General features: G+C 69.8%; 50 protein-coding genes and 2 pseudogenes. 21 read left to right on the plus strand and 31 right to left on the minus strand.

The features are described from left to right. The first annotated feature begins 209 nt into the window (after positions 1-209). The 5 genes and pseudogenes from tkt to AB0F91_RS28035 all read left to right on the plus strand — a co-directional run. The gene (gene tkt / locus AB0F91_RS28015) at positions 210-2,339 is read left to right on the plus strand and encodes a transketolase (protein WP_360602094.1); all 2,130 of its coding nucleotides are present in this window, start codon (positions 210-212) and stop codon (positions 2,337-2,339) included. Between the two features lie 37 nt (positions 2,340-2,376). Beyond that, positions 2,377-2,964, plus strand: a complete 588-nt coding sequence (gene hxlB, locus AB0F91_RS28020; protein ID WP_360602095.1) for a 6-phospho-3-hexuloisomerase — start codon at positions 2,377-2,379, stop codon at positions 2,962-2,964. A gap of 61 nt (positions 2,965-3,025) precedes the next feature. Further along, positions 3,026-3,994, plus strand: coding sequence for a class II fructose-bisphosphatase (gene glpX / locus AB0F91_RS28025; RefSeq protein WP_360602097.1), 969 nt, complete (start codon positions 3,026-3,028; stop codon positions 3,992-3,994). 33 nt (positions 3,995-4,027) lie between these two features. Next, positions 4,028-5,410: an ATP-dependent 6-phosphofructokinase gene (locus AB0F91_RS28030; RefSeq protein ID WP_360602099.1), complete on the plus strand. Its 1,383-nt coding sequence runs from the start codon at positions 4,028-4,030 to the stop codon at positions 5,408-5,410. Positions 5,411-5,597: 187 nt separating this feature from the next. After that, a pseudogene (locus AB0F91_RS28035) lies at positions 5,598-5,733 on the plus strand (acyl-CoA dehydrogenase); the annotation flags it as partial. Between the two features lie 231 nt (positions 5,734-5,964). On the opposite strand, the gene AB0F91_RS28040 reads toward AB0F91_RS28035, so the two are convergent. The 4 genes from AB0F91_RS28040 to AB0F91_RS28055 form a co-directional block, all read right to left on the minus strand. Then, a complete protein-coding gene (locus AB0F91_RS28040; RefSeq protein WP_360602101.1) occupies positions 5,965-6,630 on the minus strand; it encodes a hypothetical protein in 666 nt (221 codons plus the stop codon). Next, a complete protein-coding gene (locus AB0F91_RS28045) occupies positions 6,627-7,163 on the minus strand; it encodes a sigma-70 family RNA polymerase sigma factor (RefSeq protein WP_360602103.1) in 537 nt (178 codons plus the stop codon). Before AB0F91_RS28045 ends, AB0F91_RS28040 begins: the two co-directional genes overlap by 4 nt. Before the next feature lie 74 nt (positions 7,164-7,237). Continuing rightward, positions 7,238-7,645: a tRNA (N6-threonylcarbamoyladenosine(37)-N6)-methyltransferase TrmO gene (gene tsaA / locus AB0F91_RS28050; protein ID WP_360602105.1), complete on the minus strand. Its 408-nt coding sequence runs from the start codon at positions 7,643-7,645 to the stop codon at positions 7,238-7,240. Positions 7,646-7,796: 151 nt separating this feature from the next. Then, on the minus strand, positions 7,797-8,807 hold the full coding sequence (locus tag AB0F91_RS28055; RefSeq protein ID WP_360602106.1) for a carbon-nitrogen hydrolase family protein: 1,011 nt from the start codon (positions 8,805-8,807) through the stop codon (positions 7,797-7,799). Positions 8,808-9,028: 221 nt separating this feature from the next. Between AB0F91_RS28055 and AB0F91_RS28060 the strand changes: the two genes are divergently transcribed. Beyond that, entirely contained in the window at positions 9,029-9,889 is an 861-nt protein-coding gene (locus tag AB0F91_RS28060) for a helix-turn-helix domain-containing protein (protein WP_360602108.1), read from the plus strand. 4 nt (positions 9,890-9,893) lie between these two features. Further along, on the plus strand, positions 9,894-12,146 hold the full coding sequence (gene hypF, locus AB0F91_RS28065) for a carbamoyltransferase HypF (protein ID WP_360602110.1): 2,253 nt from the start codon (positions 9,894-9,896) through the stop codon (positions 12,144-12,146). Here hypF and hypB read toward each other — a convergent pair. The 15 genes from hypB to AB0F91_RS28140 form a co-directional block, all read right to left on the minus strand. Then, a complete protein-coding gene (gene hypB, locus AB0F91_RS28070) occupies positions 12,076-12,720 on the minus strand; it encodes a hydrogenase nickel incorporation protein HypB (protein WP_360602112.1) in 645 nt (214 codons plus the stop codon). The genes hypF and hypB overlap by 71 nt on opposite strands. Positions 12,721-12,805: 85 nt before the next feature. Next, the gene (locus AB0F91_RS28075) at positions 12,806-13,135 is read right to left on the minus strand and encodes a hydrogenase maturation nickel metallochaperone HypA (RefSeq protein ID WP_360602114.1); all 330 of its coding nucleotides are present in this window, start codon (positions 13,133-13,135) and stop codon (positions 12,806-12,808) included. After that, the gene (gene hypE, locus AB0F91_RS28080) at positions 13,135-14,211 is read right to left on the minus strand and encodes a hydrogenase expression/formation protein HypE (RefSeq protein WP_360602116.1); all 1,077 of its coding nucleotides are present in this window, start codon (positions 14,209-14,211) and stop codon (positions 13,135-13,137) included. The genes AB0F91_RS28075 and hypE overlap by 1 nt, the downstream gene beginning before the upstream one ends. Then, on the minus strand, positions 14,208-15,335 hold the full coding sequence (hypD, locus tag AB0F91_RS28085; protein WP_360602118.1) for a hydrogenase formation protein HypD: 1,128 nt from the start codon (positions 15,333-15,335) through the stop codon (positions 14,208-14,210). The genes hypE and hypD overlap by 4 nt, the downstream gene beginning before the upstream one ends. An 8-nt stretch (positions 15,336-15,343) precedes the next feature. Continuing rightward, positions 15,344-15,616 (minus strand): HypC/HybG/HupF family hydrogenase formation chaperone, encoded by a 273-nt coding sequence (hypC, locus tag AB0F91_RS28090; RefSeq protein ID WP_360602120.1) that lies wholly within the window; start codon positions 15,614-15,616, stop codon positions 15,344-15,346. Positions 15,617-15,728: 112 nt separating this feature from the next. After that, complete coding sequence (locus tag AB0F91_RS28095) at positions 15,729-16,229, minus strand: hydrogenase maturation protease (RefSeq protein ID WP_360602122.1); 501 nt, start codon at positions 16,227-16,229, stop codon at positions 15,729-15,731. Further along, positions 16,226-17,548 (minus strand): hypothetical protein, encoded by a 1,323-nt coding sequence (locus AB0F91_RS28100; protein WP_360602124.1) that lies wholly within the window; start codon positions 17,546-17,548, stop codon positions 16,226-16,228. Before AB0F91_RS28100 ends, AB0F91_RS28095 begins: the two co-directional genes overlap by 4 nt. After that, positions 17,545-18,183 carry a DUF6084 family protein gene (locus AB0F91_RS28105; RefSeq protein ID WP_360602126.1) on the minus strand — a complete coding sequence of 213 codons (639 nt, stop codon included), beginning with the start codon at positions 18,181-18,183 and terminating at the stop codon, positions 17,545-17,547. Before AB0F91_RS28105 ends, AB0F91_RS28100 begins: the two co-directional genes overlap by 4 nt. Further along, entirely contained in the window at positions 18,176-18,793 is a 618-nt protein-coding gene (locus AB0F91_RS28110; protein ID WP_360602128.1) for a DUF5947 family protein, read from the minus strand. Before AB0F91_RS28110 ends, AB0F91_RS28105 begins: the two co-directional genes overlap by 8 nt. Further along, positions 18,790-19,356, minus strand: coding sequence for a NifU family protein (locus AB0F91_RS28115; protein ID WP_360602130.1), 567 nt, complete (start codon positions 19,354-19,356; stop codon positions 18,790-18,792). The genes AB0F91_RS28110 and AB0F91_RS28115 overlap by 4 nt, the downstream gene beginning before the upstream one ends. Before the next feature lie 3 nt (positions 19,357-19,359). Beyond that, entirely contained in the window at positions 19,360-21,156 is a 1,797-nt protein-coding gene (locus tag AB0F91_RS28120; RefSeq protein ID WP_360602132.1) for a nickel-dependent hydrogenase large subunit, read from the minus strand. 13 nt (positions 21,157-21,169) lie between these two features. Then, on the minus strand, positions 21,170-22,219 hold the full coding sequence (locus AB0F91_RS28125; RefSeq protein ID WP_360602134.1) for a hydrogenase expression protein HypE: 1,050 nt from the start codon (positions 22,217-22,219) through the stop codon (positions 21,170-21,172). Continuing rightward, on the minus strand, positions 22,216-22,899 hold the full coding sequence (locus AB0F91_RS28130) for an SIS domain-containing protein (RefSeq protein ID WP_360602136.1): 684 nt from the start codon (positions 22,897-22,899) through the stop codon (positions 22,216-22,218). Before AB0F91_RS28130 ends, AB0F91_RS28125 begins: the two co-directional genes overlap by 4 nt. Positions 22,900-22,918: 19 nt before the next feature. Then, a complete protein-coding gene (locus AB0F91_RS28135; protein ID WP_360602416.1) occupies positions 22,919-23,107 on the minus strand; it encodes a HypC/HybG/HupF family hydrogenase formation chaperone in 189 nt (62 codons plus the stop codon). 47 nt (positions 23,108-23,154) lie between these two features. Then, the gene (locus AB0F91_RS28140; RefSeq protein ID WP_360602138.1) at positions 23,155-23,769 is read right to left on the minus strand and encodes an SIS domain-containing protein; all 615 of its coding nucleotides are present in this window, start codon (positions 23,767-23,769) and stop codon (positions 23,155-23,157) included. A 979-nt stretch (positions 23,770-24,748) separates the two neighbouring features. Here AB0F91_RS28140 and AB0F91_RS28145 point away from each other — a divergent pair. Further along, on the plus strand, positions 24,749-26,332 hold the full coding sequence (locus AB0F91_RS28145) for an alkaline phosphatase family protein (RefSeq protein ID WP_360602140.1): 1,584 nt from the start codon (positions 24,749-24,751) through the stop codon (positions 26,330-26,332). A 103-nt stretch (positions 26,333-26,435) separates the two neighbouring features. Here the strand turns inward: AB0F91_RS28145 and AB0F91_RS28150 are convergent, their stop codons facing one another. Then, positions 26,436-27,236, minus strand: a complete 801-nt coding sequence (locus tag AB0F91_RS28150; protein WP_360602142.1) for a class I SAM-dependent methyltransferase — start codon at positions 27,234-27,236, stop codon at positions 26,436-26,438. A 389-nt stretch (positions 27,237-27,625) separates the two neighbouring features. Further along, positions 27,626-28,678 carry a tetratricopeptide repeat protein gene (locus AB0F91_RS28155; protein ID WP_360602144.1) on the minus strand — a complete coding sequence of 351 codons (1,053 nt, stop codon included), beginning with the start codon at positions 28,676-28,678 and terminating at the stop codon, positions 27,626-27,628. Positions 28,679-28,849: 171 nt separating this feature from the next. Here AB0F91_RS28155 and AB0F91_RS28160 point away from each other — a divergent pair, with 171 nt between their 5' ends. The 3 genes from AB0F91_RS28160 to AB0F91_RS28170 all read left to right on the plus strand — a co-directional run bounded on the left by AB0F91_RS28160 (position 28,850) and on the right by AB0F91_RS28170 (position 31,076). Then, positions 28,850-29,506 (plus strand): HNH endonuclease family protein, encoded by a 657-nt coding sequence (locus AB0F91_RS28160; RefSeq protein WP_360602146.1) that lies wholly within the window; start codon positions 28,850-28,852, stop codon positions 29,504-29,506. 47 nt (positions 29,507-29,553) lie between these two features. Further along, on the plus strand, positions 29,554-30,216 hold the full coding sequence (locus AB0F91_RS28165) for an alpha/beta hydrolase (RefSeq protein ID WP_360602148.1): 663 nt from the start codon (positions 29,554-29,556) through the stop codon (positions 30,214-30,216). A 113-nt stretch (positions 30,217-30,329) separates the two neighbouring features. Next, entirely contained in the window at positions 30,330-31,076 is a 747-nt protein-coding gene (locus AB0F91_RS28170; RefSeq protein ID WP_360602150.1) for a 3D domain-containing protein, read from the plus strand. Between the two features lie 361 nt (positions 31,077-31,437). On the opposite strand, the gene AB0F91_RS28175 is transcribed toward AB0F91_RS28170, so the two are convergent. The 4 genes from AB0F91_RS28175 to AB0F91_RS28190 all read right to left on the minus strand — a co-directional run bounded on the left by AB0F91_RS28175 (position 31,438) and on the right by AB0F91_RS28190 (position 34,132). Next, positions 31,438-32,418 (minus strand): aldo/keto reductase, encoded by a 981-nt coding sequence (locus AB0F91_RS28175; RefSeq protein WP_360602152.1) that lies wholly within the window; start codon positions 32,416-32,418, stop codon positions 31,438-31,440. A 39-nt stretch (positions 32,419-32,457) separates the two neighbouring features. Continuing rightward, positions 32,458-32,880 carry an ATP-binding protein gene (locus AB0F91_RS28180; protein WP_360602154.1) on the minus strand — a complete coding sequence of 141 codons (423 nt, stop codon included), beginning with the start codon at positions 32,878-32,880 and terminating at the stop codon, positions 32,458-32,460. A gap of 65 nt (positions 32,881-32,945) precedes the next feature. After that, positions 32,946-33,719 (minus strand): SigB/SigF/SigG family RNA polymerase sigma factor, encoded by a 774-nt coding sequence (locus tag AB0F91_RS28185; RefSeq protein WP_360602156.1) that lies wholly within the window; start codon positions 33,717-33,719, stop codon positions 32,946-32,948. Continuing rightward, complete coding sequence (locus tag AB0F91_RS28190; protein ID WP_360602158.1) at positions 33,716-34,132, minus strand: anti-sigma factor; 417 nt, start codon at positions 34,130-34,132, stop codon at positions 33,716-33,718. The genes AB0F91_RS28185 and AB0F91_RS28190 overlap by 4 nt, the downstream gene beginning before the upstream one ends. Before the next feature lie 151 nt (positions 34,133-34,283). On the opposite strand from AB0F91_RS28190, the gene AB0F91_RS28195 reads away from it, so the two are divergent. The 4 genes from AB0F91_RS28195 (at position 34,284) to AB0F91_RS28210 (ending at position 36,332) form a co-directional block, all read left to right on the plus strand. Then, the gene (locus tag AB0F91_RS28195; protein WP_326567734.1) at positions 34,284-34,592 is read left to right on the plus strand and encodes a WhiB family transcriptional regulator; all 309 of its coding nucleotides are present in this window, start codon (positions 34,284-34,286) and stop codon (positions 34,590-34,592) included. A gap of 255 nt (positions 34,593-34,847) precedes the next feature. Then, the gene (locus AB0F91_RS28200) at positions 34,848-35,201 is read left to right on the plus strand and encodes an STAS domain-containing protein (RefSeq protein WP_220245742.1); all 354 of its coding nucleotides are present in this window, start codon (positions 34,848-34,850) and stop codon (positions 35,199-35,201) included. 59 nt (positions 35,202-35,260) lie between these two features. Then, entirely contained in the window at positions 35,261-36,046 is a 786-nt protein-coding gene (locus AB0F91_RS28205) for a metal-dependent hydrolase (RefSeq protein WP_360602418.1), read from the plus strand. A gap of 94 nt (positions 36,047-36,140) precedes the next feature. Next, positions 36,141-36,332: a hypothetical protein gene (locus tag AB0F91_RS28210; RefSeq protein ID WP_360602161.1), complete on the plus strand. Its 192-nt coding sequence runs from the start codon at positions 36,141-36,143 to the stop codon at positions 36,330-36,332. 73 nt (positions 36,333-36,405) lie between these two features. On the opposite strand, the gene AB0F91_RS28215 is transcribed toward AB0F91_RS28210, so the two are convergent. Continuing rightward, positions 36,406-37,185, minus strand: a complete 780-nt coding sequence (locus AB0F91_RS28215; RefSeq protein ID WP_360602163.1) for a nuclear transport factor 2 family protein — start codon at positions 37,183-37,185, stop codon at positions 36,406-36,408. Between the two features lie 104 nt (positions 37,186-37,289). Between AB0F91_RS28215 and AB0F91_RS28220 the strand changes: the two genes are divergently transcribed. Continuing rightward, positions 37,290-37,850, plus strand: coding sequence for a TetR/AcrR family transcriptional regulator (locus tag AB0F91_RS28220; RefSeq protein ID WP_360602165.1), 561 nt, complete (start codon positions 37,290-37,292; stop codon positions 37,848-37,850). Here AB0F91_RS28220 and AB0F91_RS28225 read toward each other — a convergent pair. The 4 genes from AB0F91_RS28225 to AB0F91_RS28240 form a co-directional block, all read right to left on the minus strand. Then, positions 37,831-38,340, minus strand: coding sequence for an MFS transporter (locus AB0F91_RS28225; RefSeq protein WP_360602167.1), 510 nt, complete (start codon positions 38,338-38,340; stop codon positions 37,831-37,833). The genes AB0F91_RS28220 and AB0F91_RS28225 overlap by 20 nt on opposite strands. 500 nt (positions 38,341-38,840) lie before the next feature. Then, positions 38,841-39,443 carry a hypothetical protein gene (locus AB0F91_RS28230; protein WP_360602169.1) on the minus strand — a complete coding sequence of 201 codons (603 nt, stop codon included), beginning with the start codon at positions 39,441-39,443 and terminating at the stop codon, positions 38,841-38,843. Positions 39,444-39,523: 80 nt separating this feature from the next. Next, positions 39,524-41,152 carry an ABC transporter permease gene (locus AB0F91_RS28235; protein ID WP_360602170.1) on the minus strand — a complete coding sequence of 543 codons (1,629 nt, stop codon included), beginning with the start codon at positions 41,150-41,152 and terminating at the stop codon, positions 39,524-39,526. Then, positions 41,149-42,042 carry an ABC transporter ATP-binding protein gene (locus AB0F91_RS28240; RefSeq protein WP_360602172.1) on the minus strand — a complete coding sequence of 298 codons (894 nt, stop codon included), beginning with the start codon at positions 42,040-42,042 and terminating at the stop codon, positions 41,149-41,151. The genes AB0F91_RS28235 and AB0F91_RS28240 overlap by 4 nt, the downstream gene beginning before the upstream one ends. Positions 42,043-42,136: 94 nt before the next feature. Here AB0F91_RS28240 and AB0F91_RS28245 point away from each other — a divergent pair, with 94 nt between their 5' ends. Further along, complete coding sequence (locus AB0F91_RS28245; RefSeq protein ID WP_354872906.1) at positions 42,137-42,625, plus strand: MarR family transcriptional regulator; 489 nt, start codon at positions 42,137-42,139, stop codon at positions 42,623-42,625. A 4-nt stretch (positions 42,626-42,629) separates the two neighbouring features. Here the strand turns inward: AB0F91_RS28245 and AB0F91_RS28250 are convergent, their stop codons facing one another. Then, complete coding sequence (locus AB0F91_RS28250) at positions 42,630-43,202, minus strand: helix-turn-helix domain-containing protein (protein WP_360602174.1); 573 nt, start codon at positions 43,200-43,202, stop codon at positions 42,630-42,632. 93 nt (positions 43,203-43,295) lie between these two features. Between AB0F91_RS28250 and AB0F91_RS28255 the strand changes: the two are divergent. The 4 genes and pseudogenes from AB0F91_RS28255 to AB0F91_RS28270 all read left to right on the plus strand — a co-directional run. Next, positions 43,296-43,571: pseudogene (locus AB0F91_RS28255) on the plus strand (NAD(P)H-binding protein); the annotation flags it as partial. 98 nt (positions 43,572-43,669) lie between these two features. Then, on the plus strand, positions 43,670-43,918 hold the full coding sequence (locus tag AB0F91_RS28260) for an NAD(P)-binding oxidoreductase (RefSeq protein ID WP_360602176.1): 249 nt from the start codon (positions 43,670-43,672) through the stop codon (positions 43,916-43,918). 87 nt (positions 43,919-44,005) lie between these two features. Further along, a complete protein-coding gene (locus tag AB0F91_RS28265; RefSeq protein ID WP_360602178.1) occupies positions 44,006-44,773 on the plus strand; it encodes an SGNH/GDSL hydrolase family protein in 768 nt (255 codons plus the stop codon). A gap of 101 nt (positions 44,774-44,874) precedes the next feature. Then, positions 44,875-45,009: a hypothetical protein gene (locus AB0F91_RS28270; RefSeq protein WP_360602180.1), complete on the plus strand. Its 135-nt coding sequence runs from the start codon at positions 44,875-44,877 to the stop codon at positions 45,007-45,009. The last annotated feature ends 534 nt before the right edge of the window (positions 45,010-45,543 follow it).

Here is a 45,543-nt window from a genome sequence, read left to right on the forward strand (position 1 = left end):
GTGCGACGGTGGCCGTGGCGGGGGGCGCGATCTACAACGCCGCCGACCCGGGTGCCGCGGCCAAGGAACTCAAAAAACGCGCCACCGCCTGACCGAATTCGATCGCTGTGTGCCGGGCACCGGCTCGGCACACAGCGGAAAAGACCCGACATCACATTTTCGAATTTGGCCTGAATGTGCCGAGTGAGAATTATCAGGAGTGCGCGTCCATGGCAGCAAACGGATCGATCTCCCGTTCCCGCGCGATCGAATCGGCTGAAGAGCTTGTTCGCTTGACCACCAAACGACTCCCCGAAAACTGGTCCGAGCTGGATCGGCGCGCGGTGGACACCGCCCGCGTGCTGGCGGCGGACGCGGTCGAGCACTGCGGGAGCGGGCATCCCGGCACGGCCATGAGTCTCGCGCCCGTCGCCTACGCGCTGTTCCAGCGGGTCATGCGGCACGACCCCGCCGACGCGCGGTGGCTCGGCCGCGACCGGTTCGTGCTGTCGGCCGGGCATTCGAGTCTCACTCTGTACATCCAGCTGTTCCTCTCCGGCTACGGCCTGGAGCTCGACGACCTGAAGGCCTTGCGCAAGTGGGGTTCGCTGACCCCGGGTCATCCCGAGTACGGGCACACCAAGGGAGTGGAGACCACCACCGGCCCGCTGGGCCAGGGTCTGGCCAACGCCGTCGGGATGGCCATAGCCGCCCGGCGCGAGCGTGGCCTGTTCGACCCGGACGCCGAGCCGGGCAAGAGCCCGTTCGACCACCAGGTCTACGTGATCGCCTCGGACGGCGACATCGAGGAGGGTGTCACCTCGGAGGCTTCGTCGCTGGCCGGTACGCAGCAGCTCGGCAACCTCACGGTGATCTACGACAGCAACGAGATCTCCATCGAGGACGACACCCGCATCGCGTTGTCCGAGGACACCGCCAAGCGCTACGAGTCCTACGGCTGGCACGTCCTCACAGTCCACGGCGGTGAGGACGTGGCAGGGTTCCTGGCCGCGATCGAGCAGGCCAAGGCCGAGACCACCCGCCCGACCCTGATCGTGTTGCGCACCGTGATCGGGTACCCGGCCCCGACCAAGATGAACACCGGCAAGGCGCACGGTGCCGCGCTCGGCGCCGACGAGCTCGCCGCGGTCAAGCGCGCCGTCGGCCTGGACCCGAAGCGGAGTTTCCAGGTCGACGACGACGTGCTGCGCCACACCCGCGAGGTGGCCGAGCGCGGGCGGGCCGACCACGAGAAGTGGCAGCTCGAGTTCGACGCCTGGGCGAAGAGCAACCCGGAGCGCAAGGCACTGCTCGACCGCATCAGCCGGCGCGCGCTGCCGGCCGGCTGGGCCGACGATCTGCCCACCTGGCAGCCCGACGCCAAGGGGGTCGCCACCCGCAAGGCGTCGGCCGCGGTGCTGGCCAAGCTCGGCGCGGTGCTGCCGGAGCTCTGGGGCGGGTCGGCGGACCTGGCCGAAAGCAACAACACCACGATCAAGGGTGCGGACTCCTTCGGCCCGGTCGAGATCTCCACCAACGCCTGGCAGGCGAATCCCTACGGCCGCACGCTGCACTTCGGCATCCGCGAGCACGCGATGGGTTCGATCCTCAACGGCATCGCGCTGCACGGCGGGACCCGTCCGTACGGCGGCACCTTCCTCATCTTCAGCGATTACATGCGCCCGGCGGTGCGCCTGGCCGCGCTGATGCGGCTGCCGGTCATCTACGTGTGGACGCACGATTCGATCGGCCTCGGTGAGGACGGACCGACGCACCAGCCGGTCGAACAACTGGCGTCCCTGCGCGCCATCCCCGGGATGGCGGTGGTCCGGCCGGCCGACGCGAACGAGACCGCGTACGCCTGGAAAGCCGTGCTGGAGGACACCGCCGGTCCGGCCGGGCTGGCGCTCAGCCGCCAGGACCTGCCGACCCTGGAGGGCACGTCCGCCCAGGGGGTGGCCCGCGGCGGTTACGTCCTCGCCGAGGCGTCTTCGGGCCGGCCTGAGGCGCTGCTCGTCGGTACTGGGTCCGAGGTCCAGCTGGCCGTGGCGGCCAGGGAGGTGCTCGAGGCCGAAGGGGTGCCCACCCGGGTCGTGTCGATGCCGTGCGTGGAGTGGTTCGACCGGCAGGACCGGTCGTACCGGGACAAGGTGCTGCCCCCGTCGGTGCGCGCGCGGGTGGTCGTCGAAGCGGGTACGGCGCAACCGTGGCACCGGTTCGCCGGCGACGCGGGAGAAGTCGTGTCGCTGGAGCATTTCGGCGCTTCGGCCGACTTCAAGACCCTGTTCAGCCAGTTCGGCATCACCACCGAGGCCGTGGTCGAAGCAGCCCGGCGGAGCGTGCGAGCCGCGCGGCGGTGAATTCGTTGTCCTACTTGAGTTGTGGAGGAAGATCTCGGTGACGCACTCGATTTCGAAGAAGCTTGACGCCGGCCTGTTCGTGGACGCAACGCGTGCCGTCATCGGCGAAGTCGACCGGGTGAGCGCGGCGGTGCAATCCCCGTCCTGGATCCGGGCCGGCGCGTTGCTGCTCAAGGCTCCGGCCGTGTTCACGATCGGCACCGGGCGCAGCGGCCTCGCCCTGCAGATGGCCGCGATGCGGTTCATGCACCTCGGACTCCCCACCCACGTCGTCGGTGAGGTGACCGCGCCGGCGATCGGGGCGCGCGACGTCCTCGTGGCGGCCTCGGGGTCGGGGACGACGGCGCGCGTGGTGCGGGCCGCTCAGACTGCCCGTGACCAGGGCGCGGACGTGATCGCGTTGACCACGGCGGCGGAGTCGCCGCTGGCCAAGACCGCGACCGAAGTGCTCATCATCCCGGCCGCGGACAAGCAGGATTTCGACGGCAGTGCCTCGGTGCAGTACGCCGGCAGTCTGTTCGAACAGTCCGTGCTGCTCACGACCGACGCGTTGTTCCACGCGCTGTGGAAGACCAGCGGGAGCCAGGCCCGCGAACTGTGGCGGCTTCACGCGAACCTCGAGTGACCGCAACGCGTGTGCCGCGATCTCACTGTCCTGATGCTACAGACGAGAAGAGGAGTTCCAGATGCAGTGTCAGAGTGAGATCGAAGCGCGGACTTGCGGTGATATCCACACGTTGGAGGCGGCGGCGCTGGCCGCCACCTCCCGCGCCGCGGTGGCCAGCTACGCCTGGGTGGGCCGGCACGACCAGGAAGGCGCCGACGCGGCCGCGACCTCAGCCATGCGTGCGGCTCTGGCCGACGCGCCCGGGCGCGGGACCGTGGTCATCGGGGAGGGCGAAAAGGACGACGCCCCCATGCTGTTCAACGGTGAGGTCGTGGGCAACGGTCGCGGCCCGGACTTCGACATCGCCGTCGATCCCCTTGAGGGAACGTCGTTCTGCGCGAAGGATCTGCCCGGCGCGCTGGCCACGATCGCGTTCGGCGAACCGGGAACGCTGTGGTCACCCGGGCCCGGGTTCTACATGGACAAGATCGTGGTGCCCGCGGCGGCGAAGGACGTCATCGATCTCGACGATCCCGCCGAGGTCACCTTGGCCAACGTCGCCAAGGCGCTCGGCAAGCAGGTCAGTGAGCTGCGCGTGGTCATCATGGACAAGCCGCGGCACAAAGACCTGATCGCGCGGGTGGTGCGCGCCGGAGCGGCCGTGCAGACACCGGCGGGTGGCGACGTCGGGGGAAGCCTCGCAGTGCTCCTGCCGACGCTCGATGTCGACCTGCTCATCGGCGTCGGCGGCACACCCGAGGGAGTGCTGACCGCCGCGGCGGTCCGGGCGCTGGGCGGCGGGATGCTGGGTCGGCTGGCTCCCCAACGCGCCGAAGAAGCGGACGCCATCCGCGCGGCCGGCATGTCCCTCGACCGCGTTTACGAGTGTGACGAACTCGTCACCGGCGACGCGTTTTTCGTCGCCACCGGCGTGAATGGCGGGCCGCTCGTCGGGCGCCCGCGAAAAGGTGCCGGGACAACCATCACCGAATCGCTCCTCGTTTCCAGTGGCCAGGTTCGCCACGTGACACACACCAACTTCGACTGACTACCCGTTGACCTTCGAGATCAAGGAGACACGGTGACGTTGCACCTGGACGACCTCAGCGTTCGCCGCCTCGGCGAGTGCCGTTACGACTCGCCGTTCTCCGAGATGCTCTCCACCAAGCAGACTTCTCCGCACTACGTCGCGGAAGGCGACCGGGTCCTGCTCGAGGACACCGTTTCCATGCTCGCCGAGCACAGCCTCCCGCCCGGCGAGGTGCCGAGTTTCGAAGCCGCCGGCCCCCGGCGAAAGATCTATTTCGACCCCGGGCGCGTGACCGCCGGCATCGTCACCTGCGGGGGGTTGTGCCCCGGGCTCAACAACGTGATCCGCGGTCTCGTGCAAGAACTCGCGGTGCACTACAAGGTCAAGCGGATTCTGGGTTTCCGCAACGGTCTGCAAGGCCTGACGGAACAACACCGCTACGACACCGTCGAACTGACGCCTGAGCGCGTTCGCGACATCCACAACGCCGGCGGCACCATCCTGGGCAGCTCGCGCGGCGGCCAGGACGCCGACGAAATGGTCGACAGCCTCGTCCTGCGCGGAGTCGGCATCATGTTCGTCATCGGCGGCGACGGGGGGATGCGCGCGGCGACGTTCCTCAGCAAGGCGATCCGGGCGCGTGGCCTGGACATCGCGGTCATCGGGGTGCCGAAGACCATCGACAACGACCTGCCCTTCACCGATCAGTCGTTCGGGTTCCAAAGCGCGTTCGCGCGGGCCACCGACTTCATTTCCGCGGTCGCCGTCGAGGCGGCGGCCAGCCCGAACGGTGTCGGCATCGTGAAGCTGATGGGCCGGCACTCGGGTTTCATCGCCAGCTACGCGGCGTTGTCCGCCAACGCCGCGGACATCGTTCTGATCCCCGAGGTCCCGTTTGCCCTCCAGGGAGCGGACGGCCTGTTGGCCCACGTGGAGCAGCGCGTGCGAGCCAAAGGTTTTGTCGTCATCGTCCTCGCCGAAGGAGCGGGCCAGGACCTCCTCGAAGAACACGACCTGCCTCAGCTCAACGGCCGCGGCACCGACGCCTCGGGCAACATCAAACTCGGCAACATCGGCGAGCTGCTCAAGGAGCGCATCACCGCACACCTCCTTTCCGTCGGCCTTCCCCCCACCATGCGCTACATCGACCCGAGCTACGCGGTCCGCAGCATCGCCGCCAACGCCTACGACGCCGTCTACTGCCTGCGGCTGGCCCACGCCGCGGTGCACGCCGCCATGGCAGGCCACACCGAAGCCGCCGTCGCCCGCTGGCGGCGACGCTTCGTGCACGTCCCGCTGTCCCTGATGACCAGCCGCCGCAACCAGGTCGACCCCGACGGCGACCTGTGGATGTCGGTGCTCGAAACCACCTGTCAGCCGGCCGAGTTCGGTCCGGCACCGGACCGGGCCCGGGTGCGCTCGGGGTTCTGCTGACCCTTCGGGGCGGGACACCGGTAACGCCCGAGCTTGACCACGCCAACCGGCAAGCGCGCAGCCGATGACCGCGCCGAGAACGGCGATGCGGGCCACCCCGAGCAAAGGTGGCCCGCATGCAGGCGTTGGAGCACGCGGATGAGTATCCGGCGGTGATTGTGGAGGCAAATGACGGAGATGGGCCTGGGCGGCGGGTGAGGTGCGGGGTGCGGTTTCGATGTCGGAGCCGGGGTTCGGATGTGGTGGTGATCAAGACCCGCGCTCGTCGTGACGGCACTGGGTGTGTGATCGGTGGCGCGAAGGCGTGGCTGACCAATGGGGGCTGCCCGTGGTGCGGCACTGCTCACTGGCAGGGCCCTGTCCACCGGCGGGGTCCTGCCCACCGGCAGGCCTTACCCACCGGCAGGCGCTGCCCACTGGTGCGGCAGTGCGGTTGTCTGCGGCGCGGGTGCCTCCGGTCGCCAAGCACGCAGGCAGCCTGATGACGCCCTGGCAAGGTCCGCTCCGCTGACCGACCAGTGCCGTCGTCCTGGCACCCCGGCCAAGACGAGCGGTCACCCAGCCGATCCTGGCTGACCCCCCGTCCGGACGAACTCGTGGCCCGACATGTCTTCCAGGGTCACCGCGGCGACTTCCGAGGCGGGCATGCTCGCGGAGCCGTACAGCTCGGCCTCCTCGTCCGTGGCCGAAGCCGAGAACTGCCAGCCGCCCGTGAGTTGGCGGGTGCCGTCCTTGCCGAGGACGACCAGGCGGCACTGGGTGCCGTCCGGGAGACCGCGGACGTGGGCTTCCACGCGGACCCAGCCGTGGGCCGGGGTGACGGCGGCGGAGAGGTGGGTGGGGCCGGCGGAGCCGGTGAGCAGCACGGGGTCGGGCCCCGGCGCGACGGCCAGGTCCGGGTCGGGGGCGGCGGCCGGGAGCAGGGGCGGCGCGGTGGCGGTGTGACCGAGCAGCGCGCCGAGACCGAGGGCGGCGGCCGCCACGGCCACGGCGGCCGTGGCGGCCAGCGTTCTGCCGCGCCGGCGCGCGCCCGACGCTTCGGAACGCACCTGCCGCAACGTGCGTTGCAGCAGCAGGTCCGCGTCGTCGGGTGGGCCGTCGAGGAGCAGCTCGGGCGGGATCGCCTCGAGGAACTCCTGCATCTCGCGCACTGATTCCACCTCCTTCCGGCAGTGCTCGCAGGTCATCGCGTGGGTGGGGTCGAGGGGGTCGTGGGTCACGCGGCACCCGCCGGCTGCCGGCCCCCGAACGATTCGCGCAACAGGAGCAGGGCGCGGTGCGAGCGGGACTTCACCGTGCCCGCCGGAATGCCCAGGTGCGCCGCCGCTTCCGGCACCGTGTGGCCACGCAGGTACACCTGCTCCAGCACCTCGCGGTGTTCGGGCGACAGGCCGTCGAGCGCGTCGCGCACCACGATCGAGTCGACCACCGCCGACGAGTGGTCACGTGCGACCGGCACGGTCGTCGGCGACTCGGCGACCTCCGTGGGCCGGGCGGCGCGCGCCCGGACCTTGTCGACGACGAGGTTGCGCACCACCGTGAGCAGCCACGCCCGCACGGAACCCTTGGTGTTGACCAGGCTGTCCGGATTGCGCCACGCGCGGACCAGCGCTTCCTGCACCACGTCCTCCGCCGCCGCGCGGTCGCCGAGCAGCCGCGTGGCGTAGGCGAGCATCGCCTTGCCGTGTTCGGCGAACAACGTCCGCACGAGTGCCTCGTCGGCCACCTGCCGGCGGGCTCGCATCCCGGTCATCCGTCACCACCCTCTCGTCCGATGCTTTGAAAACGGACGCCGGCCTGGGGGCGGTTCACCGATCGCGAAGATTTCTACCCGTCCTCCGGCGAACGCACGGGCTTGACGTCGACCACGGGGGTGCCGTCGACCGCTTCGAGGTGCGAGACGAGCACGCGCAACCCGTCGACCTCGACGATCTCCACGCGGTGCAGCCCGATGGGGTTCGGCCGCGCGGGCGAGCGCGTGCTGAACACCCCGGCCATCGCGCGCGTCGGATCGCTGCGCGGGCGCACGGACAGCACCGAGCGGTCGGCCAGGTGCAGCCAGGTGAACACGAGCACCTGCTGACCGGCCCTCACATCACGCAAGCCTTCGGCAAACGACGGCGAAAACACCAGCCACGCCGAAGGCGCACCTTCATCCGGTTGTTTCGGCGCCCCGTCGAGGTCCGTCAACGAGGATTCGACGTGGGCGATGGGCTGGAGCTCGAACGGGGTCATGCCTGCAGAAGCTACCGCCGCCATCCGACAACCTCCGGCCCCGAAGCCGAAATGGACCAAGGTTGTCCACAACACCCGAACGGCTGTGGACAACCTTGGGGACCCAGGGGTGACAGGGGATGAACGTGCCATCGCCGGGGATCGAAAACGGTCAGACAGCCGCCGGCTCGGCCGGGAGCTCTTCGATCTGCTCAGGCGCCGGCCGCGTTTCCTCCACCGGACGACGCGGGGTGCGGTTCAGCAGCAGCCGCGTCACGTCGGGCCGCGAGTAGTGCCCGACCGGGTCCGCCGCCGCCTTCGCGAGCGGGATCGCCGAAAGATCGATGTCGGCGTACAGAATTCCTTCCTCGTCCGCCGCCAGCGGCTCGGCGAGCGGGCTGCCGTCCGGGCCGAAGATCCGCGCGAACCCGCCGCCGCGCTGCAGGAGCTGCTCCTTCATCGGGGTGTCGCAGAACAGCTCCGTCCCGGCGTCGCCCACGAGTGCGCACGGAGCGATCACGAAACACTGCCCCTCCACCGCGTACATGCGCGAAGCCGACGTGTTCACCTCCGCCCCGAGCGCGTACGCCGCTCCCTTGTAGACGGAGAAGCTCGGCCACGAAGCCACGTGCACCTGCTCGTCCATGCCGTACATCGCGTACTTCGTCAGCGGTTGCAGGTGCTCCCAGCAGCACAGCGCGCCGACACGGCCGATGCCGGCGACGTCGTGCACCACCAGGTCGGAGCCGTCGCCCTCGCCGTACACCGTGCGCTCCACGAACGTCGGCTTCAGCTTCCGGCGGGCGCCGACCAGCTCGCCTTCCGCGGAGATCGTCGCCTGCGCCATGTACAGGCTGCCGCCCGACTGCTCGGAAAAGCCCATCACCACGTTGATCCCGTGCTGCTTCGCGCCGTCGAGCAGGCGCTGGAAGCGCGGGCTGTCGAGGCTGATCGAGTTCTCGTGGTAGCGGCCCACGAACTGCATGCCCCACGCGGGCGAGTCGAGCCACAGCCACCACGGGTACCCCGGCACGAACGTCTCCGGGAAGGCGATCAAACCGGCACCGTTGCGCGAGGCCTCGGCCATGAGCGCGATCGACTTGTCGATGGTCGCGTCGGCGTCCAGCCACACCGCCTCCGCCTGCACGGCCGCTGCCTTGAAAGAGCCCGAGTAGGTGATCACGCGCTGTCCTTCCCTTCGCCTGCCTGTTCGGCCGAAGGTAGGAGCACCCGAACCCAGTGGCTTGCCTCACAGCGCACCGGGGGTTGACGGAGAGCGCACGGCTGGTGTGTCGCGCCCGGATCTGCGCATACTTGCTGCTCAGGTGGTGGTGCGATGAGCATGGTGCTGACAACTGACACGCAGCCGGAGGCCGAACGCGTGGGCTTCTGGCACGAGATCGTGTGCCGTTCGTTCGTGCCGCTGAACGTCGCCACTCCCGACGTCGAAGCGTTCTCCGGCTCCGTCGCCAACGACCGCCTCGGCCGCCTCCAGCTCTCCACCGTGCATGCCGCCGCCAGCGCGTCCGCCGGACTCCGCGGCTCGTGGCGGAGGCGGGCGACGAGTTCGTGCTCCTCGGTTTGCAGACGCTCGGCCCCGGCGCGGTCACGCAGGACGGCCGCCGCGCCGTGATCCGTCCCGGTGACCTGGTGTTCTACGACGCCGCGCGCCCGTACGAGCTGTGGTTCCCCGGTGAGTTCGAGATGAAGGTCTTCATGGTGCCGCGCCGGTTCCTCGGCGTCGCCGACGCGGACCTGCACCGCGTCACGGCCACCACGCTGCGCCCCGCCGCCGGCGTGCCCGCGCTCGCCTCGCCGTTCCTGGCGCGCCTCAGCGCGGCCGAAGGCCCGGCGGGCGAACGGCTGGCCGCGTCGGCGTTGAACCTGCTCGAATCGCTGGTCCTCGACGGCGCCGAAACGCCCGAGCCGACGCTCCTGCTGCGGATCCGCGCCTTCATCGCCGACCACCTCGGCGAGCCCGGCCTGTCGCCGGCGACGATCGCGGCCGCGCACCGGATTTCCGTGCGCTACCTGCACAAGCTCTTCTCGGCCGACGGCGTGTCCGTCGTGCGCTGGATCCAGCAGCAGCGGCTGGCCGAATCGCGCCGTGACCTGGGCCGCACGAGCGCGACGGTCGCCGCGATCGCCCACCGCTGGGGCTTCTCCGACGCGGCGCACTTCAGCTGTTCGTTCAAGGCCGCCTACGGGGTTTCCCCACGGGAGTGGCGCATCGCTTCCGCTCCCGGCCGGGTCGGCGCAGACTGAGCCGATGGCGCTCGGGCGCTTCGCGGTGCGGGTCGACGGGGTGGTGCAGGGCGTGGGGTTCCGGCCCTTCGTCCACGGGCTCGCGCGGCGGTTCGGGCTCGCCGGCTTCGTCGGCAACGACAGCCGCGGGGTCTTCGTCGAGGTCGAGGGCGCTTCGGACGACCTGAACGCCTTCGTGGCGGCGCTGCGGGCCGAAGCGCCGCCGTTGGCGGTGGTCGAGGATGTGCGCGTGACCTGCGTGCCGGTCACGGGGGAGCGGGGGTTCGCGATCGTGGCGAGTCCGGCCGGCGGCGCGGCGGCGACGTTGGTGTCCGCGGACAGCGCGACCTGCGTGGACTGCTTGGTAGAGCTGTGGGACCCGGGTGATCGGCGGTACCGGTACCCGTTCGTCAACTGCACCAACTGCGGGCCGCGGTTCACGATCGTGCGCGGCGTGCCGTACGACCGGCCGCTGACGACCATGGCCGAGTTCGTGCTGTGCGCGGAATGCAAGCAGGAGTACGAAGACCCGGGCGACCGGCGGTTCCACGCGCAGCCGGTGTGCTGTCCGGTTTGCGGGCCACGGCTGGTGTTCTCGGGTGGCGGGGAGCCGATCAAGTCCACTGTGGACGCGCTGGAAGCGGGCGCCGTCGTCGCGGTGAAGGGACTCGGCGGTTACCACCTCGCCGCCGACGCGGCGAACGAAACGGCCGTGGCCGCGCTGCGCAGCAGGAAACACCGCGAGGACAAGCCGTTCGCCGTGATGGTCCCCGATCTCGCGGCGGCGCGGGCGATCGCGGAGGTCGACGACGTCGCCGCGGCCGTGCTGACCGGGCACCGGCGGCCGATCGTGCTGCTCCCACGCGTCGCGGACGGACCGCTCGCACCCTCGGTGGCGCCCGGCAACCGGCGCATTGGCGTCATGCTGCCGTACACGCCGCTGCACCACCTGCTGCTCGGCGATCTCGGTCGGCCGATCGTGCTGACCAGCGCGAACGTGTCCGACGAACCCATCGTCTACCGCGACGAAGACGCCTTCGCGAGGCTCTCCGGGATCGCCGACGCGTTCCTCACGCACGACCGGGCCATCCACACCCGGACCGACGACTCCGTGGTGCGGGTGTGGCGCGACCGGGTGCAGCTGCAGCGCCGTTCGCGTGGTTACGTGCCGGAGCCCGTGACGCTGCGCTCAAGGTTCACCGAGCACGTCCTCGGCTGCGGCGCGGAACTGAAGAACACGTTCTGCCTGGCCAAGGACACCCACGCGTTCCTCTCCCACCACATCGGTGACCTCGACAACTACGAGACGTTCAAGGCCTACGAGACCGGCATCGCGCACTTCCGCGAGCTGTTCGACGTCACGCCGACGGTCGTCGCCCACGACCTGCACCCCGAGTACCTGTCGACGAAACACGCGCTGGACCTCGAAGACGTCGAGCTCGTCGGCGTCCAGCACCACCACGCACACATCGCCTCCTGCCTCGCCGACAACGGCGAAGCCGGCCCCGTTCTCGGCGTCGCGTTCGACGGCACCGGTTACGGCACCGACGGCACCCTCTGGGGCGGCGAGTTCCTGAAAGCCGACCTCGCCGGGTTCGAACGCCTGGCGCACTTCGCGCCCATCCGGCTGCCCGGCGGCACCACGGCCATCCGGCAGCCCTGGCGCATGGCCGCCGCCTACCTCGACGCCGCGAACATCCAGGCGACCGCACTCCGCGCCCGCCACGACGACCAGTGGGACGACGTCCTCCACCTCGCCCGCACCGGCCTGGCTTCCCCGCTCACGTCCAGCGCCGGTCGGCTGTTCGACGCCGTCGCCGCCGTGCTCGGCGTCCGCGACGAAGTCAACTACGAAGGCCAAGCTGCCGTCGAGCTCGAACAACTCGCCGACCCGGCAGAACGCGCCGCTTACCACTGTGGGCAGACGTCGCAGGAAGTGTCCGGTGTGGACCTGCTCCGAGCCGTGGTCGAGGACCTCGACCACGGCACTGGGCGCCCGGTCGTCGCCGCCCGCTTCCACAACGGCGTCGCCGAAGCCATCGCCGAAACCTGCACCCGCCTGCGCGACACGACAGCGCTCACGACCGTCGCCCTGTCCGGCGGCGTGTTCCAGAACCTGCTGCTCCTGGAAAGGACCGTGGCGTCCTTGGAACACCACGGCTTCCGCGTCCTCACCCACTCCCGCGTGCCGACCAACGACGGTGGCATCAGCCTCGGTCAGGTCGCTGTCGCAGCCAGCCGTACCACTCGTCCAGGCCGTCACCCCGGGTTGCGCTGATCTCCACCACGCGCGCGTCCGGGTTGACGTGCCGCAGGTCGTGCAGGAACTCCGGGACCGAGAACCCCACGTACGGCAGCAGGTCGATCTTGTTGAGCAGCACCAGATCCGTCGACGCGAACATGTGCGGGTACTTCAGCGGTTTCCCCGGCCCCTCCGTCACGGACATGATCACCACGCGCGCCGCCTCGCCGAGGTCGAACAACGCGGGGCACACGAGGTTCCCGACGTTCTCCACGAACAGCACGGAACCACGCGCCGGCGCCAATGTGTCGAGCGCGCGCGACAGCATCGTCGCGTCGAGGTGGCAGCCGGCTCCGGTGTTGATCTGCACGACCGGCGCGCCCGACGCCTTGATGCGATCGGCGTCCAGCAGCGTTTCCTGATCGCCTTCGACGACCGCGAGCGGCACCGAAGCACCCAGCGCGCGCACCGTCTGTTCCAGCAACGTCGTCTTGCCCGCGCCAGGTGAGCTCATCAGGTTGACCGCGAAGACCCCCAGTTCGGCAAGCCGCGACCGGTTGTGACCGGCCAGGTGTTCGTTCTTGGCCAGCACGTCCTGCTCCAGCACCACCGTGTGAGAACCCTCCGCGTGCGAATGATCATCGGCGTGGGAATGGACCGCCGCGTCATCCGAACAACCACATGTCGCACACACCTCAAACCACCTCCACGGACTTGATGCGCAGCTGCCGCCCCGCCAGCACCTCGACGTTCGCGCTGCCGCACACGCACAGCAGGATCGGGTCGTCGATCCCGAACTCCGCCCCGCAGTCACGGCACGCGGCCCGCCCGGGCGGCTCGTCGATCTCCAGCTCGGCGCCCTGCAACGACGTCCCCGCACACACCACGTCGAAGCAGAACCGCACGCTGTCTGGCACGACGCCGGACAGCCGCCCGATCTCCAGCCGCACGCTGCGCACGGCCTGAGACCCCAGCCGCGACACGATCGCGTCCACGACGCTCTGCGTGATCGACATCTCGTGCACTAGCAGATCCTCGGCAGCGGGTCGCCCACCAGCATGTCGACGATCCGCGTGCCGCCGAACGCCGTGTTCAGCAGCACCAGGCCCGGCGGGTCGTCGGCGACGCGGCCGATCACCGCCGCCTCGGCGCCGAGCGGGTGCGACCGAAGCGCCGCCAACGCGTCGTCGACCTGCGCGCCGTCGACGAACGTCACGATCCGGCCCTCGCACGCCACGTACAGCGGGTCGATGCCGAGCAGCTCCGACGCGCCGCGCACCTCGTCACGCACCGGCACGGCGTTCTCGTCGACGATCACCGAAACCTGCGCGCCGGCCGCGACCTCGTTGAGGATCGTCGCCACGCCGCCGCGGGTCGCGTCGCGCATCGCGCGCACGCCGGGCACGGCGGCGAGCAGCCCCGCCACCAGGCCGTGCACGGGCGCGGTGTCGGACTCGATGTCCGCATCGATGTCCAGCTCGCCGCGCGCCAGCATGATCGTGACGCCGTGGTCGCCGATCGGTCCCGACACCAGCACCGCGTCGCCCGGCCGCACCGACGAGACTCCCAGCCCCGAGCGGATCGAGACGCCGATGCCAGCCGTGTTGATGTACACGCCGTCGCCCTTGCCGCGCTGCACGACCTTCGTGTCCCCGGTGACGATCTGCACGTCGGCCGCGAGCGCCGCCGCCTTCATCGAGTCGACGATCTTCAGCAGGTTCTCGACCGGGAACCCTTCTTCGAGGATGAACCCGGCCGTGAGGTACAGCGGCCGCGAGCCGGACACGGCGAGGTCGTTGACCGTGCCGTTCACGGCCAGGTCGCCGATGTCGCCGCCGGGGAAGAACAGCGGCGACACCACGAACGAGTCCGTGGTCAGCGCCAGCTGCGCTCCGCCGATGGCGAGCGCGGCGGCGTCCTCCATCGGCTCCAGCAGCGGGTTGCGGAACGCGTCGAGGAACACCGCCTCGATCAGCGTGTGCGTCGCTTTGCCACCCGAGCCGTGGGACAGGGTGATGCGCTCCTCGCGCACCTTCGCGCGCCGCCGCCGGGCGCGTTCGATGCGGTCGAGCACCTGCTGCTCGCGTTCCGTGGTCGTCATGCGTGGCTCGCCTCCCGCACACGCTTGCGGCTGAACCGGCCGAAGTTGTAGTACGCCGCGCAGGCGCCCTCGGGCGAGACCATGCACGTCCCGATCGGCGTCTCCGGCGTGCACGCCGTGCCGAACACCTTGCACTCCCACGGTTTCAGCACGCCCTTGAGCACCTCGCCGCACTGGCACGCTTTGGGATCCGCCACCCGCACGCCCGGCACGTCGAAGAGGCGCTCGGCGTCGAACGCCGCGTACTTCTCGCGCACGCGCATCGCCGAGTGCGAGATGAACCCGAGACCGCGCCACTCGAAGTACGGCCGCAGCTCCATCACCTCGTTGATCACCTTGAGCGCCACGAGGTTGCCGTCCCACGGCACCACGCGCGAGTACTGGTTCTCCACCTCGGCACGGCCTTCGGACAGTTGCACCATCAGCAGGTAGATGGACTGCAGGATGTCCAGCGGCTCGAACCCGGCCACGACCACGGGCTTGCCGTAGTCGCGCGCGATGAACTCGTACGGCCGGCAGCCGATCACCGTCGACACGTGGCCCGGGCCGAGGAACCCGTCGAGCCGCAGGTCGGGCGAGTCGAGGATCGCCTTGATGGCGGGCACGATCGTCACGTGGTTGGCGAAGATCGAGAAGTTTCCGATGCCCTCGTCGGCCGCGCGCAGCAGCGTCATCGCGGTCGACGGCGTGGTCGTCTCGAACCCGATGGCCATGAAGACCACCTGCAGGTCGGGGTTCTGCCGGGCGATCTTCAGGGAGTCGAGCGGCGAGTACACCATCCTGATGTTGGTGCCCTCGGCGTTGGAATCGAAGAAGTTCCCACCCGAACCCGGTACGCGCATCATGTCGCCGAACGAGGTCATCAGCACCCCGGGCCGGCGCGCGATGCTGATCGCGTCGTCGATGCGGCCCATCGGGATCACGCACACCGGGCAGCCAGGGCCGTGCACGAGCTCGACGTTCTCCGGCAGGTAGTCCTCGAGGCCGTGCTTGTAGATCGTGTGCGTGTGACCCCCGCACACCTCCATGAACTTGTAGTGCCTGCCGGGCTCGCACAGCGCGGTGATCTTGGCGGACAGCGCCCGCGCCTTGTCCGCGTCCCGGAACTCGTCGACGAACCGCATGGGCGCTCCTAATCGATTCTGGACTCGAGCAAGGCGGCCATCTCGTCCTCGTACGCCTTCCCGATGCTCTCCAGGAACTCCAGCGCCGTGGCGGCCTCCTCCTCGTCTATTTTGGACAGTGCGAACCCGACGTGGATGAGGATCCACTCACCGGGCTCGGGTGGGTCGTCGGCGAGCAGGCCGATGTTGATGGCCCGCTTCACCCCGCACACCGAGACTTTCGCGAGGTCCGGACGTTCCTCGCTGATCTCGATGATCTCGCCCGGGATGCCGAGGCACACGGCTATTTCCGGCTCATGTCGACGTAACGCTGCACGTCCGGTTTCACCTGCATGGCGATCCACGCCACCACACCGACGAGCACGATTACCAGCAGCAACCGCTTGAGCATGGTCAGACCTCCGTCTTGAGGGTGTCTTCGGGGAGCCGTGGGGTGGTGCCCCACGTCAGTTCCTTCACCGCTTGCACGGCCGCGGGCACGGCGGCCGCGACCTCCTTGCTGAGCCCGATCCCGGACTGGACCGACTTCGGCTCGCAGCCCACGATGAGCACGCGCCCCGCGTCGCCGCCGAGCAGTCGCAGCAGGCGGAACACGGCTTCGGGCTGCATGCCGTGGGCGTCGATCACGGGCGCCGCGGCCATCGCGTCGACGTCGGCCTCGATCAGCGACAACGTGCCCGGCTCGACCCCGTGCGGCGTCGCGTCGAGCAGGATCGTGGTGTCGTAGCCGCCGAGCAGGTCGTAGGCCAGGTGCAGGCCGGAGACGCCGTAGTCGGCGATCTGCACCCACTCCGGCAGCTCTTCGTGTTCGAGCTGCTTGAGCACTTCGACGCCGAAGCCGTCGTCGCCGAGGAAGATGTTGCCGATCCCCGCCACCAGCACCTGCGGTCTCATGTCGGCTCCAGCTCGTCAGGGGAGAAATAGCGGAAGCGGCCGTGGGCATTCTGCAGGTCGGCGCCCGGGTCGTCGTCGAGCGTCACGGCCACGTGCGTGGTTCCGTCCACATCGGACAGCACCGCGCGCACGGTGGCCACGCGGCCGCTGAGGAACATGTCCTGCGCGTCGGCGCCCCGCAGGTTCGGGTGCAGCCGCACGCGCGAGCCCGCGGACACGCGGACGCCGGCGACCACGACGGCGTCGGTCTCCGGGGAGACGGACGCGTCGGCTCCGGGGTCCCACCAGGGCACCTCGGGGTGCGCGGGCAGATCGGTTTCCTCGCCGGTCGCCGAACGCAGGTACCGCACTGTCCCGTGCAGCCGGTCGAGCAGCTCCTGCGGTAGGTCGTCCACGCGGTCCACCAGCGCCGCCGCCCGGGGATCCGTGGCGCGGGCCTCGCGTTTCTCCTCGTCGGTGAGCGCCATCGTGCGCAGCGTCAGGATTTCGTCGATCTCCGTGCCGTCGAAGAGCTCACCAGGGCTTTCGGGCGCGATCGACGGGTCGTCGTAGAGGATGATGGGGGACGCCAGCATCACCCCGCTTCGCGACGACCCGCCGATCAGCACCGGCCACACGCGCTCGTTGACACACGCCTCGACGGCCGGCTTCGCCCACTCGGGCGGGTCGAGCATCGAGAGGAAGTGGCCCGAGTCCACCGCCAGGATCACGTGCGCGGCGAGCAACGCCCTGTGCAGCGCCGATTCGCGGACGCCATCTGACGGCCACGTATTCGTGTTGCGCAGGTCCAGTCGCAGCCGCGTGCCGCCGAAGGGGCCGTCGAGCGCGTCGAGGCGAGCCGTGAGCGCGCCGGTCAGCTCGCCGGAGCGGCGCACGAGCGTGCAGTGCTCGCCCACGCACTCGCGCGTTTCGGCCGGTGGAACTGAGAATGGCAGTTCCACCGGCTGCGCGAGCAGCTCGGCCACGGGGATCACGAAGTTCAGCTCGTGCTCCACGGCTTCGTCCCACGCCGTGTAGTCCTTGCCGGCCACGGTCACGGAGTCGACGAACCCGTGGCCGTCGTGCACCAGGCGTTCCTGCGCCTGCAGGAACCGCAGCGTCAGGTGCACCGAGGTGTGCTTGCGCGGCTCCAGCAGGCACTCCGTGCGCGAAGTCGCGTACTCGCCGCGCTCCTCCGACGCATACGTTGGCGGCATCAGCACACCCCACTGCCAGCGCACGCGGTTCTTCCGCGCCGACGCGCGGTACGGGTAGAGCAGGTACCCCTCGTACAGCACGGCGTCGCCGATGGCGCGGGCCTGGTCGAACACGCTGGTCACGGGCCATCACCCGCGTTCGACAGCAGGTGCTCCATCGCCGCGTCCCACGTCGGGATCGCGTGGCGCGACTTGTACCGCAGCAGCGCGTCGACGGTCTCGCGGTGCAGCTTCAGCCACGCGACGTTGGGGAAGTACTGGTTCATCAGGTCGTCCCACGCGGCGATCGGCATCCGGCACTCCGCTTCGGTGTGCCACGGCACGGGCTCGACCCAGAACCCCGGGCCGCCCTTCGCGAACACCGTGCCGCTGAACAGCAGCACGAGCGGGACCACGCCGTCGACGAGCGCGTGGAAGTACTTGCCGGCAGCCACTTCCAGGTCGTACGTACAGGGCACTTCGAGCTGGAACTCCGTGGTGCGCGTGAAGCTCGGCACCATCACCGCCACGGTCGCGAACTGGAACGGCCGCAGCGTCTCGCCCCAGCGTGAAGGGTCGCCGAACAGGTTCGTGAGCAACTCCGACTCACCGCTGCTGTAGCGGCGCCGCTGCGGTTCGATCCGCAGCTGCACCCGGAGCACCAGCGCGTGGATCGGCTGGGCGGTGAGCTCGGTGATCTTCATGCTGAACGCGAGCGTCGGCGACGCCGCGTACTTCACCGGGCGCACGTCCACGCAGTCGAAGGTCAGCTCAGCCATCCGCGGCGACCTCTCCGCGGGCGCGAAGGTCGGCGAAGAAGCGGTCGATGGCTTCGTGCGCTTCGGCGCCACCGTCGAAGCCGCGCCAGTGCAGGCGGACGAGGCCGACGAGCTCGTAACACACGTCAATGGGCACGAGGAACGCCTCGAAGCCGACGTCGTGCTTGTTGATCAGCACCGCCTCCACGTCGGGGGCGACCGTGGCGAACTCGGGCTGCTCCTGCAGCAGCTCCGTCCACATGTCCAGCGGCAGCAGCGACTCGGTGGCGCCGGCGGGGCTCGGGTAGAACGCGACCGCGCGCTCCTGCACCGAGTTGTAGAACAGGAACGCCATCCGCACGGGGATCCCGGCCGTTTCCCACAGCGTGGCGCCGGCCGGGAAGTGCGCGGTGTGCCGGTAGCGCGTCGGCACGGCGCGGTGGCGCTGGCCGCCGGCGCCGGTGTGCGTGAACAGCAGGTAGCAGCCCCGGCAGGTACACATGATGGTGCGCGATTCGAGGTCGATCACGTGCCCGTGGCCCACGCCGACCGGCTCGGTGCACAGCTCGCACCGTTCGCCCGGCGCCGGCCGCTCGGCCGGCTTCAGGAACTTGCGCAGACCGCCCGTCATGCCTGCTCCAGGGGGACCGGGCACTCGATCGTCTCGAGTGGCAGCAGTGGACGTCCGCCCGGCCCGGTCGGCTCGGGCACCACCCCGGCCACCACCACGTCGGTGAGCTCCGGTGCGGCCTCGCGCACCACGCGTTCGATGGCCATTTTCGCCGTGACGGTCGAGGACGGGCAGCCGTCGCACGTGCCCTGCAGCTGCAGCCGGAGCACGCCTTCGGCGTCGATACCGATGATGTCGACGTCGCCGGAATGCGAACCCAGGTAGGGCCGCACCTCGTCGAGCGCCTCCGACACGCGGTCCAAAGCGGACTTGGGGTGCAGGCCGTGGAGCACCAGCAGCCCCCGCACGTGGACGTCGCCGGCGAGGCGCTCCAGCAGCACCTCGCCGGCGACGTCCTCTCGCAGGACGGACACGATCGTCGTCAGGCCGGCGCCGTAGAACTCGAGCAGCGTGTGGACGAGGTCCTCAGCCTTGTCCGCCACGGTGCTGCCCGCCTCCGCCGCGAGCTCACCGAGGAGCTGCTCGATGCGTTCGCCTACCTGGCCGATGTCGCGGTCCGTCATGGTTCAGAACACCTCTCCGCCGAAAGCGTGAGGCGTGTGGATGCGGTCGAGCGTCTTGCCCTTGCCGGTGTACATGTGCACGCCGCAGGGCAGGCAGGGGTCGAAGCTGCGCACCGTGCGCATGATGTCGATCCCCTTGAAGTTCTCCTGTGTGTTCTCTTCGAAGATCGGCGTGTTCTGCACCGCGTCCTCGTACGGACCCGGCGTGCCGAAGGAATCACGCACGCTGCCGTTCCACGGCGTCGGCGGGTAGGGGTGGTAGTTCGCGATCTTGCCGCCCTTGATCACCATGTGGTGCGAAAGAACCCCGCGCACCGCCTCGGTGAAGCCGCACGACACGCCTTCCTCGGGCACCTTGAACGGCTCCCACGTCTTCGTGTTGCCGCCGCGGACCTCGCCCAGCGCGCGTTCCGCGAAGTGCAGCGCGAGGCCGGCGGCGTACGCCTGGAAGTACGTGCGCGCGCGGTTGCGCTCGAGCGCGTTGCTCCACTTCGGGATCTTCCACTCGAAGCTGACCTCGGGTTTCGTGGCCGTGCGCGGGAGGTTGATCACCACGCTGTGCCCGGTGGACTTCACATAGTCGGTGTCCACCAGCCCGGCCAGCGCCGTGACCCACAGCCGCGCGATCGGGCCGCCACCGGTGTCGAGCGCGAGGTGGTCGGTGCCGTCGAACCAGCGCGGCGACATCGTCCACGAGTACTTGTCGTCGAAATCGCGCTTCTGCGGGCGCGGGATCGTGTGCTGGTTCCACGGGTGGCGTGAGTCGACGGGGTTGCCCAGCGGATCGTGCGTCACGAACTTGTCCATGCCCTCCCAGTCCTCGTAGAAGGACGAGCCGAGCAGGATCCGGATGCCGAGGTTGATGTCGAGCAGGCTCGTGGTGACCAGCTTGCCGTCGACGACCACGCCGGGTGTCACGAACATCTTTCGGCCCCACGACTCCATGTTCTCGTAGGTGAAGTCGCAGTACTCCGGGTTGTTCAGGCTGCCCCAGCAGCCGAGCAGGATGCGCCGGCGGCCGACCTCTTCGTAGCCGGGGATGGCTTCGTAGAAGAAGTCGAACAGGTCGTCGTGCATCGGCAGGCAGCGCTTCATGAACTCGACGTAGCGCATGAGCCGCGTGAGGTAGTCGGTGAACAGCTGCACCGTCGCGATCGTCCCGACTCCGCCCGGGTACAAGGTGGACGGATGGACGTGGCGGCCTTCCATGAGGCAGAACATCTCGCGTGTGGACCGGCTGACCTGCAGCGCCTCGCGGTAGAACTCGCCTTCCAGCGGGTTGAGCGAGCGCATGATGTCGCCGATGGTCCTGTACCCGTGGTCGCCGGCGTGCGGCGCCTCGGTGCGGTTGGCCAGCTCCAGCACGCCGGGGTTGGTCTCGGCCACCATCTTCTCGCAGTAGTCGACGCCGACCAGGTTCTCCTGGAAGATGTTGTGGTCGAACATGTATTCGGCGGCCTCGCCGAGGTTGATGATCCACTCACCGAGGTGCGGTGGACGCACGCCGTAGGCCATGTTCTGGGTGTAGACCGAGCACGTGGCGTGGTTGTCGCCGCAGATCCCGCAGATGCGGCTGGTGATGAAGTGCGCGTCGCGCGGATCCTTGCCTTTCATGAAGATGCTGTAGCCGCGGAACACCGAAGACGTGCTGTGGCACTCCACGACCTTCTTGGCCGCCCAGTCGATCTTCGTGTAGATCCCGAGGCTGCCCACGATGCGCGTGATCGGGTCCCAGGCCATCTCGACGAGGTCGGTTTTGCCCTTGGTGCTGATGCCCTTGTCGCTTTCCGTTCGCGTCATGTCCCCAGTCCCTTCAGCGCCACGAGGAGCGGTAGCCGGTCTCGAGCTGCTTGCCCTTGTGCCGCCACTTGGGTTCGGCGTCGGCCTTGCGTTCGGTGATCTTGCGCAGGCGCCGGATCACCGAGCCGTACGCGCCGCTCGCGAGCGAGGAGACGTGGGCGCCGGGTGGCTCGTCCATGAACGGCATGAACTTGTCCGGGAAGCCGGGCATGGTGCAGCCGATGCAGATGCCGCCGACGTTCGGGCAGCCGCCCACACCGTTGATCCAGCCGCGCTTGGGCACGTTGCACTTCACGACCGGGCCCCAGCAGCCGAGCTTCACCAGGCACTTCGGCGAGTCGTACTCTTGAGCGAACTGGCCCTGCTCGTAGTAGCCGGCTCGATCGCACCCCTCGTGGACGGTGGCGCCGAAAAGCCATTGTGGCCGGAGGTGGTCGTCGAGCGGGATCATCGGCGCGTGGCCGGCCGCCTGGTAGAGCAGGTAGGTGAGTGTCTCGGAGAAGTTGTCCGGGTGCGTCGGACAGCCGGGGATGCAGACGATCGGCAGGCCGGCGCTCGACTTCCAGTCCCAGCCCAGGTAGTCGGGCACGCCCATCGCGCCCGTCGGGTTGCCCTCCATCGCGTGGATTCCGCCGTACGCGGCGCACGTGCCGGCCGCCACCACGGCGAGTGCTTTGGGCGCCAAGCGGTCGAGCCACTCGCTGGTGGTCATCGGCTGGCCGGTTTCGGGGTTGTTGCCGAAGCCGCACCAGTAGCCCTCGGCCTTGATGGCCTCGTTGGGGATCGAGCCCTCGACGACCAGCACGAACGGTTCCAGCTCACCGCGGTCGGCCTTGTAGAACCACTCGATGAACGTGTCGGCGCCCTTGTCCGGACCGCACTCGAAGTCGATCAGCGGCCAGTGCACCTGGATCTTCGGCAGGCCGGGCAGCGCGCCGAGCACGATCTCCTCGATGCTCGGCTGCGTGGCGGCGGTCAGCGCGACCGAGTCGCCGTCGCAGGACAGACCGGCGTTGATCCACAGGAGGTGGATGGGCTTCTCTTCTTCTCGGGCATGGGTCACGGCTGTTCACCCTCGAGGTCGTCGAGCGCACCGAGGGTGAGTTCCCACAGTGCGTGGTAAAGGGTCGTCTGGGCTTCCTGGATGCGGTGCACGGAAGGCGACGGCACGACGAAGAGGTGGTCGATCGTCCTCAGCTCGGCCATCTTGCCGCCGTCGTACCCGGCGATGCCGACGGTGACGAGGCCGCGGCGTGCGGCCTCGTCGAATGCGGCCAGCAGGTTCGCCGAGTTGCCGCTGGTCGACAGGCCCACGGCGACGTCGCCGCGGCGGCCGAACGCGCCGACCTGCCGGGAGAACACGACGTCGAACCCGATGTCGTTGGACAGGGCGGTGACCACCGCGATGTCGTTGGTGAGGCCGAAGGCGGGCAGGGGCCGCGCGTCGCCGTCGGGGCTCAGGAACAGGCTGGCGAGGTCCTGCGCGTCGGTGGAGCTGCCGCCGTTGCCGAAGGCCAGCAGCCGGCCGCCCCCGGCGAACGCCTTCGCGAGGTCGCGTGCGCACGCGGCGAGGCGCCCGCCGTCGTTCTCGAGAACTTGACGGCGCAGCGTGACGATCTCGCGGGCTTTCTCCACAGTGGACTGCCGGACCTGGGTCAGGACGGCGTCGAGGTCGCTCGTACCCGAGTACAGGAACGGGTACAGCTCCTCCAGTCCACTCGCGCCCACGGAATCCCTTGCCATGGCCGCTCAACTCCCTCGGCTACTCGGGAAATTCCAGACGTGCGATGGCTTCGCCGGCGTGGACGAGGATTCGGTCGCCGACACTGGTTTCCACCAGTGCCACGCTCACTTCTTCCCTGCCCTGGCCGGTATCCACGACTGCGAACCCGAGGTCCAGGAGTTCGATGACGGTCACTTCGACCGCCGTATCTGAACAGGTGATGCACACCCCGTCGTGACAGGCGGGGGCCGGTGCTCTGTCGGCGTCACGGGCGTTCACGACGCCACCTCCGGTGTGAGGACACCGGGCTGTTCGAAGAACACGTGCACGAGTTCCCACAGGACGTGGTAGGTCGTGACGTGGACTTCCTTGACCACGCGGGGGTCGTCGGAGCGCGCTTGCAGCACGTGGTCGGCTGTGATGGTGCCGGGGCCGGTCCCGCCGGTGAGCGCGATGGTGAGCATCCCCAGCTCACCAGCGGCCTCGAGGCCGCGCCGGACGTTGGCGCAGTCGCCGTCGGACGAGATGCCGAGCGCGATGTCCTGCGGCTCGGCCAGGAACTTGATCTGGTAGGCGAAAATCTCGTCGAGCCCCTGCCGGTCCGCGACACTGGTGAGCGTCGCGACGTCGGCCGTCAGCGAAATCGCCGGCAACGCCCGTTTCCCGACGATCACGGGGTGCACGAACTCCACGGCCACGTGCTGCGCGTCGGTGCCCGCGCCCCCGTTGCCGAACACCACGAGCTTCCCGCCGCGGTGGAACCGCTTCGCCATCCCGTGGCACGCTTCCGCCACCGCACCGGCCTGTCCGGCCAGCTCTTCAGCCGGTGCGACGCGGCGCTCGAACAGCGCCGCCACCGCACCGGGAGAAGTACTCGGAGAGCCGACCATGGCGGCACTTCCCTGCGCTCGGTGGTGGGAGCAGTCCTCCCCCACAGTAGAGCTGTGAATTGGATCACACAAGAGATCGCGCAAGTGGGCAACAATTCACCCAAGTGGCGGCTGGCCTTGATCGACGCGGGGTGCGCGGAACCGGGTCCGGCCTTTTTTGGCGACGACGTGGGGATAGTTGGGATTTCGGTTGCGCGCCGAGAGGCTGTTGTGGCGCAACTGGGTTCGCAGGTCTGCGGGTGCGTGGCGGAGATTCGGTGCTGGGCTGAGCCGCGTTTTTACTTCCTTTGATCTGTCCACAGCCCACCGCGAGTTGTGGACAACTGCGGTGGGCTGGCGCCGGTTTCGCGGAATTGTCGGTGGGGGCCGATAGAATGGGACGGGGACGCCCCCTCGGAGGGCGGGGGCTGTGTCTCCCTCCTCGGCGGCGGAGCATTGCTCACACATCACCGCCCCGATCGTTTGGCTCGCGGCGTCGTCGTAGAAGTCGCGAAGGCGGCCGACGCGGGCCGGCGGCACGGTGCGCGTCGAGTGGCAGAAGCGCGGCGCGGGTCGCGTGTCGCTGATTCCGGCCGACCGGCTCGCGCAGGAGTGCAGGAGTACAGGTGTGGCGAAGACGCCTTGCCGACGCCAAATGATTCGCCGGAGTGGAAAAGTGCCGTCGTCGTGCGCGGTATCGCCCAGGTGGGCCAGGGCACCGTGTCAGTCGTGGCGGGCCGGATCACGTCCTCGACCTGCCGGCCCGGGCAACGAAGTTCCGGGACGTTCGGTAGGCCGGCGTGGCAGGGCGGACCACACCGACCCCGGTTCTGCCGCGTGGCCTGGGCGACGAGCGTTGCGGCCACTACCCGCAGGGACGAACAACCAGAGTTCGGCCGAGGATCGGCTGATCGTCCGTTTGGGGTGATGACGCGGTGACGCGATCCGCTGGACCGTGTGAGGCGGGACTGCGCCGCGGTCAGAGCCAGCGGAGGTGTCGATGAGCGTGCCGAGCCGGGGGAACGCGCTGGACCACGTGGTCGTGGTGATGTTCGAGAACCGGTCCTTCGACAATCTGCTGGGTCGCCTGTACGAGCCGGGAGAGGTTGCCTCATTCGACGGCGTGATCGGCAAAGACTTGTCGAACCGGGTGCCGGACTGGGCAGAGCACCGGCCACCGGACCGAATCCTCTCCTACGGAGTCGCGGCGGACATGAACACGCCGAGTCTCGATCCGGGTGAGGAGTTTCCGCACGTGAACACGCAGCTGTTCGGGGTTCTCGATGAGGACAACCGCTTCAAGGTGGCGGCGGGGAAGTCCTTCAACCACCCGCCGGCCGGCCGGCCGTCGACGATGGACGGGTTCGTCGCCGACTACATCAGCGTGGTGACCGACGAGCTCGGGCGCCAGCCGACGGTGCAGGAGTACTCCCGGATCATGACCGGCTACACGCCCGCGCAGATGCCGGTGCTCTCAGCCCTCGCCCGAGGTTTCGCCACGTTCGATCACTGGTTCTGCGACGTGCCGACTTGTACCTACCCCAACCGCTCCTTCTTCCACGCTGGGGCATCGTCGGGCCTGGTGGTCAACACGTCGCCGCCGGGTTCCTTTCCGCGGACCAACGACGCCGAGACGTTGTTCGACCGGCTCGACGCGGCCGGGCTGACGTGGAAGGTCTACTGCGATCCGCCCTCGATCTACTCGCTGACGGGTGTCATCCACGCCCCGCGGCTCGCCGGCCGCTTCGCCACCAACTTCTGCTCGACCCGGCAGTTTTTCCAGGACGCCGAGAAGGGGCAGCTGCCGACCTACTCGTTCGTCGAGCCTCAGATCATCGGCTGGAACCACAACGACATGCACCCGCCGTTCGGCGGCGTTGTGGCTGCGCTGGGCAAACAGCTCGGCGCCACCGACGCCGCAAGCCTGCACTTCGACCCTCCGTCCTCGTTGATCGGCGGTGAGGACCTCCTGGCCCGCATTTACAACGCGATCCGCAACTCGTCCTCGGCGAACGGCTCCAACCACCTCAACACCACGCTGCTGGTGACCTTCGACGAGCACGGCGGCAGCTACGACCACGTCCCGCCCCCGCCGGCCGTCCCGCCCGACCGCGCACGCGCGCACGGCCAGATGGGCTTCGGCTTCGACCGTGCCGGCGTGCGCGTCCCGACACTGGCGATCTCCGCGTGGATACCGCAGCGGACCGTCGTCAACGACGAGTTCCGTGCGACGTCGCTGCTGGCGACGATGCGCCGGCACTTCAACCTCGGCCGGCCGCTCAGCGCCCGCGATGCCGGCGCGCGCAGCTTCGCCGACATCTTCACCCTGACCTCGCCCAGGGCACAGGAGGACTGGCCGCACGTCACGCCCCGACCCGTCCCCGAGATGCCCGAAGCCCTCGCGCCCCTCGACGCCCCACTTGGCCTGCTCGGCACATCGCTTCTGCACGCCGTCTTGGCATTCGCCCAGGGCCTCGGCAAAACCGTCCCCGACATCAACCCCGACGAGACGATCACCGGCGCCCGCGCCATCGACATCGCCCACGAAAGCCTCGGCGACCTCTTCCCCGCCATACGGAATTGAACCGCCCTCCCGCTCGCCCACGCAGGCAACAGCCCTGCCAAAAAGCAGTCCGATCGCGACGGGCCCGTGGACTTGCCACGGTGAATGGCCGCAGACCAGTGGTTCAGAGATCGGTCCCCGGCTTCATTTGGCTCGCTGTCCGACCCGGAGGACGCTCAGATAGCGGCGTGATACTGGGTCGCCCATCCGCTTGCGGATGCGCTCGGCGATGGCGTCGAGCAGGGGCTCGCGGACGTCGCGGTCGAGCCTTCGATACAGCGACATCGAGCGAAGGAGGTCGGCGAACCCATCCGGCGTTGAACCACTGAACGGTGGGGTACCAGCGCACGGTCGTCGGGCCGAACGATTCTCCGGGTTCGTCGATCAAACCCCAGCCCTCGTTGGTGGTGCGCACGTCGTCCTCCAGCGGCGGATGACCCCAGCCAGCGTTCCCGGGACAGAACCGTTCGTGGAGATCGGCGGTCTCGGCGTAAACTTCCGGCTCTCCCGGCCTGCGGACGACGACGTTGCCGAGCAGTGCCATCCAGCCGCCGGGAGAAAGCACGTCGTACGCTCGCTGCCAGCCGATCGACGGGTCGACCCAGTGCCACGACGACGCAGCCACGAGCGCATCGAAGCGTCGGCCGCGGTCGTCCCACTCTTCGAACGTCGACGTCTCGACTTCGACGTTGCCGAAGGTGGTGATCCGCCGGCGCGCGAGTGCGGCCAGGTCAGTGCCCGGCTCGATGGCCGTCACCGAGCATCCGAGTGCTGCCAGTGAGCGCGTCGCCTGACCCGTACCGCAGCCCACCTCCACCACGGACGACCTTTTGTCCATGCCGGTGATGGCGCCAAGATCCGCGAACAGCTCGTCGGGGTACCCCGGACGGACCCGGTCATAGAGCTCCGGCACCTCGTTGAACACTCGGCCGAGGTCGGTCGAGCAGGGGGCGTCTTCGGATCACCGGTCACGAATGCACAAGCTATGCGGCTCCTTCGCGGAGACACCATTGGTTTACCGGCAGGCGCTGATGCGCTGCGCCGCCGGTAGTTCAGAGAAGCATGCGTGTTCATGCTGCAAGGGGTGCCGTAGGGACGGCCGCAGTTGCCGAGCTCGAGCGTGCGGGTCTGGAAGTGTTCCTCGAACTCGCGCCATTCTCGGCGGTTGCGGAGGAAGCGCCGTAGGTGCTGCCTTGCGGGGTGACACCGATCGTGGTGAGCAGCTGCCCGCGACCCCCCCGGCCGGCTCGCACCCGCGTGCAGACGTCGCGAAGCCGCCTTGCCTGCGCCACAAGCGCCGATCCGTCGGCCCGCTCAAGCGCGATCGTGCTCCCCCTGCGACTCTTCCGCCCGCGAAAGCCACGTATCCGCCTCATCCACCGCGCCCCGCGCCTGCAGCATCCGCGCCAAGCTCAACATCCCCTGCACATCACCCGTCTCCGCAGCCGCGCGGAAAAACCGCTCCGCCTTCGCCAGCTCGTCGCGTGCCTCCGCCAGATGCCCGAGGTTCGTCAAAGCCGGGATGCTTCCGTGTTCCGCCGCCTTGCGGTACCAGGCCGCGGCCTCGCCCTCGTCGCCGCGGTTTCGGGCCAGGACGCCGAGGTTGGTCATTGCGGCGGCGTCCCCCGCTTCGGCCGCGTCGAGGTACCAGGCCTCGGCCTCGTCGACGTCGCCGCGGCGGTGCAGGAGCAGGCCCAGGCGGACGGTGGCCTCGACGTTGCCGGAGGTCGCGCCCTGGCGGTACCAGGATTCGGCATCCTCGAGCTTGCCGAAGCGTTCGGACTGGCGGCCGAGCAGGCACGTGGCCGAGAGGTCGCCGTCGGCGAGGGCTTCGCGCCACCAGCGCGTGGCCTCGCTGTAGCGGCCGCGTTCGCGCATGACGATGCCGACGTCGATCATCGCGGACGTGTTGCCCGAGCTCGCGGCGCGGCGGCACCAGTCCTCGGCCTCGTCGTAGCGGCCGCCTTCGGCGAGCAGGTGCCCGAGCGCGCCCATCGCGTCGACGTCACCGGTCACGGCGACCTCGTGGAACCAGTACTCGGCGTCCTCGACGCGGCCACGCCGTTCGTACGCGCGCCCCAACCCCAGCATCGCGCGCGGCTCGCCGGCGTGGGCGGCCTCGTGGTACCAGCGTTCGGCCTCGTCGAGCACGCCGCGCTCGGCCAGGAGGTTCGCCAACGCGGTCATCGCGATGTGGTCGCCGCCGGCCGCGGCGCGGCGGAACCACGTCTCGGCCTCCGCCGCCTCGCCCCGTTCTCTCAGCGCCGCTCCGAGGCGTGTCATCGCGACCACGTTGCCGCCCTCCGCGGCCTTGCGCTGCAGGTAGTCGTCGACGCGCGAGTTCCACTTCCGCAGCCGCCCGCTCATCGCCCACCCTCCCTTCCGCCTACCCCCACCCCGGTAGTCGCTCGGAGCGCCGCGGACGTGACACCGTGGTCCCGGACACGGTTCGCGCGATGCTGAGAGTGTCGGCGCGATCACGGGCCTCGCGCCGGGCATACTGCCGCCTCCCGAACCCGTCGAGAGGATCGCGCGCGCATGGCCCGGACGTCTCCCACCCAGCGGATCCTGCTGGTCGTCGTGGTTCTCGTGGCGGCTGTCGCCGGGATCTGGTACGCCGGACGCCAAAGCGGCGCCGAGCCCACGGGTGCCGCGCCGGCCGACGTCACGCAGCAGCTGGCGGAGCTGAAAATCGCGCCGCGCACGTCGATGTCCGGCTACTCCCGTGACAAGTTCCCGCACTGGGACAACCAGGGGCACAACTGCAACACGCGCGAGCTTGTGCTCAAGCGCGACGGCAAGGACGTCAAGGCCGGCACCGACTGCAACCCGACGTCGGGTACCTGGTTCAGCGTCTACGACGCCGAGACCTGGACCAAACCCGGCGACGTCGACATCGACCACATGGTGCCCCTCGGCCAGGCCTGGGCCAGCGGCGCGCGCGACTGGACACAGGACAAACGCGAGCAGTTCGCCAACGACCTCACGCGCCCCCAGCTCTTCGCCGTGACGGACAACCTCAACCAGCAGAAGGGCGACAAGGCCCCCGACGAGTGGAAGCCGCCGCTGGTGTCGTTCTGGTGCACCTACGCGACGGACTGGGTGACCGTGAAGCACTTCTACGGGCTCACCATCACAACGGGGGAGAAGACGGCGCTGCAGGACATGCTGCGCCGCTGCCCGGCCGCGAGCTGACCTCGCACGCGCCGGATTTGTCGGCCTCCTGAGCTACTGTCCCCGGCATGGCGACCTTCCTCCTCATCCACGGCGGTGGCGGCAACGGCTGGGACTGGCACCTCGTCGCCGACGAGCTGCGGCGGCGCGGCCACGAAGCCGTGGCGCCGGACCTGCCGATCGGCAACCCCGACGCGAAGCTGGCGGATTTCGCGGCCACGGCCACCGCGGCAGTGGCGGGGAAACCGGACATCGTCGTGGTCGGGCACTCATACGGCGGATTCACCGCCGCTTTGGCCGCCGCGAGGCTGGAAAACGCGCGGCTGCTCGTCTTCCTCGCCGGTATGGTGCCGGCGCCCGGGGAACCACCGGGCCAGTGGTGGGGCAACGTCGGGTTCGAAAGTCCCGGCGACGAGCTCACCGCGACGGAGACGTACCTTGGCGACGTCCCACCCGAGCTGGCGGCCGAAGCGCTGAGCCGCAGCCGCGACCAGCTCAGCGCGGAGTGGGACGACCCGTGGCCCGACGCGCGGCTGCCCGACGTCCCCACGCGCGTGCTCCTCTGCCGCGACGACAAGTTCTTCTCACCCGAGCTGCAGCGGCGCGTCGCGCGCGAGCGGCTGGGCTTCGAGGCCGACGAGGTCGACGAGATCGACGGGTCCCACGGCGTTGCGTTGAGCCGTCCGGTTGAGCTGGCCGAGCGGCTCGAGCGGTATTTCGCCACACTCTGACACCGCGGCGCCGCCAAATGGTCCAGACCTATTGACGCGCTGGCTCGGCGATCCCTAACGTCGGTCTCCCGTGCACGGTTCCTCCACCCCGGTCCCCATTGGAGGTTCCGAAAGTGAAACTCAGAGCCCTCAGCGCCGCCGTGCTCGCGCTCGGCGCGCTCGTCACCGTCCCCGTCGCGACGGCCAGCGCCGCGACTTTGCCCGCGTGCCAGCACTTCTACACCGGCCCGATCCCCGACCGCCCCGTCTCCGGCGGCCACGGCCCGGGCTCCCTCGTCGGGGCGGTCAACGTGAGCAACCGCCTGCCCGCGCCCGCAGGCGTCAGCGGTGGCCTCGGCGGCGACGGCAAGGTCAGCTTCACGTTCTCCCGGGTGCCGGGCGCCAAGGCGTACCGTGCGTTCCGCAACGGCCAGGCGCTGCAGTGGATCAGCGACTGGGGCCAGCCGACGCTTCAGGTCACCGACGCGAGCCCCTGCCAGAACGCCAACTACCAGCTCTACGCCATGACGGCCGAGGACAACTCGCCCGGCTCGCTCGGCCAGATCTCCACCGCGTACCGCGTGGGCTCGTCGGGTCAGCTGGCCCCGTACGCCCTCGCCAAGGGCACCACCCTCAACTACCGCGTCACCGCCTACAACGACGTCGCCCAGACCGCCCTCGGCTACCAGGCCGGCCCGGGCTTCTGCGCCGTCGACGCCCGCAACATCCCTTGGGGCACCAGGATTTCCGTCCCGGGCTACGGCCACTGCTACGCGGCCGACATCGGCAGCTGGATCAAGGACGACATCCTGGACGTCTGGCTGCCCGGCAATCAGGCCGACGACTGGGGCGTGCAACGGCTGACGCTCACAGTGGAATAGCGTCCGGCGAGTGGAGCGGTGAAGGGCACCTTCAGGGACTTGGCTTCCCTCAAGGTGCCCTTCGCGGCCTCTGTCGACTGGAAGTTCTGAGAAGTGTTGTCACGCAAAGGAACTCTTGCGGTCGAGCTCACCCCGTGCCATGCCGGCAGCCCACCCTCCCGGGGTCCGCCCATGATCCATTCTACCGGCGTACTCCGACAAAACCCGCTGCCGAGCGGAGTTGCCCACAGCCGGCGCGAGTTGTGGACAACCGCCTTGGGGCACGGGCGCCGGCCGTCCGCGGAGGTTCATCCGCGAACGGCCACTCCCCAGTTCGACACCAGCCGGGCCGTCCGCATGGTCATGAGGAACTCTTCCGGCGTCACCACTTGTCGTGGACCAACGGCCGGATGAGCTCGTCGTATGTGGCCCGGACGCCGGCCGCCGCTTCTTCCGGCAGCGGGGCCAGCCCGGCCGCAACCGTGTTCCCCCGCGCCTGCTCCGCGTTGCGCGCACCCGGGATCACCACGGAAACACCCAGCTGGTCCAGAATCCACCGCAGTGCGAACTGCGCCAGTGTCTGCCCCTCCGGAACCAGTCCGCGCAGGCGCTCCACCGCCTCCAGCCCGACCTCGAACGGCACCCCTGAGAAGGTCTCGCCGACGTCGAAAGCCTCACCGTGCCGGTTGAAGTTGCGGTGGTCGTCGGACCCGAACGTCGTCGCGGCCGTGTAGCGCCCGGACAGCAGACCCGACGCCAGCGGCACCCGCGCGATGATCCCGGCGCCCGTTTCGACCGCCTTCGGCAGCACGCGCTCCAGCGGCTTGAGCCGCAGGCAGTTGAGGATGATCTGCACCGACGCGACATTCGGCCGGGCCAGCGCCGTCAGGGCCTCGTCGCACGTCTCGACGCTGACGCCGTAGGCCTTGATCCGGCCTTCGTCGACCATCCGGTCCAACGCGTCATACACGGCGTCCGACGAATACACGGCGGTCGGCGGACAGTGGAGCTGGACGAGGTCCAGCGTGTCCATCCCGAGATAACGGCGGGACCGGTCGTTCCACTCGCGGAAATTCTTCTCGACGTAGTTCTCCGGCACCTGCTCGGCGCGGCGGCCCATCTTCGTGGCCACGAACACCCCGTCACCGCGCTCGCGGCGGAAGCGGCCGACGAGCGTCTCACTGCGGCCGTCGCCGTAGACGTCGGCGGTGTCGAAGAACGTGACGCCCTCGTCGGCCGCCGCGTGCAGCACGCCCATGGCCTCGGATTCGTCGACGGTGCCCCAGTCGGCGCCAAGCTGCCAGCACCCGAGCCCGACGGCGGACACCTCACGCCCCAGCCGGGTGATCTTGCGAGTCTCCATACGAGCGATCCTAAGCGGACCCGGATCGACCGCGGGCACTCACGCGACCGGTCCCACCGCGAACGCTGCCCAGACGTACTTCCCGCCCGCGCACGGCTCGTAACCCCACTCCTGCGACAGCACGTGGACCAGCTGCAGCCCCCGGCTGCGCGCCGCCTGCGGTGAGGGCTCCTTGAGGCGCGGCACCTCCCGGCCGGCGTCGAAGACGCAGACCACCAGCCGGCCCTCCGACAGCCGCAGCTCCAGCCGATCCGGCCGCTCACCGTGCTCGAACGCGTTGGTCACCAGCTCGGACGTCGCCAGCAGTATGTCGTCCCGCCACTGGTCGTCCACAGCCAGCTCTTGGAGCGCGGCGCGGACAGCGTGGCGGGCGATCGCGGGCGCGGTGACCTCGTCCGGGAGCGCCAGGCGCACGGTGGCGGGTGTCGTGGTGCCTCGCGTCGGCATCTTCGACGTCGTCATGGCTTCCACCTCCCGACCTGTCCGTTACTCGCACCGGCTTACTACCCAAGCAGGGGGACGCCGAATCAGGTGCCCTCGGTGATGTCTGTCTCGACCAGTCCCGTGCGCAGTTTCTTCAGCGTCGACGCGAGCAGGCGCGACACCTGCATCTGCGAAACGCCCACGCGGCGCGCGATGTCCGACTGGCTCATCCCCGACCCGAACCGCAGCGCGACGATCTTGCGCTCCCGTTCCGGCAGGCTCTCCAGCATGGGCCGCAGCGCCTCGCGCAGCTCCGCCTGGCTCAGGTTCGCGTCGGGCGCGCCGAAGCGCGTGTGCGCGGAGTTCTCCAGCAGGTTGTCCAGCGAAGCGCCGTAGCGGCCCTGGCCGGCGCGCAGGCCTTCGTAGACGTCCTCCATCGGCACGCCGAGGTGCTGCGCGATCTCACTCGGGCGCGGCGCGCGCGAGAGCCGAACGGTGAGCTCCTCGCGCGCGGCGGAGATGGACGCGTTGAGCTCCTTCAGCCGTCGCGGCACCCGCACCGACCAGCTGTTGTCCCGGAAGTGGTGACGCAGTTCACCCGAAATGGTGGGGACGGCGAACGCCAGGAAGTCGGTGCCCTGCGTCGGGTCGTAGCGGTCGACGGCGTGGATCAGGCCGACCGTCGCGATCTGCACCAGGTCGTCCATGGCCTCGTCGCGGTTGCGGAACTTCCGCGCGAGGTTGCGGGCGAGCTCCAGGTGCTCGCGCACCAGTGTGTCCCGGATCTCCTCGCGGCGAGGGGAGCTTTCGGGCAGCTGGGCCAGCTCGTCGAACAGCGACGCCACATCGGTCTCGCCGCCTTCGGCGGGGGTGGTCACGGGCGCGCCACCTCACTCTCCCGGACGAGCTGAACCCGGGAGAGGTACCGGCCGTCGGCCGGGGTTACTGTGCGTCGCGCCGACGTGGCCAGCGCCGTGAGCAGCTGCCAGGACAGACCGGTGTCGTCGCCGTGGTCCGGGGTGTCGGCGATCACCGAAACGGTCACCTCGATGCGCCCCTCGATCCAGGAGAAGACGCAGGTCAGCTTGCCGTCGGCCGCGGACGGCAGGAGCATCGAGCACGCCTCGTCCACCGCCATCCGCAGGTCTTCCACCGCGTCGAGGTCGAAGTCCTGGCGCATCGCGATGTCCGCGACGATCGTGCGCAGCGTGGGCACCACGTGCGGGATGGCCGCCGTCCGCACCTCGATGAGCTGGGCGTCCTCCCGATCGAGCGGGGCGTTGTCCTCCACGTGCGGTCCTCTCTCCGGCTCACTCGGCCGTGTCCTGTGCTGCCCGGTCTGCTCATGCCCGGGGTGTGAGCAAACCAAACCCGGGTTTGATTCGCGCGACCGGCGGGCATGTAGCGGTCGAAGTGCTGATCCCGGGAAAGGTGGGGACGAGATGGCTGACGTGAGCCGGCTGCCCAACGTGGTCGCCGAGGAGTGGGAGTGGCAGCTGCAAGGTTCCTGCCGTGGCGCGGACAGCAGCCTGTTCTTCCATACCGACAACGAGCGTGGGTCCGCCCGCGAGCGTCGTGAGTCGCGCGCCAAGGCGATCTGCCAGACCTGCCCCGTGCTGGCGCAGTGCCGCAAGCACGCCATGACGGTACAGGAGCCGTACGGCATCTGGGGCGGCCTCGGCGAGATCGAGCGCCGTGAGCTGTTCATGCGGGAACGCCGCGCCGCCAAGCGCGACCCGCTGTCCGCCTGACCCAGTCCCGAACCCGCCCCCGCGTGCCCCACCGGCACGCGGGTCGCTGTGCGCGCGGCCGTTCGCCGGAATGACCGTGCCGCCGTCCGGCTCTTGCCCGCCCGTGCCGTTTTCCGGGACAGTGGCGGCCGACGCGGCGGCAGTCACCCACTGGGTTAGGGTTGGACTTTCCAGATGCCTGGAACCGTGAACGGTTGCCGCTTGAGATACAGGCGCGTACCGGCGCAGCAGCAGCGCCTGACGAGGAGAAACTGCATGCCCGCAGCCGACCAGAACGCCACCCCGCCCGGGTTCGGCATCACGCTGGACACCGAGGCCGCCGAGCCGCGGGTGGTGGTCAATGGTGAGCTCGACCTGCTCACCAGCCCGCAGCTGCAGGAAGCCCTTGCCGGGTTGATCGCGGACAAGAGCTCGCAGCGCGTGGTGGCCGACTTGACCGGGGTGACCTTCTTCGACTCCTCGGCGTTGAACGTGGTCCTGCACGCGCAGCGGCAGGCCCGTGAGCAGGACGTCGAGCTCGCGGTGGTCCCCAGTTCGGCCGTGAGCCGCGTCATCGAGCTCACGGGAGTGGCCGAACACCTGAGCGTGTCGGAGGAGCCGCCCGCCTGATCCCCGATACGGTCGCGCGGACCTGAATTCCGCTCGCGACCTGGGGGAGATCCACGATGATGGGGCGCACCCACGCCCTGACCGGCTGGTGCGCGGGCCTCGCCCTCGCACCCGCGGTCGGCGCCGGTTCCGTGCACCAGGCGGTGGTCTTCGCCGCCACCACGGCCGGCTTCGCGTTGCTCCCCGACCTCGACCACCCGGGCGCCAGCGCGTCCCGTCTCCTCGGCTGGCTGACGGGCGCGCTGTCCTGGCTCCTGCGCCGCGTTTCGTCGGCCGTGTACGCCCTGACGAAGGGCCCCCGCGACGAGAAGGTGACCGGCAAGCACCGCCACCTGTCGCACACCGTGCTCTTCGCCGCCGGCCTCGGCTTGGCGACTTCGGCCGGCACCGCGGCCGGCGGCCCGTGGGCGGTGTTCGGCGTAGTGGTCTTCGGGCTCCTGCTCGCCGAGGGCGCGTTGGGGGACTGGCTCTTGCCGGTCAGCGTCGGCGCCATCCTGTGGTGGTACTTCACCGCGCCGCCTGACCACGTCGCGCAGCTGCAGCAGATCTCGGGCTGGCTCGGGATCGCCGTGGCGGCAGGGTGTCTGGTCCACTGCCTCGGCGACTCGCTGACCGAGTCGGGCTGCCCGTTCCTTTTCCCGCTGCCCATCGCGGGCGAGACCTGGTACGAGATCCGGCCACCGAAGATTTTCCGGCTGCGGACGGGCAAGAAGGTGGAGACGCGGTTGGTGTTCCCCATCTTCGTGGTCGTGGGCGTGCTTCTGGTGCCCGGTGTGTGGGGCTGGACGACTTCGACGGCCGAACGGCTGTTCAGCCCACCAACGGCGCAGACCGCGACGCAGTGATCCGCTTCGCCGCCGCGGCGGTGTCGGTGTAGTCGCGGGTGCTCAGCCGGACGCGCCGATGGGCTGACTGCTCGCCGACCCCACGTCCGGCGGCTTGGGGACATTGCGCTGGGCGGGCGATGCGCTGGCGCGCCTGGGTTTTCTCCACGCGGTCGCGGCGCAACCCCTGCTGCCCATGCAGCTGCTGGGCGTCACCGCCCGGACCCGGCCGCTGCAGTCCCCGCCGCTGCGCACCCCCGTGTTCGACGACAGCTTCTGGAACGGGCCGCGTCCCAGAGCTCGCTGAGCCTCCACGGGATTCTCGCCGAGTGGTCTCGGCGCGATCGGATGGCCGGCCGGGCTCGCCACACCACTGCTGGTCACTGTGCAGCGGCGCTGATCCGCTTCGCCGTCGCGGCAGTGTCGGTGTAGTCGCGAGTGTGGGCGATCTTTCCGTCTCGAATGGTCAGCACCATCACGTACGACGAGACGAACGCTTCGCCGCCGAACTCGCCGTGGAGGTCGAACTCCGTGACGAGCACGGACGGGTCGGTGGTTTCGTGCACGACGACGTTGTCCGCCTTGGTCATCCGGCGCACCGAGCCCGCGGCGCGGAACCGGCGACGCAGCTCCTCTCGCCCGCGTGTCAGCCGCGGCACTCCGGCCGGCGTGAAGGGCATCTCCAGGACGACGTCCTCGGCGTAGAGGTCGGCGAGATCGTCCCAGCGGTTCTCCACGGACGCGTCCAGGAACTGTCGGAACACCGTCGCGGCACCGGTCATGGTGTGCGCGGCGGCGGTGTTGGGGAAGTCGCGGTACGCCGTGATCTTTCCATTGTGGATGGTTATCAGCCCGACCGACGACGGGAACCCGTAGCTCTCACCGGTGTGCGGGTTGCGGCCCTCGACGGTCAGCTCGGCGACGAACCCGTCGGCCAGCTCGCGGACGCCGACCCGCACGGAGTCCAGCCCGAGCGCGCGGGCGCGGACGGCGCCGTCGGCGAGCGTCGCCAGGATCGCTTCGCGGCCGTCGACGCGGTGGCTGCGGAAGGGGAGTTCGTACACGGCCTCGGCGGCGAAGGCGTCGGCGAGCGGCACGGGGTCGAGCGTCTGCATGCTGCGGACGAAGAGCTGCGAGATTTCGGACACGGTTGGGCTCATCAGGACTTCTCCGAGGAAGAATGAGGTTCAATCGGAACGGTGCACCCGGTTCCCACGATACGGAGTGATCGTTCCGGTTGTCAACGAGATCGAGGAGGACGCCCGTGGACAAGCCAGTGCTGCGCGCCGACGCGCGCCGCAACCGGGCCCGGGTGTTGGCTGCCGCCGAGGAGGCCTTCGCGGCTGACGGGCTGGCCGTGCCACTCGACGACATCGCGCGGCTCGCGGGCGTCGGGGCGGGCACCGTCTACCGGCATTTCCCCAGCAAAGAGGCGCTTTTCCAGGCTGTGGTGCTGGAGCGTCTGGAGCAGTTCGCGGCCGAGGCGCGCGAGCTCGTCGACGCCGAAGACCCGGGCGCGGCGTTCTACGACTACTTCGCGCGCGTGATCAAGCAGGCCTCCCTCAATCGCGCGATCTGCGAAGCACTGGGCGCCACCACGGGCTCCGCGTACAAGGCGGAGCTCGGCACGGAGTTCCGCGCGAACCTGGCCGCCCTGCTCGAACGCGCGCAGGCGGCGGGAGCGGTCCGCACCGACCTCGACGGCGACGACCTGCGTGCGCTGATCGTCGGCGCGCTGGCGGTGGAGCGGTATTCGCCCGGCAGTCACCATCTGGTCCGCGTCCTGCTCGACGGCCTTCGCGCGGTCACTCCGGCAAGTCCCTGAGCTTCCGCAGCGGCGACGCCAGCAGGATCGCCGTCGACAGCACCAGCCCGACGCCCACGACGTGCAGCGCGGCGCGCATGGACGTCACCTCGGCGAGGACGCCGCCGGCCAGGCTGCCCAGCGGTGCCGTGCCGCGGATGAGCGTCGTCGACACCGACGTCACGCGGCCCAGCAGCCGCCTCGGCGTGACGGCCTGGCGGAAGCTCACGGCGTAGACGTTGATGAGGATGATCCCGAACCCCGCGCCGACCCCTCCGACGACGTACCAGGCCAAGCCCCAGCCGGGGGTGGTGAAGGCGTAGAGCAGGAACGAGCCCCCGTAGACGACGGCCGCCGCGTTCAGCGCCCGCGCCGCCCCGATTTCGGCCGCGAGCGGCCGCGCGATGGCGCTGGCGACCAGCGCGCCCGTGGGGGAGAGGGGCGCGATGGCGAGAGCCCGAGGTAAGGGCTGACGAGTCGTGAACATCGAGTGGAACAGGCTCGCGACCATGCTGTGCAGCTCGGACGACCTTACTGTCGAGCACAGCTTTGGGCGATTTCGAAGCGAGGAGTCACAAGAGTGCGCGCTTTGGCTGCGTTTTGGCGCAGAAGGGGGCAGGGGCGAGGTGACAGGCGGAACCTGTTGCACTGAGCATGTTTGCGCGCGGGCAAGCCGGCCGGGGCGCGTCGCCGAGCACCTCGAGTCCTCGGCGCGATGCCACCAGATCGCAAACATGAGTTTATTCGACTCAACTTGCACCGTCTGTAACGGGGCATAAGATCAACGCGACTACTCCTCGTACCCGCGCGTCGGCTCGGCGAGGGAGGTGCCGGTTTGTCCAACACGGCTCCGACCTGGGGTTCTGTCGTCATAACCGGGCTGGCCGGCTTCGCCGTCGGCCTGCTCGTGGCGGCACTCCTCGTGGCCGGGAACTCGCCGACCCGTCCGGCCGATTCGTCCGTTCCTTCATCGCCGCCACCCGCGCAACCGGTCACGGTGACGCTGACGGGTCAGCCACTACCGCCGGTGACCGTCACGCAATCGCAATCGCAGTCGCAATCGCAATCCGAGCCGCCGCCACCACCGAGCACGACGACCAAGACGGTGTCCGTGACCCGCGAGTCGCCCGCTCCGGTGTCGAGGACGGGGTCGGGGTCGGGGTCTCCGACATCGCTGCGTCCGACGTCGGCCATCGCGCCGAACGTCGCTTCGTCGCAGAGGTGATGCAACCAGCCAGCCGTCCTCGCACGTCTGGCTGACGTGCGAAGACACCTGGCCGCCGCCCTCCTCCTGCTCGGTCTCACCGCCTGCAGCGCACCGCCGCTGATGTGCCCGGTGATCGCCGCACCCGCCGGGCTGGCCATCGACGTGCCGGCCGGACAGTTCAGCCGAGCCGAAGTAACCGCGTGCTGGGCGGTCCACTGCACCCAGCGCGAGGTGGAGCTCCGAAAAACAACCACCCCCGGCCCCACCACCTGCACCCCGATCGCCTGCGCAGCATCGGCGGTGCCGACCGGCGGTACGGGTTCGTCGAGATCCCCGGACTGCCTGCCGCACCCGTTGACGTCAAGCTCGTGTTCGACGGCGGCACAGCCCGGCGAACGACCGTCCACCCCCTGGCACCCCCAGCGAGCCGGTGTGGCGAACCAGGAGTCCAAGTCCGCCTGGTCGTGGGGCCCGGCGGGACCGTTCGCTAACCCACGTCCCGCCGGCGCCAGCCGAAGAGCCCGGCCACCAGGCACACCACCGCGACCAGCAGCAGCCACACGATCGGCGTCGCCGTGAACGCGGCGCCCGGGAGCTTCGGCGGGTGCTGGAACGGCGAAACGTCCAGCACCGCCTTCGGCGCGTTCACCACCGGCCCGAACAGGCTGATCAGCAGCCCCAGCGCACCGGTGGCCCAGGCCAACCCAGTGAAGCGCGGCAAGAGGCCGAACAGCAGCGTGCACACCGAAACGATCACCCACGTCGCCGGTACCTGCACCAGCACGGCCGCCAGCATGTCGGCCACGGACGCGCCGATGTCCCCCGAGCGCAACCCGTGCGAAATCCCCAGCAGTACCGCGCCGACGAGCACCAGCAGGGCCGTCCCGACGTACGCGAACACGAGGTGGCTCGCCGCCAGGCGCAGCCGTCCAACGCGAGTGGCGAGGAGCGGTTCGAAGCGCATCCCCGTCTCCTCGGTGCGCATCCGTAGCGTCGCCTGCACGCCGTACAGCGCGCTGAGCATGGCGAACAGGCTCACCATCGTCGCGAGGAACGCGTCGACGATCGCATCGGAACCGCCGAGGCGCTCGAAGATCTGGCGCGTCTGCTCGGTGTCGCCGACGAGGCCGGAGATGTCGCTCGCGATGGAGCCGAACAGCGCGCCGCCGACGGCGAAGCCGATGACCCAGCCGAGCAAGGGGCCGCGTTGCAGCCGCCACGCCAGCGCGAACGGTGTGCGCAGCGAAGCCTTCGCTCCCGACGGTCCCGGTCGCGGCGGCACCAGGCCGGTGCCGACGTCGCGACGGGGCAGCAGGGCGTAGCCGGCGGCGCCGAGCACCAGCGTCGCGGCGACGGGCAGCAGCAGCACCCACCAGCGTTCGCCTGCGAAGGGGCGCACCTGCTGCGACCAGCCGATCGGCGAGAGCCACGAGAGCCAGTGGCCGTCGGACGTCGAGTCGCCCGCGCCGCGCAGCAGGAAGGCAACGCCGATCACCGCGGTGCCGATGCCGTTGGCTGTGCGCGAGTACTCGGCGAGCTGCACGGCCACCGCCGCGACGCCCGTGAACACCAGGCCCGCGAACCCCGTGCCCGCGCCGAAGGCCAGCGCCCCGTCGGCGGGCAGCTTCGCGCTGATCATCGTGCCGACCTGGATCACGCCGATCAGCACGCTCGCCGTGCCGGACACGAGGACGGCGGCCGTCAGCGCCGCGTAGCGACCGACCACAGTGGACGCCAGCAGCTCCGCGCGGCCCGAGTCCTCCTCGGCACGCGTGTGGCGCGTGACCGTGAAGACGGCCATCAGCCCGATGAGCAGCGCGAGGAACCCGCCCATGCGCCACGCGATGAAGCCGCCCGCCGTCGTGAGGTCGAAGGCCGGGCCGTAGAGCAGGGAGAACGACGGGTTCGCCGCAGCGCCCGCGGTCAGCGCCGCGCGGCTGGCGGCGTCGGGGTAGAACTGGTCGTAGCTGGACACCGTGGCGGCCGGGACGATGCTGAGCAGCACGATCCAGATCGGCAGGATCACGCGGTCGCGCCGCAGCGCCAGCCGCGTGAGGTGCCAGGTGCCGACGAGCGCGGTGTTCGTGGCCGGCGCTCTCGTGAGGGTCGCGGTCATTTCGCGGTCCCCTCGGTGTAGTGGCGCAGGAAGAGCTCCTCCAACGTCGGCGGCTGGCTCACCAGGCTGCGCACGCCGACCTGCGTGAGCTGGCGCAACGCGTCGTCGAGCGAGCGTGTCTCCACGTCGAAGCGCACGCGATTGCCGGTCACCTCGAGGTCGTGGACGTCGGCGAGCTTGGCCAGGCCGTTGGGCGGGCCGGCCAGCTCCGCGGTGATCGACGTGCGGGTGAGGTGGCGCAGCTCGGCGAGCGTGCCGGACTCGACGGTGCGGCCGTTGCGGATGATGCTCACCTTGTCGCACAAGGCTTCCACCTCCGCGAGGATGTGGCTCGACAGCAGCACGGTGCGGCCCTGCGCGCGTTCCTCCTGGATGCACTCCTGGAACACCGACTCCATGAGCGGGTCGAGGCCCGAGGTCGGCTCGTCGAGGATCAGCAAGTCCACAGTGGACGCGAGGGCGGCCACGATGGCGACTTTCTGCCGGTTGCCCTTGGAGTACGTGCGGCCCTTCTTGCGCGGGTCGAGGTCGAAACGCTCGATGAGGTCCTTGCGCCGGCGCTGGTCGAGCCCGCCGCGCAGGCGTCCGAGCAGATCGATCACCTCGCCGCCCGAGAGGTTCGGCCAGAGGTTGACGTCGCCGGGCACGTAGGCGAGGCGGTGGTGCAGGCTCGCCGCGTCGCGCCACGGATCGCCGCCGAGCAGGCTGACCTCACCGGCGTCGGCGTGCAGCAGCCCGAGCAGAACCCGGACGGTGGTGGACTTCCCGGCGCCGTTCGGGCCGAGAAAACCGTGGACCTCCCCCACAGGAACCTGGAGATCGAGGCCGTCGAGGGCCATCGCCGCGCCGAACGACTTGTGGAGGCCGGAGATCGAGATGGCGTTTCCCATGTTTCGGAAGCTACACTCGTTTCACGAAGTTGTGAAGTTAAGAAAATGTCTGGATCTAGTGATCATGGCCTGGGGCGTGCGAGAGGATGGACGGATGACGACGCAGCGAGACGAGGACGCCGTCCGCCGGTACGTCGAGAGCCTGGGTCTCGTGCTGTCGCAGATCGGGATGCAGCGCATGGCCGCCCGCGTCTTCGCGGCCCTGATGACGACCGACGAAGGTCAGCTCACAGCCGCCGATCTGGCGTCGCAGCTGTCGGTCAGCCCTGCGGCTGTTTCCGGTGCCGTGCGGTACCTGGAGCAGGTGGGGCTCGTGACGAAGGTCCGCGAGCCGGGTGAGCGCCGTGACCACTACCGGCTGTACGACGACCTTTGGTACGCCACGTTCCTCAAGCGCGACCGGTTCCTGATCATGTGGCGCGACGCGGCCGAGGAAGGCATTGACGCGCTGGGCGCGGACACGCCGGCGGGCAAGCGGCTGGCGGAGATGCAGGACTTCCTGTCGTTCGCGCTGAAAGAGATCACGAACCTCTACGACCGGTGGCACGAGGAGCGGGCGAAGCGGCGGGCCGCCGAAGCCTGACGATTCACCGGAGCCCGGCGATCAGGGTCTTCGCCAGGCGGGCGGCGACGGCGGTGCCGCGGTCGGTCTCGTCGAAGGAGTCCAGGAAAGCCTGCTGGAAGCACGCGCCGAGCAGCAGGCGCGCGGCCGCGTCGAGGTCGGTGTGGGCGGGGATGCGGCCGAGCTCGGTTTCGGCCCGCAGATACGTCTCCACGAGGACGATCGGCTGGTCGGGGCCGTGTCCGGCGTCGAGCGCGGCGCGGTGGGTGCGCAGCAGGTCACGCGACGAGAAGATCGAGACGGAGATCGGGAAGCTCGCGCGGTAGAACTCGAGCGCGGTGCCGGCGAGCTCCGTCAGGTTCTGTTCCAGTGACGCGTCGGCGGCGTGGCGCGTGAGGCGCTCGGCCGTGGCGCCCAGTGCGGGCAGCTCCTCGCTCAGCACGGCAAGGAACAATGCCGTCTTGTCGCGGAAGTGCTTGTACAGCAAGGCTTCCGAATACCCCGCGGCCTGCGCGATCGCCTTCGTGGTCGCGTGCGCGTAGCCCTGCTCGCGCATGACCTTGGCGGCTGCGGCGACGAGGTCCTGACGGCTTCCCAACGGTGCTCCCTGAGGATGTTCTCAGCGTGGTGAGTGTTCACTCACCCTACCTGGTGAGCAAACACTCACCCCTTGTTTGGCGAAGGAGTCGCCATGAAGATCACCGTTCTCGGCGCGAGTGGGCGGATCGGCACGCTGGCCGTGCGGGAGGCGCTGGCGCGGGGCTGGCACGTGACGGCCGTGGTCCGGTCACCCGAGCGATTGCACGTCGCGAGCCAGCCGCGGCTGGCCGTCGCGGTGCACGCGCTCGACGACCCTTCGCTGGCCGAGGCGCTGCAGGGGCGCGACGCGATCGTGCTGGCGCTCGGGGCGCGCGACCGGCGTCCGACCACGGTGAACGCCGACGGCGCGCGGGCCGTGATCGCGGCGGCGGGGGCCACGCGGTTCGTCGCGGTGAGCGCGATCGGCCTGACGACCGAGGCGACGACCCGTTCACGCGGTTCGTCGTCAAACCCATCCTGGGTGCGGTGCTGCGCAACGCTTTCGCCGATCTGCGCGCGATGGAGGCGGCGATCCGGGCCAGCGAGCTGCAGTGGACGATTGTGCGTCCGCCTCGCCTCACCGAGGGTCCGGCCACGGGCCGCGTGCGCTTCAGCAAGCACGGCGCGTTGCGTGGCGGCTTCGTGATTTCCCGCGCCGACGTCGCGACATTCCTGCTCGACGCGGCGGAGGATACGGCGTTGATCGGGGAAACCGTGGGGATCGCGCGCGGTTGAGGGGCAGTTGTCCACAACTCGCGCTGCCTGTGGACAACTCGGCTTCGTGTGCCGGAACCGTCGGTGATCGTGTTTAAGGTCGGTGGCATGGCTGCCCTCCGGTTCTTCCTGTTCGCCGCGCTGGCCCCGGTCCTCGCGGTGCAAGCGCTGCGCGTCCGCCGCGGCACCCCACGCCTGCCCGGCGCCGGCGGCCCCGCCGAGGGCGTCACCGGCGACGGTCCGGTGGTCCGGCTCGCCGTGCTCGGGGAGTCCACCGTGGACGGCGTCGGGGTGGCCGCGCACACCGACGGCCTCACCGGGCAGCTCGCGAACGAGCTCGCGCGCCGAGGTCTGCGGGTGAGCTGGCAGGCGGTCGGCCTGACGGGGGCCACGGCCGCGGTGGTCCGGAGCTCGCTGGTCGCGCGGCTGGCGCCGGCTGACGTCGTGGTGGTCGCGCTGGGGGTGAACGACACCCTCGAGCTGCACTCGGCCGCGCGGTTCCGGCGCGACCTGCTCGGGGTGGTCGTCGACGTGCGGCAACGGCTGGGGCCGGTGCCGGTGGTCCTGGCCGGGGTGCCGCCGATGGCGAGCTTCCCGTCGTTGCCGCGGCCGCTGCGCGACGCGCTGTCCGCGCGTTCGACGGCGTTGGACACGGCGGCGGCCGAGCTCGCACGGCTGCCGGGGGTCACGTACTCCGTGATGACGCCCGACCTGCTGCACGAGGGCACGTTCGCCGAGGACCGCTTCCACCCGGGGCCGGTCGGCTACCGCGACTGGGCCGCGGTGCTGGCGTCCGTGGTGGCCGAAGCGGTGGCCGCCGTCCTACCGGGGGTCACGGTCGTCTCGCATCCGAGGGAGCCGCGCCAGCCCTGCTGACCAGCGGAGACGAAAAGTCCTCAGAAATCTTCGCGCTCCGTGTATCTGGGTGCGCCCTTGTTGTGTCCTGTGGGGCAGCCGAGGGAATAAGGGAGACCCAGATGCCTGCCGAATCCACCGAAGAGAACACGCCGACCACCGTCCCGCCGGTCACGGTCGGCACGCCGCCCCACGGCGGCACCACGCAGCCCGACGGCGCCCACGAGCCCTACGACGAGCCGACCGCCGCGAAGTAGCGAGGCGGGTGGCGGCCGGGGGCCGAGGGGGCTGCCGGACGCCGTCTGCCGGGCGGATTCAGGGGAGGAGCCGCCCGGCCGGGTCCGATGGGGAGCGGACCCGGAGAAGAGGGAGGGGAGCGCCGGCCGGTGCGGGTGCACGCCCGCGCCGGTCGGTGCACGAAGTCGCGTTGCCGGTCCGGCGCACGGGCGGCGCCGCCCGCCGGTCGCCCCACGGCGGGGTGGGGGCGGGTTCCGGCCCGGTGCACACGCCGGGCCGGATGGCTGACCGGACGGGATGACGCACCGGGGCCGGAGGACCAACCGGCCCGGGTCTGCGGTCCCGTGCACCACACCCGATCGGGTGCCCAACCGGGCGGAGGACCAGACCGGTCCACGACGAGCTGGTCCGCTACCGCGGACCACGAGGACGAGGGCTGGCGCACCACGCCGGCCCGCCGAGACCGGACGACCTAGGACCGACTCACCAGGTCGGGTCTGGACCGCGGGGACGCTCCGGCACGCCGGCTCGGCTTGCCGAGAAGGGGGGCGATC

Origin of the sequence: Amycolatopsis sp. NPDC023774 (assembly GCF_040639695.1) — a bacterium.
Classification (GTDB): Bacteria; Actinomycetota; Actinomycetes; order Mycobacteriales; family Pseudonocardiaceae; genus Amycolatopsis.

What these genes read in the sequence shown, in the direction of transcription:
- tkt (WP_360602094.1), top strand. Translation starts at nt 210, where the DNA reads ATGGCAGCAAACGGATCGATCTCCCGTTCCCGCGCGATCGAATCGGCT.
- glpX (WP_360602097.1), top strand. Translation starts at nt 3,026, where the DNA reads ATGCAGTGTCAGAGTGAGATCGAAGCGCGGACTTGCGGTGATATCCAC.
- AB0F91_RS28045 (WP_360602103.1), bottom strand. Translation starts at nt 7,163, where the DNA reads ATGACCGGGATGCGAGCCCGCCGGCAGGTGGCCGACGAGGCACTCGTG.
- tsaA (WP_360602105.1), bottom strand. Translation starts at nt 7,645, where the DNA reads ATGACCCCGTTCGAGCTCCAGCCCATCGCCCACGTCGAATCCTCGTTG.
- hypF (WP_360602110.1), top strand. Translation starts at nt 9,894, where the DNA reads ATGGCGCTCGGGCGCTTCGCGGTGCGGGTCGACGGGGTGGTGCAGGGC.
- hypE (WP_360602116.1), bottom strand. Translation starts at nt 14,211, where the DNA reads ATGACGACCACGGAACGCGAGCAGCAGGTGCTCGACCGCATCGAACGC.
- hypD (WP_360602118.1), bottom strand. Translation starts at nt 15,335, where the DNA reads ATGCGGTTCGTCGACGAGTTCCGGGACGCGGACAAGGCGCGGGCGCTG.
- AB0F91_RS28095 (WP_360602122.1), bottom strand. Translation starts at nt 16,229, where the DNA reads ATGAGACCGCAGGTGCTGGTGGCGGGGATCGGCAACATCTTCCTCGGC.
- AB0F91_RS28105 (WP_360602126.1), bottom strand. Translation starts at nt 18,183, where the DNA reads ATGGCTGAGCTGACCTTCGACTGCGTGGACGTGCGCCCGGTGAAGTAC.
- AB0F91_RS28110 (WP_360602128.1), bottom strand. Translation starts at nt 18,793, where the DNA reads ATGACGGGCGGTCTGCGCAAGTTCCTGAAGCCGGCCGAGCGGCCGGCG.
- AB0F91_RS28115 (WP_360602130.1), bottom strand. Translation starts at nt 19,356, where the DNA reads ATGACGGACCGCGACATCGGCCAGGTAGGCGAACGCATCGAGCAGCTC.
- AB0F91_RS28120 (WP_360602132.1), bottom strand. Translation starts at nt 21,156, where the DNA reads ATGACGCGAACGGAAAGCGACAAGGGCATCAGCACCAAGGGCAAAACC.
- AB0F91_RS28130 (WP_360602136.1), bottom strand. Translation starts at nt 22,899, where the DNA reads ATGGCAAGGGATTCCGTGGGCGCGAGTGGACTGGAGGAGCTGTACCCG.
- AB0F91_RS28140 (WP_360602138.1), bottom strand. Translation starts at nt 23,769, where the DNA reads ATGGTCGGCTCTCCGAGTACTTCTCCCGGTGCGGTGGCGGCGCTGTTC.
- AB0F91_RS28145 (WP_360602140.1), top strand. Translation starts at nt 24,749, where the DNA reads ATGAGCGTGCCGAGCCGGGGGAACGCGCTGGACCACGTGGTCGTGGTG.
- AB0F91_RS28155 (WP_360602144.1), bottom strand. Translation starts at nt 28,678, where the DNA reads ATGAGCGGGCGGCTGCGGAAGTGGAACTCGCGCGTCGACGACTACCTG.
- AB0F91_RS28160 (WP_360602146.1), top strand. Translation starts at nt 28,850, where the DNA reads ATGGCCCGGACGTCTCCCACCCAGCGGATCCTGCTGGTCGTCGTGGTT.
- AB0F91_RS28165 (WP_360602148.1), top strand. Translation starts at nt 29,554, where the DNA reads ATGGCGACCTTCCTCCTCATCCACGGCGGTGGCGGCAACGGCTGGGAC.
- AB0F91_RS28175 (WP_360602152.1), bottom strand. Translation starts at nt 32,418, where the DNA reads ATGGAGACTCGCAAGATCACCCGGCTGGGGCGTGAGGTGTCCGCCGTC.
- AB0F91_RS28180 (WP_360602154.1), bottom strand. Translation starts at nt 32,880, where the DNA reads ATGACGACGTCGAAGATGCCGACGCGAGGCACCACGACACCCGCCACC.
- AB0F91_RS28195 (WP_326567734.1), top strand. Translation starts at nt 34,284, where the DNA reads ATGGCTGACGTGAGCCGGCTGCCCAACGTGGTCGCCGAGGAGTGGGAG.
- AB0F91_RS28200 (WP_220245742.1), top strand. Translation starts at nt 34,848, where the DNA reads ATGCCCGCAGCCGACCAGAACGCCACCCCGCCCGGGTTCGGCATCACG.
- AB0F91_RS28205 (WP_360602418.1), top strand. Translation starts at nt 35,261, where the DNA reads ATGGGGCGCACCCACGCCCTGACCGGCTGGTGCGCGGGCCTCGCCCTC.
- AB0F91_RS28215 (WP_360602163.1), bottom strand. Translation starts at nt 37,185, where the DNA reads ATGAGCCCAACCGTGTCCGAAATCTCGCAGCTCTTCGTCCGCAGCATG.
- AB0F91_RS28225 (WP_360602167.1), bottom strand. Translation starts at nt 38,340, where the DNA reads ATGGTCGCGAGCCTGTTCCACTCGATGTTCACGACTCGTCAGCCCTTA.
- AB0F91_RS28235 (WP_360602170.1), bottom strand. Translation starts at nt 41,152, where the DNA reads ATGACCGCGACCCTCACGAGAGCGCCGGCCACGAACACCGCGCTCGTC.
- AB0F91_RS28240 (WP_360602172.1), bottom strand. Translation starts at nt 42,042, where the DNA reads ATGGGAAACGCCATCTCGATCTCCGGCCTCCACAAGTCGTTCGGCGCG.
- AB0F91_RS28245 (WP_354872906.1), top strand. Translation starts at nt 42,137, where the DNA reads ATGACGACGCAGCGAGACGAGGACGCCGTCCGCCGGTACGTCGAGAGC.
- AB0F91_RS28265 (WP_360602178.1), top strand. Translation starts at nt 44,006, where the DNA reads ATGGCTGCCCTCCGGTTCTTCCTGTTCGCCGCGCTGGCCCCGGTCCTC.
- AB0F91_RS28270 (WP_360602180.1), top strand. Translation starts at nt 44,875, where the DNA reads ATGCCTGCCGAATCCACCGAAGAGAACACGCCGACCACCGTCCCGCCG.